Here is a 54,937-nt window from a genome sequence, read left to right as displayed (position 1 = left end):
ATCCGCGAGCGACCGACAGTCGTCCGGCTGCTCCCCTTCCGCGATCTTGCGTGCCATGGACTGAAATTGCGGCGTCTCTTCCCAATCGGCACCATCCACCCAGCGCATGCGACAGCTTTCAAGCTTGGTGTTGCCGACCAGATCCCTGCGCTCCTTGTCCCAGCTCCCGCCGAGGACCTTGCCGCTGATCTGGCGACGCCTGCGGGTGACGATGCTTTTCCCGGCAAGCGATTGTGTCACCTCGCTGGCGGCTGGAAAGATTGCCATATCTGAAAGCGGCGCATCCTCGCCAAAGCGAAACACGTTCCATTTGTCGCGGGCAACCTTGCGTATGACCTGGGCTTCAATCGCGCGCTTCAGATCAAGATAGGGATGGGACAGCTTTTCAATATGCGCCATGGGAACTCCGCCAGATGCGGAGATCATATATTCCGTCACATACCTATTACAATCCTGTGCTTACCCGGCAGATGCGTTGGCCAGCTCTTCCTCGAAGCGTTTGCGCAACCCCTTGCGCACCAAAGCCGCTTTTTCCCGCCGGGCTTCGACATTGGTCAGAACCTTGAGCTCCGGGACTTCTGTCGATTTCCCCGCGTCATCCACCGCGACCATCGTGAAGTAGCAGGAATTCGTATGGCGCACCTTGCCGGACCGGATGTCCTCGGCCTCTACGCGGATACCGACTTCCATGGAGGTGCGTCCGGCCGAGTTCACACTGGCGCGGAAGGTCACCAATTCACCGACGTTGATCGGCTCGCGGAACACGACCTGATCCACGGACAAAGTCACAGCATATCGCCCCGAAAACCGCGAGGCGCAGGAAAAGGCGACGCGATCCAGCAGGTTGAGCAAAGCGCCCCCGTGAACCTTGCCACTGAAGTTGGCCATATCCGGGGTCATCAACACAGTCATTTCCAGTTTTCGAGAGTCCATCGCCCCGCCCTGCTCGCAGTTTCGTGCGGGGATAACGCATCCTGAGACGCTGGAAAAGCTTTATGCCACGTGGACCTAATCCCGGATCTCGGAAGGCGCGATAGTTGCTGAAACAACCAGCGCAGAGGCGGCATAACCCGTGGCTGCCGGATCTTTGGCAGGATCGGGATTGGTCTCTTCCGAGGCAGGAAACTCGGCACCAAAGCCGGCTATTGCGACCGTCTTATCGTCAGAAAGATCGCCAGTCTCTGGATGTGCGGAGTTGGCACTGTTCGCGCCGGCAAATCCAACGCCTGGATCAACACTGGCGAAAACAGTCTGCACCACGGCCGAATAACTGTCCCCACCGAACTGAGCCGGCGGCGTCTGAACACCCGCCTCTGCCCGCCCCGCGTTGCGCTTCTCTTGCGCGGTGAGAGAGGTTAAACGGCCTTGGGTTTCGCCCAAGTGTGGTTCCGCCTTGGCGCCACGACCGGCGGCGTCACCTGATCGCCCCTCGGTTTCAATCAAATGCCGATGCGCGTCGCTTTGGCCGTTGATCTGCGCGGATTCACTCATCTTCTTCCCCCGTTTTGCCCACCCCAAGAGGTGTGCCGCATCAGGCGTAAAGACCGCAGAAAGCCCGGACCGGATTCCGCGCGCAATTCAAGGAAAACTGGGCGAACCTCAGTCGCCCCACTTGTAGTTGAAGCTGACAGAGACGCGCTCATCGTCCTCCGCCATGTTCATCGGGACCTCGTGGCGCAGCCAGCTTTCCCACAACAGCACGTCGCCCACGTCCGGCTTGACGTAGATGAACGGTTTCAGCCCTTCACGCGCATCTTTGGTCCGCGCCGGGGCGGCCATCATCATCTGCAAGCGCGGGTCCTCAAGCTTCAGCGCCGACGCCCCCTCCGGCATCGCCACATAGGTCGTGCCGGAAATCACGGAATGCGGATGGATGTGGCTGGAATGAGTCCCGCCGGGCGGAAGGATGTTGATCCAGATGTCTTCGAGCTGGATCTCGCGATCGCCCAAATCGAAATCCAGTTCCGCAACAAAGGCTTTCACATGCGCGTCGAGCACTTTTACCAGATCGGCAAATATCGGAAATCGCCACGGCAGATCGGTGAGCGAGGCGTAGGAGGTATAGCCGGGGTAGCCTTGCGTCTCACACCATTCCTGCCCGGCTTCGTCATCCTCGGCAATGGAATAGCATGACGCTTCCAGCTCCTGCGCATCAACAGTGCCATGTTCTGACAGATGCGCCTGATACAGTGGCGTGGTGAAAAGTTGGCGAATGCTGGACATGCGAGCCTCCTGTGCTGTGTGCCCTTTGGCCCGGATTACGCTCTGGTTCAAGTCCCGTGCCCCCGAAATTGGGTTTTGAAACCGCTCGCCCGAATGCCAACGCCGAGACGCGGGACGCTCTGGCGGCAAACGACGGGAGCGCGCCCTTGCCCCGCCAAAAAGAAAAACCCCCGATGCTGGACTGCACCGGGGGCTCTGATGTTCAGTCGGAGCGGGCAGGTCGCCCGCCCGGCCATTACCAGTCTTCGCGAACCACGACGCGAGTCTTGATCGGCAGCTTCATCGCGGCCAGACGCAGCGCCTCACGGGCGATGTCCTCGGCGACGCCGTCGATCTCGAACATTACGCGACCGGGCTTCACTTTGCAGACCCAGCGATCCACGGAACCCTTACCTTTACCCATACGAACTTCGATGGGTTTTGCGGTGACGGGCACATCCGGGAAGATGCGGATCCAGACACGGCCCTGACGCTTCATGTGGCGCGTCATGGCACGACGTGCAGCTTCGATCTGGCGCGCGGTGACGCGCTCAGGCTCGAGAGCCTTCAGGCCGTAGGTGCCAAAGTTCAGGTCAGACCCGCCCTTTGCGTCACCTTTGATCCGGCCTTTGAAGGCTTTACGGAATTTAGTGCGTTTTGGCTGAAGCATGATTACCTCCGGTCATCACGACGACCACCTGCACCGCGAGGTGCTGGGCCATCCTGAATTTCCTGGCTCTTCCGGTCACGAGCAGCAGGATCGTGCTCCATGATCTCGCCTTTGAAGATCCAGACCTTGATACCAATGATGCCGTAAGGCGTGGTCGCCTCGATGTTGGCATAATCGATGTCGGCGCGCAGGGTGTGCAGGGGCACACGGCCTTCGCGGTACCATTCGGTCCGTGCGATTTCTGCGCCGCCCAGACGACCAGCCACGTTCACCCGGATACCCAGGGCGCCCATGCGCATGGCGTTCTGAACCGCACGCTTCATCGCGCGACGGAAGGAGACACGACGTTCCAGCTGCTGAGCGATGGACTCACCAACCAGCGTTGCGTCCAGCTCCGGCTTGCGCACTTCAACGATGTTGAGGTGCAGCTCGCTGTCGGTCATTGCGGCAAGCTTCTTGCGCAGGACTTCGATGTCTGCGCCTTTCTTGCCGATGATGACACCCGGACGTGCGGTGTGAATGGTCACACGGCACTTCTTGTGGGGGCGCTCGATGATGATGCGCGCCACACCGGCTTGCTTGCACTCTTTGTGGATGAAATCGCGGATCGCGAGATCTTCCAGCAGGAGGTCACCGTAGTCCTTGGTGTCCGCGTACCAACGCGAATCCCAGGTACGGTTCACCTGAAGGCGCATCCCGATCGGATTGGTCTTGTTACCCATTAGGCTTGCTCCTCGACCTGACGCACCAGGATGGTGATTTCCGAGAACGGCTTGTTGATGCGACCGAAACGACCACGGGCCCGCGGGCGACCGCGCTTCATGATCAGGTTCTTACCAACATAGGCCTCGGCGACGATGAGTTCGTCAACGTCCAGACCGTGGTTGTTCTCAGCGTTCGCAATAGCGGACTGAAGGGCCTTTTTCACGTCCACGGCGATCCGCTTCTTGGAGAAGGTGAGGTCCGTGAGGGCCTTTTCCACCTTCTTGCCACGGATCAGCCCGGCGACGAGGTTCAGCTTCTGCGGGCTTGTGCGCAACATGCGCAGCTTGGCCATCGCTTCGTTGTCCGCCACGCGGCGGGGATTTTTATCCTTGCCCATGGCTTACTTCCTCTTGGCTTTCTTGTCCGCCGCGTGACCGTAATAGGTACGGGTCGGGGCGTATTCACCGAACTTCTGGCCGATCATGTCTTCGGACACGTTGACCGGAACATGCTTGTGGCCGTTGTACACACCAAAGGTGAGACCAACGAAGTGCGGCAGGATGGTGGAGCGGCGCGACCAGATCTTGATGACCTCGTTCTTACCGGATTCCTTGGATTTTTCGGCCTTCTTCAAGACATAAGAGTCGACGAAGGGACCTTTCCAAACAGAGCGTGACATATATCAGCGACCCTTTTTCTTGGCGTGGCGCGAGCGAAGAATGAGCTTCTGCGACGCCTTGTTGGTGTTGCGGGTGCGCTTGCCCTTGGTCGGCTTGCCCCAGGGTGTCACCGGGTGACGACCACCGGAGGTCCGGCCTTCACCACCACCGTGCGGGTGGTCGATGGGGTTCATGACGACACCACGGACGGAGGGGCGGATGCCCTTGTGCCGCATGCGGCCCGCTTTACCGAAGTTCTGGTTCGAGTTGTCCGGGTTCGAGACCGCGCCAACCGTTGCCATGCATTCCTGACGCACCAGGCGCAGTTCGCCCGAGGACAGGCGGATCTGAGCGTAGCCACCGTCACGGCCGACGAACTGGGCATAGGTGCCCGCGGCGCGTGCGATCTGGCCGCCCTTGCCGGGCTTCAGCTCGATGTTGTGCACGATGGTACCGATCGGCATGCCGGAGAACGGCATACAGTTGCCCGGCTTCACGTCGGCTTTTGCCGAGGAAACCACCTTGTCACCCATGCCAAGACGCTGGGGGGCGAGGATGTAGGCTTGTTCGCCATCATCGTACTGGATCAGTGCGATGAATGCGGTACGGTTGGGGTCATATTCAATGCGAACCACGATGCCGTTGACATCGAATTTGCCGCGCTTGAAATCAACGATCCGGTAGAGACGCTTTGCGCCACCGCCACGACGGCGGGAGGTGATACGTCCGGTGTTGTTCCGGCCGCCCGATTTCGTCAGACCCTCGGTGAGGGCTTTGACGGGACGTCCTTTGTACAGCTCCGAACGGTCGATCAGCACCAGCCCGCGCTGGCCCGGCGTCGTCGGCTTGTACGACTTGAGTGCCATGCTTTCTGTCTTCCGTAAGCTTGGGGGTCCAAGGTGGACCCTATGTGTAAGCCCCCCGAAGGTGGCCTGTAGGTATAGGCCCCCGAAGGTGCCCGATTCGTTATCCGCCGCGCAAAATGCAAAGCCCCGGACGAATCCGGGGCCGCAGCCGATGGGGTCGTTTAGGGGGTTTGGGGCGTGGGGTCAAGGAGGAGAATTTTTCGGACAGAACGCATTTCTGAACTCAGGACTAAAGTTATCTTCCGCCCATGTATGGCCCGCCAGCCAATCCAACAGATACAGGAGATTCTGCGTAAGTTGCAGGTATATGACAAGCTTCACTTCGTCTGTCGTCCCCCTATGAGCCAACGCATTGCGGGCTTTGGTAAACTCTTCAAGTGTTTTCCATAGCCTCAATCGTTCGCCAGCGATTTTGAAAACACCCTGACATCCGTGAACTTCCGGAAGATAATGTTTGAAAATCTTTGGAACTGGTGGGGTCGGCGCTTCCTTAAGTATCCACTCGGCTCCCGGTATTTGGGTAGAAAGATGCTGCTTCAATCCGACTTCAAGCGCGGAATAGCTTATCAGCAATGCTGCGTTCGGACTGTGATGTGAAATCTGCAAAGCCTCCCGCAGCATTTGATGACCTAGAGGTTCACCGCATTTCGCTTCCGCCCAGAGCTTGTTAAAAGCCTCGGTTTCAATAGTTCTCGGATCAAACCCACGGCTTGCGTTCCGATCTATGCAAGCAAAGATTCCTTCAGGTCGCGGCACACCCTGGTATTTGCCTGATGTTTCCAATCGCCAGTAAAGTTCGGGGGAGACGCTAGGCTTATCGATAATTTCTACTGGCCCGGCGGCCTTATCCCTCCACCTCCAAAGTGAAATAACCCGCATCGCTTTCGTGCGTATCTCATCATCCGCTTCCTCGCATATCTGGCGCAAGCCTTCGGATAGGTCATGCCAGCAATAAGCGTCAAAATCACCACGTTCGAAAGCGTCGATAAATTTTCCAATCTCATCGACCTCCGGAAAGTCGCGCTGCGTTTTTCCGGACATAGAAAAGCCCATCATTGGCGATCCGGGTTTCTGCCTAATTTTCAGAGAAAAAGCGCTATCTGGGTCCGCGAAACTTAATTCGGTCACCCCAACCCGCCCAAAGTAGTATTCAGGAAGCTCCCACTGCTTCAAAAAATATACGGCTGGCAACTTCGCCACCTTTCAAGTCACATTTGTTGTGGTCCACGCAAACCCCGAAGACATTGCCAAAACGAGACGCACGGGAGCTCCGCCCACGGCATAAAGAGCGTCTCACCTCAATATATCCGTGCTCATTCAACGGACAAACACGGCAAGAGGCAAGAACCAACACGTCAGTGTGTTTCCAGGTCGGAAAACCGGCCTCAAAACCGTTCATAGCCCGCGCGGGTAAACACCCATTCTCTAATGGAAAAAGGCCCCCGCATCGCTGCGAGGGCCTTTCTCAATTTAACAGTCCGGTCTGATTACAGGCCGGTGGACACGTCGATGGTGTTGCCCTCTTCGAGCATCACGTAGGCCTTCTTCACGTCCTTGCGCTTGCCGGTCTTGCCACGGAAACGCTTCACTTTGCCTTTGGTGATGGTCGTGTTCACGGCCTTCACCTTGACACCAAAGAGCGCCTCGACGGCCTCCTTGATCTGCGGCTTGTTTGCGTCGATGGCCACTTCGAAGACAACCGCGCCGTGTTCGGACGCCATGGTGGTCTTTTCGGTGATGATCGGCTTGCGGATCACGTCGTACTGTTCTGCCTTAACGGTCATTTCAGTCGTGCCTCCAGAGCTTCGACACCCGCCTTCGTGATCACCAGGGTGTCACGCTTCAGGATGTCATAAACGTTGGCACCGATGGTCGGGAGGATGTCCAAACCTTCGATGTTGCGCGCTGCCTTGGCGAAACCAGCGTTCACCTCGGCACCGTCGATGATCAGCGCACGCTTCCAGCCCAGCTTCGACACTTGTGCCGCGAGGGCCTTTGTCTTGTCTGCGCCGTCGATGTTCTCGATCACAACGAGCGAGCCGTTCTTGAGCTTGTCCGACAGAGCCATTTTCAGGCCAAGTGCGCGGACTTTCTTCGGCAGGTCGTGGCCGTGCGAACGCGGCGTCGGACCCTTGTAGATGCCACCCTTGCGGAAGATCGGCGCGTTGCGGGAACCGTGGCGTGCGCCGCCGGTGCCTTTCTGGCGATAGATCTTCTTCTTGGAGTAAGACACTTCCGAGCGGGTCTTGACCTTGTGGGTGCCCTGCTGCGCGTTGTTACGCTGCCAGCGGACCACACGGTGGAGAATGTCGGCGCGCGGCTCCAGCCCGAACAGGGCCTCGTCCAGCTCGACTTCGCCAGCGGAACCGCCGTCGAGGTTGATTACGTCGAGTTTCATTCCTCACCTTCCTTCTTCTCGGCCTCGATGTCCGCCTCCGCAGCTTTCAGCTGCTCGGCTTCCTGTGCGGCCTGCTCCTCGGCGAGACGTGTTGCTTCGGCTTCTGCTTCTGCAGCGGCCTGGGCAGCAGCTTCGTCGGCGAGACGCTGTGCTTCCTTCTTGGCGCTCGCCAGAGCGGCCGGAAGGATCACGTTCTCGGGGGTCGGCTTCTTGACGGCATCCTTGACGGTGACCCAGGAGCCTTTCGGACCCGGAACAGCGCCTTTGATCATGATGACGCCGCGGTCGCTGTCGGTCTTGACGACCTGCAGGTTCTGCGTGGTCACACGAACGGAGCCCATGTGGCCGGCCATTTTCTTGCCTTTGAACACCTTACCGGGGTTCTGACACTGACCGGTGGAGCCGTGCGAACGGTGAGAGATAGACACACCGTGGGTCGCGCGGAGACCGCCGAAGTTGTGGCGCTTCATACCGCCGGCAAAACCTTTACCGATGGAGATGCCCGAGACGTCCACGAACTGACCTTCGAAGTAATGGTCGGCGATGATTTCCTCGCCCACTTCGATCAGGTTCTCAGGCGCAACGCGGAATTCCACCACTTTGCGCTTGGGCTCTACGCCTGCTTTGGAGAAGTGGCCGCGCATCGCTTGCGAGGTGCGCTTTGCCTTTGCAACGCCACAGCCCAGCTGGACAGCGGAGTAGCCATTGGTTTCTTCCGTACGCTGCGCGACAACCTGAAGGGTGTCGAGCTGCAGAACGGTGACGGGGATCTGCTTGCCGTCTTCCATGAAGACGCGAGTCATGCCGATTTTTTTTGCGATCACACCAGAGCGCATGGTCATCCCCCTTATACCTTGATCTCGACGTCAACGCCGGCGGCGAGGTCGAGCTTCATGAGGGCGTCCACGGTCTGCGGAGTCGGATCGACAATATCGAGCAGACGCTTGTGCGTGCGGATCTCGAACTGGTCGCGAGATTTCTTGTTCACGTGCGGGCCACGCAGAACAGTGAATTTCTCAATCTTGTTGGGCAGCGGGATTGGCCCGCGGACCTGTGCGCCGGTACGCTTGGCGGTGTTGACGATTTCCTGAGTGCTGGCGTCCAGCACGCGGTAATCAAACGCCTTGAGCCGGATACGGATGTTCTGGTTCATCGAACAGTCCTATTTTGGCATTTAGGTTGAGAGGAGGATACACGACCACCGCGCACCCTCGTCGAACCTATAAGGGCGGAGAATCACTCCGCCCTTCACGACACGATGGCCGTTGCGCGCCTATAGGCCGTTTGTGGGTGTGGGGCAAGGGGGCAATCGTAGGCTCCCGCTGAACTAGCGCGCCCCAACAGATCGGTCGATGGCAGCGCGAAACGGCGGAAGGGTCTTGTTTTGGTGGTACACACATTTGCAGAGGATATTCTCAATATAGAGATTTCAAATCCGGTGGTTTTAAATGATCTTTCACGAACTTCACGGTTCTTTCCCCATGACGTACCTTCTTCACGATGCGGGCTCCCTCGCACGTAAGCAACATGCGGACCTTTACGGAGCCTGGACCGCAGTGGGCAGCAGGCTGGCGTACGCGAGAAGTGATCCGCGCGGACACGCAATGGAACACCTGGACGCGAACCTAGACCTTATTTTGCGGGTTATGGAAAGCGAGCAGAAAGAAATCATCAACCAAACGGGTGGCCCAATGGATGGCGGCCCATTGTTCATTCAATTATCGCTTTCAAAAACATGGCTATTTGCCGTGTATGAGATCGTCCGGGAAACTTGCGATGTGCCATGCGGCGGCACGAAGAACAGAAGCGTTTATTGTCGGGACGCAAGCTGCTTTAGATGCAACTCCCTGAAACCGGTCAAAGATATATTGGCGCGTTACCGAGTTCCCCTTGCTAAACTGCAACCAATGGGGCGCGACGTGCGCCAGCGCAATCAACTGCCAAGTATCGCTTTCAACAATGACGATGGCTCAATTGCTTGGTTGACCATGACCGCTAGCGGAGAACCTGAAGAAAAACTGAGCCGTCAGGAAATTTCTGATTATATTTTGGAGATGCTCCTTAAAATCGAAAAGTGAAAAGGCAGATCCGTCGTGGCGCGGCTTCCCTAATTCAGAAGAGTGCTAAAACCACATCCTGGGCCCTTCGTGCGGAAGCCACTGCTGCGCGGCGTGGCAAGGGCAACACCATTGGCGCGTTATTACGATTTTCGGGGCGTTCCAATGCGCACATCAGGATCCGTGAACAAACCAAAGAAAAGGCCGCCCCTTGTAAGGGCGGCCTTCTTTATCTCAACCGAGCGAACTCGGGATCATCGCTTATGCGAGGATCTTCGACACGACGCCGGAACCCACGGTGCGGCCACCCTCACGGATAGCGAAGCGCAGGCCCTCTTCCATCGCGATCGGGGCGATCAGCTCGACGGAGAACTTCAGGTTGTCGCCCGGCATCACCATCTCGGTGCCCTCGGGAAGCTCAACCGTGCCGGTCACGTCCGTGGTACGGAAGTAGAACTGCGGACGGTAGTTCTTGAAGAACGGTGTGTGACGACCGCCTTCTTCCTTGTTCAGGATGTAGACCTCACACTCGAATTTCGTGTGCGGGTTCACCGACTTCGGCTTGCACAGAACCTGACCGCGCTCAACACCTTCACGGTCGATGCCGCGCAGCAGGATGCCGACGTTGTCGCCTGCTTCACCACGATCGAGCAGCTTGCGGAACATTTCCACACCGGTGCAGGTCGTCTTGGTGGTGTCGCGGATGCCGACGATTTCGATTTCGTCGCCAACGTTGATCACGCCACGTTCCACACGGCCGGTCACAACCGTACCACGACCCGAGATCGAGAACACGTCTTCGATCGGCATCAGGAAGGGCTGGTCCGTCGCGCGCGGCGGCTGCGGGATGTATTCGTCCACGGCGGCCATCAGTTCACGGATCTTGTTCTCGCCGATCTCGGGATCACGGCCTTCCATCGCGGCCAGAGCGGACCCCGCGATGATCGGGATATCGTCGCCCGGGAAGTCGTATGCGGACAGCAGTTCGCGGACTTCCATTTCGACGAGCTCGAGCAGCTCTTCGTCGTCGACCTGGTCAACCTTGTTCATGAAAACGACCATGGCGGGGATACCCACCTGGCGGCCGAGCAGGATGTGCTCGCGCGTCTGCGGCATGGGGCCGTCAGCTGCGTTCACGACCAGGATCGCGCCGTCCATCTGGGCAGCACCGGTGATCATGTTCTTGACGTAGTCGGCGTGGCCGGGGCAGTCGACGTGCGCGTAGTGACGTGCTTCGGTCTCGTACTCGACGTGCGCGGTCGAGATGGTGATGCCGCGTGCTTTTTCTTCCGGTGCGCCGTCGATCTGATCGTAGGCCTTGAAGTCACCGAAATACTTGGTGATCGCCGCGGTCAGCGTGGTCTTGCCGTGGTCAACGTGGCCGATTGTGCCGATGTTGCAGTGCGGCTTGTCGCGTGTGAACTTTTCCTTTGCCATGTGATGGCTCCTTTTTTGGTCGTTCGGTGCGCATCAGTTGCGCACCCTACGGGTGGTTGTAGGGTGCGCCTTTTCAGGCGCACCGAGCATTATGCGTACTTGGACTGAATTTCGTCCGAGATGTTCTGCGGCACCGGATCGTAGTGGTCGAACTGCATCGTGAACTGCGCGCGGCCCGAAGACATGGAGCGCAGTGTGTTGATGTAGCCGAACATGTTCGCCAGCGGCACGAAAGCGTTGATCGCCACGGCGTTGCCGCGAGGCTCCTGGCCGGACATCTGACCACGACGGGAGGTCAGGTCACCGATGATACCGCCGGTGTATTCTTCCGGGGTGATCACTTCGACCTTCATCATCGGCTCAAGCAGCTTCGCGCCAGCTTTGCGCATGCCTTCACGCATACACATACGGCCAGCGATTTCGAACGCGAGGACCGAGGAGTCAACGTCGTGGAACTTACCGTCGATCAGAGCGACCTTGAAGTCGATGACCGGGAAGCCCGCGAGCGGACCGGAGTCCATAACGGAGCGAATGCCCTTTTCGACACCGGGGATGTATTCCTTGGGAACAGCACCACCAACGATCTTGGACTCGAAGGAGAACCCTTCGCCCGGCTCCGTGGGCGTGATGATCAGCTTGACCTCACCGAACTGACCCGAACCACCCGACTGTTTCTTGTGGGTGTAGGTGTGCTCGACCTCGTGGGAGATGGTCTCACGATATGCCACCTGCGGCGCACCGATGTTGGCCTCAACCTTGAACTCGCGCTTGAGACGGTCAACCAGGATGTCCAGGTGAAGTTCGCCCATGCCCTTCATGATGGTCTGACCGGACTCGATGTCGGTCTCCACGCGGAAGGAGGGGTCTTCTGCTGCCAGACGGGCAAGGCCAGCCGACATTTTTTCCTGGTCGCCCTTGGTCTTGGGCTCAACCGCGATCTCGATCACCGGATCCGGGAAGGTCATGGTTTCAAGCACAACCGGATCCTTCGCATCACACAGCGTGTCACCGGTGGTGGTGTCCTTCAGACCCGCCAGCGCGATGATGTCGCCGGAGAAGGCTTCGTCGATCTCTTCACGGTTGTTGGAGTGCATCATCATCATACGACCGATGCGCTCTTTCTTGCCCTTGGTGGAGTTCAGGATCGAGTCACCCTTGTTCATTTTACCCGAATAAACACGGGTGAACGTCAGCGAGCCGACAAAGGGGTCGTTCATGATTTTGAACGCCAGACCAGCGAAAGGCATGGAGTCGTCTGCGCGGCGCGGGATGTCACGGGTTTCCGTCTCATCGCCCGGCTTGAAGCCCATGTAATCCACGACGTCCATCGGGGACGGCAGATAATCGACAACAGCGTTCAGCAGAGGCTGGACACCTTTGTTCTTGAACGCAGAACCGCCCAGAACCGGCACGAAGTGCAGCGCCAGAGTGCCCTTGCGCAGCAGTTTGCGCAGGGTTGCCACGTCGGGCTCTTCGCCTTCGAGGTAAGCTTCCATCGCGTCGTCGTCTTCTTCGACGGCCGCTTCGATCATCTTGCCGCGCCATTCGTCGGCCATGTCCTTGAGCTCGTCACGGATGGGCTGACGGGTCCAGGAAGCGCCGAGGTCTTCGCCCTTCCAGGTCCACTCTTCCATGGTCACGAGGTCAACCAGACCTTCGAGCTCGTTTTCGGCACCGATCGGGAACGCGATCGGAACGGCGCGCGCGCCGGTACGGTCTTCGATCATGTTGACGCAGTTGAAGAAGTCCGCGCCGATCTTGTCCATCTTGTTGACGAAGACGATACGCGGAACCTTGTAACGGTCAGCCTGGCGCCAGACGGTTTCGGTCTGCGGCTCAACACCTGCGTTGGCGTCGAGAACGCAAACGGCGCCGTCGAGTACGGCCAGCGAACGCTCGACTTCGATGGTGAAGTCAACGTGGCCGGGGGTGTCGATGATGTTCATGCGGTACTTGGTGTCGTAAGTACCTTCGGCGGAGGGATCTTCCTGCCACTGCCAGAACGTGGTCGTCGCAGCGGAGGTGATGGTGATGCCGCGTTCCTGCTCTTGCTCCATCCAGTCCATCGTGGCCGCACCGTCGTGGACCTCACCGATGTTGTGGGACTTGCCGGTGTAGAACAGAATACGCTCGGAGCAGGTGGTTTTACCTGCGTCGATGTGCGCCATGATCCCGAAATTGCGGTAGCGCTCGAGAGGGTAGTCGCGTGCCATGGGTCTGGGTCCTCTAGGGGTAATCTCTGCGCGGGCGATTAACCCTCGCGTCGGATATGTTCAAGCAGAGCATCGCGTCAGACAGCACAAAGGGCGCTTTCGCGCCTAAGTGTGGCCTGAATGCGATCAGGCGGCCAAGCGATCCCGGCCGCCCGACTGGTGATTACCAGCGGTAGTGGCTGAACGCTTTGTTGGCGTCGGCCATCTTGTGAGTGTCTTCGCGCTTTTTGACAGCGGAACCACGGGACTGAACGGCATCGATCAGTTCACCGGCCAGACGCTCTTCCATGGTATTTTCGTTGCGGTTGCGCGAGGCAGTGATGAGCCAGCGGATTGCCAGCGCTTCACGGCGCTCCGGGCGCACTTCGACGGGCACCTGGTAGGTGGCACCACCGACGCGGCGCGAACGCACTTCGACGGACGGTTTGATGTTTTCCAGCGCTTCGTGGAAGATTTCAACCGGAGCGCGCTTCACCTTGGCTTCGACACGGTCGAGTGCGCCATAGACGATGCGTTCTGCGACGGATTTCTTACCATCGTACATCAGGTTGTTCATGAACTTTGTCAGCACACGATCGCCATACTTGGCGTCGGGCAGGACTTCGCGTTTTTCAGCGGCGTGACGACGGGACATATCTGTATCCTATTCCTGGTGTGCTTACTTGGGACGCTTCGCGCCATACTTGGAGCGACGCTGCTTCCGGTCCTTGACGCCCTGGGTATCCAGAACACCGCGCAGGATGTGGTAACGCACACCCGGAAGGTCTTTTACACGACCGCCACGGATCAGAACCACGGAGTGCTCCTGAAGGTTGTGGCTTTCACCGGGGATGTAGGAGATCACCTCGTAACCGTTGGTCAGGCGAACCTTCGCAACTTTCCGCATAGCGGAGTTCGGCTTTTTCGGGGTGGTGGTGTAGACGCGTGTGCAGACGCCACGCTTCTGGGGGCATTGCTCCAGGTGCTGGGACTTGGAACGCTTGACTTTGGGCTGACGCGGTTTGCGGATCAGCTGTTGGATCGTGGGCATGTGGACGGTTTCCCCGTGCTTCTCTCAATCGTGCCGGTCGGACCGGCGGTTCAGGTCGGGCCTTCCCCGCGGGGCGGCCGGTGATGGGCGCATCTGCAACCGGGTCGATGACCGTGGCACAAACGACTTTTGGTCCGCATCAGACCCCTTACCGGAGGGCCTACGCGGGGGCGTTCCAGAGGACCGGGGCTTGCATCGCCCGCGGTCTTGAGCGCAATCTCGTCATGAAAACGATGCGCCTGAGGGGTCCCGGGCGCAACGGATTAGCGGGCGTATACGCAGAGTCGCAGCGGCTGTCAACAGCTCTGCCCGCCGTAGCATGTCGCAGGTCCGCAAGAGGCGTGTCCACCCGGTCTTGCGCCGACCTCTGACTGGACACAAACCTAGCACGCTGCCACTGTGAGCTCAGATGTCACGGATGGGCGTGGATATGCAAGTCATTGGTTTTTGTCGCTTCTCCTATCCTGCCGAGGGGGGCTTTCAGGTCGGGCACGCGACCATGGACGAGCGATTGACCTATCTTTACGCACCTGCCCGCATGGAAGAACGTCTGCGGCATTTCGAGACCATCTGCCTGCCCTCGATTCGAGCGCAGACCGACCCGGACTTCACCTTCGTCATCCTGATCGGAGAGAACCTGCCAGAGCCGTGGGTCGGTCGCTTGCGGGACTTGATCGCAGATGTCCCACAGGCGGCGGTGGCCGCCCGCCCGTCGGGGCCGCATCGGAAAGTATGCCAACGCGTCATCAATTCCGCGCGCGACATGGATCAACCCTGCCTTCAATTCAGGCATGATGACGACGATGCCGTGGCGATCACCTTCGTTGAACGGCTGCGAAAGGCGGCTTCCGACGTAGGACCGCTGCTAAAGCAACATCGGATGGTCGGCTTTGACTGGAACCGTGGCTACGTCGCCCGACCTGACGCGAATGGCATCTGCGGGGAGGTTCAGGTCACGCCGTTCTGGGGCGTGGCACAGGCCACACATGTTCAGGCGGGGGTGCGGCAAACGATCATGAACTTCGGTCATCGCAAGATAATGGAATACATGCCCTGCCTGACCTTCACCGATGAAGTCATGTATCTGCGTGGCCACAATGCTCACAATGACTCCCGGCAGAAAAAGCATGTCAAACCGATGCCCCTGCCCCGCCTGAGTCAAGACGGCGAAGCAGACCTGCTGGACCGCTTCGCCATTGATGCGGATCATGTCCGCCGTGTGTTTGCCGGAACTTAGCTGTCGCTGTCCGACTTGGTCACAAGGATGATTTCGCCATTCTCGTAGTCGGTTGCGAGGACGAATGACCCGTCATCGAGGATCTCCACGTCGCGCACGCGGCCGAATTGTGTCAGCAAGCGCTCCTCCTCTGCGACCTTGTCGCCGTCCCACCCAAGGCGGACGATGCCCGGCGCAACAAGAGCGGCAACCAGCAAGTCGCCATCCCACTCCGGGAACATTTCACCTTCGTAAAAAGACATGTCACCGGGTGCGATCACCGGGTCCCAGTAATAGTCGGGCTGTTCCATGCCCTCCTGAACCGCGATGCCCTCCCCCACTTGGGTGCCGCTGTAATTGATCCCGTAAGAGATCACCGGCCAACCGTAGTTCTTGCCCGCCTCGGTGATGTTGATTTCATCGCCGCCAGCCGGGCCGTGCTCAAGCGTAAAAAGCTGATCGCCGCGCATCGCTGCGCCTTGGACATTGCGGTGCCCGTAGGACCAGATGGTATCCACGGCATCCTCCTGCCCGACAAAAGGATTGTCGTCCGGTGTAGAGCCGTCCAGCGCAACGCGTATGACCTTGCCGTAGGTGGTGGACAGGTCCTGCGATTTGACGCGCTCCGCCTGACTGGAGTGCTCCCCCGTGGTTATGAAGGCATGGTCGGCGCCATCAAAAACGATACGGCTGCCGTAGTGCATGGCCACAGGGCTCGGCGGGTCCTGCACGAAGATATCTGAAACTTCGGTCAGCTCGGTCATGTCCTCGGACAGCTTGCCGCGCGCGGCGGCGGTGACAGACATGCCATCGCCCATCCCCTTAGAATAGGTGAAATAGATCCAACGATCTTCGGCGAAGGTGGGCCCGACTTTAACGTCCAGAAGCCCGGCCTGCGTGTTTCCACCGCCGGGCGCTTCGTTGAAGATTTCCGGCAGACCCGCGATTGGTTCAGACAGGGTGCCGTCCATCTGAAGCACACGCAACCGGCCCGGGCGTTCGGTGATCAGCAGGCCGCCGTCATCGGGAAGCGCCTCCACGGCCCAGGGGTGAACAAGACCATCAGCGATGGTCTGTGTCGTGTAGCTGTAGTCTGATGCGACCAAAGGTGCGCGGGTCTGGTTCTCGAAGGCCGGTTCGAACTCGGCGTTCTTCGTCCCCCATTCATGGGTTTGGGCGGCGGCGGGCGTGGCGGCCAATGCGGCCAAGGCTGTCAGTGTCGAAGCGATACGATTCATTATGTTCTCCCTGTTTTATGGGTCCACAACGCATGGAAGCAGAGCGCGCTCCATCCCTGACGGTTTCGTGATCCCAATGGAAAAGGGCCCCCGCGTTGGCGGAGGCCCCTTTGATGTCAGGATCGGTTGGTTAGCGCACGATCAATCGCGGCTTTCCGGCGTCTCCACGGTCAGCGTATCGAACGCATCGCCGCTGGTCGGCTCGTCCACCGCGGAGGGAGCAGCCAGAGCGGCGGCCGCTTCGGCCTCCTCGCGGCGCGCCTCGACCACGACGTTGTCGCGATCCGACGCCACACGACGAAGCTGCTGGGTTGCCCCACCGGTGCCCGCCGGGATCAGACGGCCCACGATCACGTTCTCCTTGAGACCGATCAGCGTGTCCTTCTTGCCCTGTACGGACGCTTCGGTCAGCACGCGGGTCGTTTCCTGGAACGACGCCGCAGAGATGAACGAACGGGTCTGCAACGACGCCTTCGTGATGCCGAGCAGGATCGGTTCGCCCTTTGCGGGACGACCATTCTTCTTCTCGGACTTCGCGTTGGCCTCGTCGAACTCCATCTTGTCGACGTGCTCGCCCTTCAGCAGAGTTGTATCGCCGCTGTCGAGGATCTCCCACTTTTGCAGCATCTGGCGAACGATCACCTCGATGTGCTTGTCGTTGATCTTCACGCCCTGCAGTCGATAGACGTCCTGCACCTCGTCGATCATGTAGTTCGCCAGCGCTTCGATCCCCATGATGGAGAGGATGTCATGCGGCGCCGGGTTGCCGTCCATGATGTAGTCGCCCTTCTGGATGAAGTCGCCTTCAGCCACCGGGATGTGCTTGCCTTTCGGGATCATGTATTCCCGCGGCTCGAGGCTTTCGTCCTGCGGCTCGATCGAGATACGGCGCTTGTTCTTGTAGTCCTTGCCAAAGCGCACGTAGCCGTCGATCTCCGCGATGATCGCGTGATCTTTGGGACGACGTGCTTCAAAGAGTTCGGCCACACGCGGCAGACCACCGGTGATGTCCTTCGTCTTTGCGCCTTCGCGCGGAATACGCGCAACAACGTCACCCGCCTTCACCGTCTGACCGTCTTCACACGACAGGATCGCGTCAACGGACATGGTGTAGGTGATCGGGTTGCCTTGCTCGTTGCGCACCGGCTCACCGTCGTCATCCTGCAGGATGATTTCCGGCTTCAGCTCGTTGCCCTTCGGCGCAGCTCGCCAGTCGACCACGATCTTCTGGGTCATACCTGTCGCATCGTCGGTCTCTTCGCGCACGGCCAGGCCGTTCACGAGGTCGATATGCTTCGCGACACCGTCCTTCTCTGCGATGATCGGCAGAGTATAGGGGTCCCATTCGAACAGCTTGTCGCCGCGACCGATGTCCTGACCGTCTTTGACATACAGCTTGGAGCCGTAACCCACTTTGTGGGATGCGATTTCCTCACCCTGGTCGTTGACGATCATGACCTGCATGTTGCGGTTCATGACGATCATTTCGCCAGCCGCGTTCTCAAGAACGCTGGGCAGGACGAACTGGATCTTACCATTCTGCGAGGCCTCAAGGAAGGACCGCGACGAACCCTGCGCAACGCCGCCCATGTGGAATGTCCGCATGGTCAGCTGCGTGCCGGGTTCACCGATCGACTGCGCCGCAATGATCCCCACGGCTTCGCCGGTGTTCACCTTCGTACCGCGTGCAAGGTCACGACCGTAGCAGGTCGCGCAAACGCCTTCTTCGGCTTCACAGGTCAGCGGCGAGCGGATGCGCGCCGTCTGAAGACCGGACTCTTCGACCATATCAGCGGTGCGTTCGTCGATCAGTTCGCCATGGCGCACCATGATGTCCCCGGTCAGCGGGTGCTTCAGCTCCTCGGCCGCGGTACGGCCTAGAATGCGTTCGCCCAGCGTTGCGACGACTTCACCATCGTTCACGGCAGCAACGGCAGTGATCGACATGTCCGTGCCACAGTCATTCATGCGAATGATGCAGTCCTGCGCCACGTCCACCAGACGACGGGTCAGATAACCGGAGTTCGCTGTTTTCAGAGCGGTGTCCGACAGACCTTTCCGTGCGCCGTGTGTCGAGTTGAAGTACTCGAGAACGGTCAGACCTTCTTTGAAGTTCGAGATGATCGGCGTTTCGATGATGTCGCCGTTCGGCTTCGCCATCAGGCCGCGCATCGCGCCCAGCTGTTTCATCTGCGTAACGGAACCACGGGCCTTGGAGTGGGCCATCATGTAAACCGAGTTGGGCTCTTCTTCCTGACCGGCGTCGTTGTAACGCTTGGCGGAGATCGTGCCCATCATGGCTTCGGTGACTTTGTCGTTACACTTCGACCAGGCGTCGACAACTTTGTTGTACTTTTCGCCTTGGGTGATCAGGCCGTCCATGTACTGCTGTTCAAAGTCCTTCACCTGATCGCGTGTTTCCTCGACCAGTTCCCACTTGTTGTCCGGGATGACCATGTCGTCCTTGCCGAACGAGATGCCGGCCTTGAACGCTTCGGTAAAGCCGATGCGCATGATCTGGTCACAGAAGATCACGGACTCTTTCTGACCGCAGTAACGGTAGACAGTGTCGATGACGGTCTGCACGTCGCCTTTGCGCAGGAGACGGTTCACCAGGTCGAACGGTGCCTTGGTGTTCAGCGGCAGCAAGCCGCCAAGACGCACACGACCGGGCGTGGTGTCGAACCGCTGCCAGACTTCAAGACCGTTCTCGTCGATCTGCTTGACGCGGCACTTGATGTTGGCGTGCAGGTGCACCTCCCCAGACGTCAGCGCGTGTTCAACTTCCTCCGGGGAGGAGAAGACCATGCCTTCGCCCTTCATGCCTTCGCGGGCAATGGTGACGTAGTACAGGCCCAAGATCATATCCTGCGACGGAACGATGATCGGGTTGCCGTTGGCTGGCGACAGAACGTTGTTCGTCGACATCATCAGGACGCGCGCTTCGAGCTGTGCCTCGAGGGACAGCGGAACGTGCACAGCCATCTGGTCGCCGTCAAAGTCCGCGTTGAACGCCGAACAGACCAGCGGGTGCAGCTGGATAGCCTTGCCTTCGATCAATGTGGGTTCGAACGCCTGGATGCCCAGACGGTGCAGCGTGGGCGCGCGGTTCAGCAGAACCGGGTGCTCGCGGATAACCTCGTCGAGGATGTCCCAGACTTCGGGACGCTCTTTTTCCACCAGCTTCTTCGCCTGCTTCACGGTGCTGGACAGGCCTTTGGCCTCCAGTCGCGAATAGATGAACGGCTTGAACAGTTCGAGCGCCATCTTCTTGGGCAGACCGCACTGGTGCAGCTTCAGCTCGGGGCCGGTCACGATGACCGAACGGCCGGAGAAGTCGACGCGCTTACCCAAAAGGTTCTGACGGAAGCGACCCTGCTTACCCTTCAGCATGTCGGACAGCGACTTCAACGGGCGCTTGTTGGCACCGGTGATGACGCGGCCACGACGGCCGTTGTCGAACAGGGCGTCGACGGATTCCTGCAGCATCCGCTTTTCGTTGCGGACGATGATGTCAGGCGCGCGCAGTTCAATCAGACGCTTCAGACGGTTGTTCCGGTTGATCACGCGGCGGTACAGGTCGTTCAGGTCGGAGGTCGCAAAACGACCACCATCCAGCGGAACCAGCGGACGCAGTTCCGGCGGGATGACCGGGATCACGGTCATGATCATCCACTCGGGACGGTTGCCCGACTCGAGGAAGGATTCCACGACCTTCAGGCGCTTGATGATCTTCTTGGGCTTCAGCTCGCCAGTGGCTTCCTTGAGGTCGGCGCGCAGGTTCTCTGCCTCGGACTCGAGGTCGATGGCAGCCAGCATCTCGCGGATGGCTTCGGCACCGATGTTCGCCGTGAAGGCGTCCATGCCGTATTGATCCTGCGCGTCGAGGAATTCCTCTTCGTTCAGCATCTGGCCGTAGGTCAGGTCGGTCAGGCCCGGCTCGATCACCACGTAGTTTTCAAAGTACAAAACGCGTTCGAGGTCGCGCAGCGTCATGTCCAGCATCAGGCCGATGCGCGAAGGCAGCGACTTCAGGAACCAGATGTGGGCGCAAGGCGCGGCCAGCTCGATGTGGCCCATACGCTCGCGGCGGACCTTCTGCAGCGTGACTTCGACACCGCACTTTTCGCAGACAACGCCGCGGTATTTCATGCGCTTGTATTTGCCGCACAGGCATTCGTAGTCCTTGATCGGACCAAAGATGCGCGCGCAGAACAGGCCGTCCCGCTCAGGCTTGAACGTACGGTAGTTGATGGTTTCCGGCTTTTTGATTTCGCCGAAGGACCATGAAAGGATCCGTTCCGGGCTCGCCAGCGACACCTTGATCTCGTCAAAGGTCTTGACCGGGGCCACCGGATTGAACGGGTTGTTGGTCAGTTCCTGGTTCATGTGTTCCTCACAAATTCAGAGAGAAGCGGTTGGGAGGGGGCGCAGATCGCGCCCCGCCGAAGACATGGGTGACTGGCGTCACTCTGCGTCTTCCTCCTCCGCATCCAGGAGTTCCATGTTGAGGCCCAGGCCGCGGACCTCCTTGACGAGAACGTTGAACGATTCCGGCACGCCGGCTTCGAAGTTGTCCTCACCCTTGACGATCGACTCGTAGACCTTCGTCCGGCCCGCCACGTCATCCGACTTCACCGTCAGCATTTCCTGCAGGGTGTAGGCGGCGCCGTAAGCTTCCAGAGCCCAGACTTCCATCTCACCGAAGCGCTGACCACCGAACTGCGCCTTACCACCCAGCGGCTGCTGCGTGACGAGGGAGTACGGTCCCGTGGAGCGGGCGTGGATCTTGTCGTCGACCAGGTGATGCAGCTTGAGCAGGTACTTCATACCCACTGTCACCTTGCGCGAGAACTCTTCGCCGGTGCGGCCGTCGAACAGGCGGGACTGGCCGCTTGTGTCGAAACCGGCACGCCGCAGCGCGTCGTCCACATCTGCCTCTTTCGCACCGTCAAAGACCGGCGTTGCGATCGGCACACCACGTGTCACGTTGCCCGCCATTTCCAGCAGGTCGTCCTGATCCGCGTCGGCAAAGCCTTCTGCGTAGACTTCGTCGCCGTAGACGATCTTCAGAGCGTCACGCACCGGGGTCATATCGCCCGAACGCTTGTACTCCTGCAGAGCCTCGTCGACCTGGATCCCCAGCGCACGAGACGCCCAACCCATGTGGGTTTCGAGGATCTGACCGACGTTCATACGCGACGGAACGCCCAGCGGGTTAAGACAGAAGTCGACCGGCGTACCATCCGCAAGGAACGGCATGTCCTCCTGCGGAACCACGCGCGACACAACACCCTTGTTCCCGTGACGACCGGCCATCTTGTCGCCCGGCTGAAGCTTGCGCTTCACGGCGATGAAGACTTTGACCATCTTCATCACGCCCGGGGGCAGATCGTCGCCGCGGCGCACTTTCTCGACTTTGTCCTCGAAACGGGCGTCCAGCGCACGCTTCTGGATTTCGTACTGCTCGTGCAGCGCCTCGACGTGCTTGGCGTCGTCTTCTTCCGCAAGGGCAAGCTGCCACCACAGGCTGCGCGGCAGGCTTTCGAGAAGCTCCGCATCGACTGTGGAGTTCGACTTCACGCCACGCGGACCTTTGACGGCCACCTTGCCTTCGACCATCGAGCGCAGGCGCGCATAGATGTTCCGGTCCAGGATCGCCATCTCGTCGTCCCGGTCACGGGCCAGCGCTTCGATCTCTTCGCGTTCGATCTGCAGCGCACGTTCGTCTTTTTCGACGCCGTGACGGTTGAAGACACGCACTTCGACAACAGTACCGTAGTCGCCCGGCTTCACACGCAACGAGGTGTCGCGCACGTCAGATGCCTTTTCGCCAAAGATGGCGCGCAGCAGCTTTTCTTCCGGGGTCATCGGGCTTTCGCCCTTGGGCGTGATCTTACCCACGAGGATATCGCCCGGCTCCACGTCCGCGCCGATGTACACGATGCCCGCCTCGTCGAGGTTGCGCAGCGCTTCTTCACCAACGTTGGGAATGTCGCGGGTGATCTCTTCCGGGCCAAGCTTGGTGTCGCGCGCCGCCACTTCGAATTCTTCGATGTGGATGGAGGTAAACACGTCGTCCTTGGAGATCCGCTCGGAGATCAGGATCGAGTCTTCGTAGTTGTAACCGTTCCACGGCATGAAGGCCACGATGACGTTCTTGCCCAGAGCCAGTTCACCGATGTCGGTGGACGGACCGTCAGCAATAACCTCGGCCTTGCGCACCGTGTCACCCACCTTCACCAGAGGCTTCTGGTTGATACAGGTGTTCTGGTTGGACCGCTGGAACTTGCGCATACGGTAAATGTCGACGCCCGCGTCCCCAAGTTCGAGGTCTTCGGTCGCACGGATCACGATACGCTGCGCATCGACCTGGTCGATGATGCCCGCACGCTTTGCCATGACGGCCGCGCCGGAGTCACGCGCCACCACTTCTTCGATGCCGGTGCCGATCAGCGGCGCTTCTGCGCGCAGGGTCGGAACCGCCTGACGTTGCATGTTCGAGCCCATGAGAGCGCGGTTGGCGTCGTCGTTTTCGAGGAAGGGGATCAGCGAGGCCGCCACGGAGACCAACTGCTTCGGCGAAACGTCGATCAGGTCGACAGTTTCCGACGGAGCAAGCGTGTAGTCACCGGATTTCCGGGTCGACACGAGGTCCGCGGTAAAGCGGCCGTTTTCGTCCAGCTGCGCGTTGGCCTGCGCCACGGTGTGACGCATTTCCTCGGTCGCGGACATGTAGTGCACTTCGTCGGTGACCTGACGGTCCTTGACCACGCGATACGGGGTCTCGATGAAGCCATACTTGTTCACGCGGGCAAAGGTGGCCAGCGAGTTGATCAGACCGATGTTCGGGCCTTCCGGCGTCTCAATCGGGCACATGCGACCGTAGTGCGTCGGGTGCACGTCGCGCACCTCAAAGCCGGCGCGTTCGCGTGTCAGACCGCCAGGTCCAAGCGCCGAGAGGCGACGCTTGTGCGTCACTTCGGACAGCGGGTTGGTCTGGTCCATGAACTGCGACAGCTGCGAGGAGCCAAAGAATTCGCGAACAGCCGCGGCCGCCGGTTTGGCGTTGATCAGATCCTGCGGCATCACCGTGTCGATTTCGACCGAAGACATGCGTTCCTTGATCGCGCGCTCCATGCGGAGCAGGCCAACACGGTACTGGTTTTCCATCAGCTCGCCAACGGAGCGCACACGACGGTTGCCGAGGTGGTCGATGTCGTCGATGTCGCCACGTCCGTCACGCAGATCGACAAGCGCCTTGATGCACTTGACGATATCGTCACGGTCCAGCGTGCGCTGGGTGTCGGGCTTTTCAAGCGCCAGACGCATGTTCATCTTCACACGGCCAACGGCGGACAGGTCGTAACGCTCGCCGTCAAAGAACAGCGTGTCGAACAGGTTCGACGCAGCGTCGACGGTGGGCGGCTCGCCCGGGCGCATGACGCGGTAGATGTCGAGCAGCGCGGTGTCGCGGCCCATGTTCTTGTCCTGCGCCATGGTGTTGCGCATGTACGGACCGACGTTGATGTTGTCGATGTCCAGAACCGGGATCTCGGTGATGCCTGCGTCCAGCAGCTCTTTGAGCGTACCGCCGGAGACTTCGCCGTCCTTATCAATTGTCCAGGTCAGCTCATCGCCAGCCTCGACGTAGATCGCGCCGGTTTCTTCGTTGATGATGTCCTTGGACACGAACTTGCCGACGATGTGCTCGAAAGGCACCAGCAACTTGCTGACGTTGCCCTCGTCGATCAGCTTCTTCACGGCGCGCGGGGTGACCTTCTTGCCGGCTTCGGCAATGATCTCGCCGCTGTCGGCGTCCACAAGGTCGAACGTCGGGCGGGTGCCGCGCACACGCTCGGGGAAGAACCGGGTCGCCCAGCCTTCGCCACGGCGATATTCGAAATCGACCGTGTTGTAATAGGCGTCCATGATCGCTTCCTGGTCGAGACCAAGGGCGTACAGAAGCGTCGTGACCGGCAATTTGCGGCGACGGTCAATACGGGCGAACACGATGTCCTTGGCGTCGAACTCGAAGTCGAGCCAGGAGCCACGGTACGGAATGATACGGCAGGCGAACAGCAGCTTGCCCGAGGAGTGCGTTTTGCCCTTGTCGTGGTCAAAGAACACGCCGGGCGACCGGTGCATCTGGGAAACGATGACCCGCTCGGTGCCGTTCACGATGAACGTGCCGTTCTTTGTCATCAAGGGCATGTCGCCCATGAAGACGTCCTGTTCCTTGATGTCCTTGACGGATTTCGCGCCGGTATCTTCGTCGATATCGAACACGATCAAACGCAAAGTGACCTTCAGCGGAGCGCTGTAGGTCATGTCACGCTGCATGCATTCCTCGACGTCGTACTTCGGCTTTTCCAGCTCGTAGTTGACGAATTCGAGAACGGCGGTCTCGTTGAAGTCTTTGATCGGGAAAACCGATTGAAAGACGCCTTTGATCCCCTCGCCGTCAAGCGGCTGGGGCTGATCACCGGAATCGAGGAACAGCTTGTAGCTGGATTTCTGAACCTCGATGAGGTTCGGCATTTCAAGAACTTCGCGGATCTTGCCGTAATAGCGGCGAAGGCGTTTCTGACCGAGGAAACTTTGCGCCATGAGGGGAGCACCCTTTCGATTTTTCTCTGCCCGAACCTATACGCTGCCGGGGGCACAGCGTCGGTTCACGTCAGTGACGGCATGAAACAGGTCCATTCTCGGCACGCGTCCCACCGCGCGCCACTCGACCAGGGTTTCCTGCCTTGGAAAACTCCGCACGCGTTGTGCACGGGGCTTGCCAAGACGGGTGTCTGTGGTTCAGGTTTGCCAATGTCCGGATGTGTGGGCGATGTCCGGTTTCAGGGGCTGTCGTCTTGATTTCAACGTGTAGTGAGCCACCTCATGTCCGGAACGCGCGTCGACGGGATCGAATCGCACGACCCCGCAAGAGACTTCCGAATATTATGTGAATGACGCGAACGCAATACCCCTCGCAGAGGTTTGCGTAAATCAGCGCCTCGCCAGAATGACAAAAACCGCCGCGATGGTCAAGCTGGCAGGCTTGTATGGTTAATTTTTCCGACAAAATAGTCCGAGGGCACAAATTCCATTCAGAAGGACGCATAATCAGAACGTCTTGGGCCTGAAAGGCATGGAAAGTTGGCTTTACCTGTTTGCGCGCAGGGATGACGTAGTCGCTGGCGGTGGGGAACTGGTCTACCGTGCCGATATTCCCGCCCCGCCCACCGCGTGGCCTGTCCAGACGTGTCGCCACCGCAAAGGCCGTTGCAGAGCCACACAATCACATAGCAGCAAACAAAAAAACGCTCCCCGAAGGGAGCGTTTCTCGTAACCAGTCCGAAGACAGAATTACTTGAGCTCGACTTCGGCGCCTGCCTCTTCGAGCTTCTTCTTGATTTCTTCGGCTTCGTCCTTGGAGACCTGCTCCTTGACGGCTTTGCCACCGGCTTCGACCAGCTCTTTGGCTTCTTTCAGGCCGAGACCCGTGATGCCGCGAACTTCTTTGATCACGTTGATCTTCTTGTCGCCAGCGGACTTCAGGATCACGTCGAATTCGGTCTGCTCTTCAGCAGCCGCTGCGCCTGCGCCGTCTGCCGGGCCAGCCATCATGACTGCGCCGCCAGCTGCGGGCTCGATGCCGTACTCATCCTTTAGGATGGTCTTCAGTTCCTGGGCTTCCAGGAGGGTCAGGCCAACGATTTGTTCGGCCAGTGCTTTGAGATCTGCCATTTTGAGACTCTTTCCGATTTAGATATGGGTTCCAACGCCAGGGAGCATTCCCTACGCGGGTCAACAGGTTGCTTACGCCGCCTCTGCCTTTTCCTCGATGGTAGACAGGATGGAGGCGATGTTCGAAGCAGGTGCGCCAATTGCGCCGGCAATGTTCGATGCGGGTGCGCCGATACAGCCGACGATGGAAGCAATAAGCTCATCGCGCGACGGCATTTTCGACACGGCCTCAACACCGGCACGGTCCAGCGTGGTGCCGCCCATAGCACCGCCAAGGATCTCAATCTTCTTGTTGTCCTTGGCGAAGTCTTCGACGACCTTGGCCGCAGCCACAGGGTCTTCGGAGAAGGTCAGCACCGTCATACCGTCCAGATACTGGTTGATCCCCTCAGCGGGGGTCCCCTGGACAGCAATTCTGGCGAGCTTGTTCTTGGCGACACGGACCGTCGCTTCTGCACCGCGAGCGCGGTTACGCAGGTCCGTCATCTCTGCAACCGTGAGACCCTCGTAGCGGGCAACCACCACGACGCCAGAGCTTTCGAAGATCTGGCCGAGTTCCTCGACCAATTTCTCTTTCTGGGCTCTATCCACAGTTTCACTCCAATTGTTGGAGGGCGGACCCTCCGGCTCTTTTTGTCCGGGCGAACCCGAACGACAAAGTCCGATGAGGGTCGACGCATCCTGTGCTTCCCGATGCGAACATCGAGGAGAAAGAATGTCTCTTCCCGTCTCAGGCAGGAATTATTGACCAAAGCCAACCCACCGTCTCGGACGAATGCGAAAGCCCCACGAATCGCAGGGCTTCTGCAAGATCGGTCTCTACGCGCAACGCGGGCTGTTGTGAAGGACTTTTTTGGCTTTCAGTCCGATGCGCAGGGCTCCGCCGCGACAGGAACGTCGGGGAGACCTGCCACACCCGGCATCGGCACCTTGAACCGCCCCTGATGCGCCTGTCTCCAAAAACGCAAAAGGGCGCCCGAAGGCGCCCTTTTCATCCCGAGATGGGAAATATCTTACTGTGCGTTCGCGTCGTCGACAGAGACAGACACGCCCGGGCCCATGGAGGAAGACAGCGAGATCTTCTTCATGTAGGAGCCCTTTGCGCCGGCAGGCTTTGCTGCGGACACTGCGTTGACGAACGCGCGGATGTTTTCCACCAGCTTCGCTTCGTCAAAGGAGGCTTTGCCCACACCAGCGTGCACGACGCCGGCTTTTTCTGCCTTGAACTGAACCTGACCGCCCTTGGCGTCGGAAACGGCTTGCGCCACGTCCATCGTCACGGTGCCAACCTTCGGGTTCGGCATCAAGTTGCGCGGGCCGAGGATCTTACCCAAGCGGCCAACCACGGGCATCATGTCCGGGGTTGCGATGCAGCGGTCAAAGTCGATGGTGCCGGACTGGATGGATTCCATCAGGTCCTCTGCGCCAACGATATCTGCGCCTGCTTCCTTGGCTTCGTCCGCCTTCGGGCCACGAGCAAAGACTGCCACGCGGACGGTCTTGCCTGTGCCGTTCGGCAGGCCAACCACGCCGCGGACCATCTGGTCTGCGTGACGCGGGTCAACGCCGAGGTTCATCGCAATTTCCACGGTCTCGTCGAATTTCACGTTGGAGTTCGACTTGATCAGGGAAACCGCTTCTTCAACGGTGAGGTTTTCTTTGCCAACGAATGCTTCGCGGGCTGCACGGGTGCGCTTACCGAGTTTTGCCATGACGATTAACCCTTCACCTCGATACCCATCGAGTTGGCGGAGCCAACGATGATCTTCATTGCCGCTTCCACGTCGTTCGCCGAGAGGTCTTTCATCTTGGCTTCGGCGATTTCGCGGACCTGCTTGACGGTCACGGACGCAATGGTCTCACGGCCGGGCGCTTCGGCACCACGGGGGCGGTTACGCTTGCCCACGGGCTTCAGACCGGCGGCCTTCTTCAGGTAGTAAGACGCGGGCGGCGTCTTGATGTCCATGGTGAAGGACTTGTCCTGATAGTAGGTGATCACGGTCGGGCACGGCGCGCCGGGCTCCATTTCCTGCGTCTTGGCGTTGAACGCCTTGCAGAATTCCATGATGTTGATGCCGCGCTGACCCAGCGCCGGACCGACCGGCGGGGAGGGGTTGGCTTTGCCTGCAGCAATCTGCAGTTTCATCTTGCCGGCGAGCTTCTTTGCCATCGGCTAATCTCCTGTTCCATCGCCCGTTGACGCGTCGCGGGGCCATCTGTGGCGTGGTCAGGTCCGGACATCGCGATGCCCTCGCCTCCCACGATTGACACACCACCCGAGTCGCCCCGGTCGGCATGAAGGGGCCGTCTAGACCAGAGGTCGGGCTTTGGCAAGAGGGATCAGGCCGCCCACTGCACCTGCGACAGCCCGGCCAAGCGGCACAAGCGGTCCAGTTCCGCCGCCAGCCGCGCATCGCGGGCCTTGGACGGGCGCACCCCCGGCTCCCACCATACGCGATTGACGGTCAGCGTCCCGCGCTTGCGGTCGCCCTTGGCGTCGATCCGCCCCACAAACCGCGCGCCCTCCAGCAGTGGATACACATAGTATCCCCATTGGCGTTTGGCCTCTGGCACGAACATTTCGACAGTGTAGTCAAAGCCGAACAGCCGCTTCAGCCGAACCCGGTCGCGGATCGCCGGATCAAACGGGTTGAGAATACGCAGCCGCCCGGTGGACTCCGGGACAGACGACAGCCGAGCCTCGATATCCGGCGCGGCCAGCGCGGCGGACCACGTGCCGTCTGCGGCCTCGATCTCCACCGGAATGACGTCAGCCGCGTCGGCCCAGGCATTGACCTCCGCCGGATCAACCGCATCCCAGAACTTGCGGATCTCCGTTACAGAGCCGAAGCCAAGCCGGTCCAGCGCCGCGGCACACAAGCCATCAATCTGCCCCTGCTCGGGCAAGACCTCGACCTCCGGAAACACCCGTTCGGCCAGATCGTAATACTTTATGACACCCTCACGGTGACAGGTGGCAAGCTCTCCGGCATACCAGAGGTACTCCAGCGCCTTCTTATGCGGCGGGCGCTGCCACATGGCGCGCTTTTCCACCACCGTATCAAAGTCGCGGGTACACAGCGGCCCCTCCTCCCGGACGCGGGTCAGGATCTCCTGCGTCAACACGTCAGAGGCGACGCCCACGTACCACGATCCACCGACCTTGCGCTTCATCCGCGCGAACTGTCTTTGCCAGAGCGGCAGCATCTCCATCGGCAGCACAGAGGCATCATGGGTGAAATGCTCGAACACCTGTCGCTTGCGCAGCAGCTTGTCGAGCATGGGCTCGCGGTAGCTTTGCGCACGGGACCAGAGGATATGGTGATGCGCGCGACTGACGACCTGAATGGTGTCAAGCTGCACAAAGCCCAGCTCACGGATCACGCCCATCGCATCCGACCCCGATGGCGCGCCCGACAACCCATGTGCCGAAAGCCAAAGTCGCCGCGCGTCGGCGTTCGATATGCGCAAGACTGTCACGCGGCCTCCCACCTTCCGTCAGGCCATGCTTGAGCGCCGCTCCGCCGGATTGCAAGCCCGGCGATGGACGTTCCGGGCGGGCAAGCCTAGCTTTGCCGCATCACGACACGGAGCCTGTGTATGAAATCCCTTCTTCTCGCCCTCGGCCTGTTCTGCGCAGCCCCCGCTATCGCGCAGGAGCAACTGCCGCCGCAGGGCGCAGCTCGGATCGACGCCGTCAATCAGGCCACCAACACCTTTCTGATGAACCGCCAACGCGGGGCGCACGATTTGAACTGGACCACTCTGGTGCCCGACCTGCAAAGCCAGCAGCCCCGCACCATGTTCCGCAACGTGGAAACCGCACACGCCGAACAGACCGGCAAGCTGATCGGCTTTCAAGTGACCGATGCTACGCTCTACCCCAACGAGGACGCCGTCGCCCTCGCATATCTGGCGCGCTACGAGCATGGGCTGATGGAATGCGGCACCTTCCTGTGGGAGGCCCTGGGCAACGAAGCGCCGCGCCTCAGAAGCCTCAGCGCCACCGCGTTCACCGCCGAGCAGGCGACGACGGAGGACGGTGCGAAAGCCCTGACCGAAGCGGGCTGCAAGCTGCCGCCACGCTAAGCGACAAAAGAAAAGGGCGCGCTGCCGATGCAACACGCCCTTTTCGGAAACCTGTAAAAGCCGGTTACTGCTTGTTCACCTGGGAAAACTCCAGCTCGACCGGAGTTTCGCGGCCAAAGATCGACACCGCAACGCGCAGGCGCTGATTGTCGTCGTCGACACCCTCGACCATGCCGTCGAAGCCCTCGAATGGGCCTTCGTTGACCTTGACCTTTTCGCCGATCTCGAAGCGGATCTCGAGACGCGGGGCGTCTTCGCCTTCCTGGACCCGGCCAAGAATGGCCTCGACTTCGGCATCGCGCATCGGCATCGGGCGGCCCTGCGGACCAAGGAACCCCGTGACGCGGTTGATCGAGTTGATCAGGTGATAGCCCTGATCCGACATCTCCATGTGCACCAGCACGTAGCCGGGCATGAAGCGACGCTCGGTGGTCACCTTCTTGCCGCGACGCACTTCGATGACCTCTTCGGTCGGCACCAGAACCTCGTCGATCTTCTCTTCGAGCCCCTGCTCCTCAACCGCCGTCCGGATCTGCTCGGCAATCTTTTTCTCGAAATTCGAGAGAACGCTCACCGAATACCACCGCTTTGCCATGTCCGACCTCTGTTCCTAGCTTGCCCGCACCGCGGGCGCATTCGCGAATTGCCCCCGCGTGTCGGAGGCGCCTTCTGGAAATGAAACGGCGCGCGAGCTTGTAACAGCCGCGCGCCTCAATTCTGAGCCAGTCCGATATACCACGCAAGTCAAGATGGCAAGGCCCCTGCCCCGCCAACCGACCTGCGTTCAGTTGGTCCCGAAGTAGGTCAGCACGCCGGACATGCCCGCGCGGATCGCGATGTCCACCAATGAAAAGAAGATCGCCACCAGCGATGCCATGATAAAGACCATGATTGTGGTCAGCGTCACTTCGCGGCGCGTCGGCCAAACGATCTTGGCCGCTTCCGCGCGCACCTGCTGGATGAACTGAAGCGGGTTCGTCGTCGCCATGCTGAAAATTCCCGTATCACTGTGCGCCAAACGACCGGAGTCGGAGGCTGCGTTCAGGCGCATTTACGCAAGCGCGCTCACAAACGCAAGGTCTATGGCGCTCGCAAGGCTGTGAAGCAAAACACTGACGGCTTGGAAGGTGGCCTCATACGTCCGGCTGGCGCTGCTGGGGCGTTGCGGGCGTCGGCCCTTTTCACCATATTATAAAGTCGCCCTTATGCTGCCTTGATACGTCCCGCGCTTCGCCAATGCGCCAGTCGTTTCGGGAGAACCGGACACACCTCACCCATATTCCCCAAGAGTCATTCTGCTTGGCCGCCTGAAGCCCACGGCATTCTGAAATCGGTTTTCAGGCCGATGGCTGATTTTCAAATTTATTTGGGAACGACTCTCGCTGATCGGTGTTGGGTGTGCAGAAGGCGAGACGAACACTGCTTGCCAAAGTAATTAGACTAAGGAGACTCGATAATGAAACGTTTCATCACCGCAGCCGCCCTCACATCTGTCATTGCTACGGGCGCATTCGCAGCGACCGAGTATCAGACATCGACCATTAACCAGTACGTCCCTGAAGTCGACGTATCCACCCTCAGCGACGAGCAAGTGGATGCCCTGATCGCAATCTCCGGGTCCGCCGACGAAGCCGACAAAGAGCAGAAGATGCGCTCTTACCTCGGCGTGCAGACGTCCCCGGCAACCGTCGACACGACGACAACCACCATGACGACTGCTGATGCCTCGATGGACGACCCGACCATCTCCCAGTACCTGCCGGATGTCGATCAGTCGACACTGACTGACCAGCAGAAAGCTGCTTTGGTTGGCATCGCAACCTCCGCGGATGAATCCGACAAAGAACAGAAAATGCGCTCCTATCTGATGGACTGAATTCTCTGAATTTTGAGCACTCAAAGGCCGCCCCATTCGGGCGGCCTTTTTTCGTTTGCCGCAAACGCATCACAAACACTTGATAAGATTGCAAAAATATCGGGAACCAAACCCAGGTCAGGGAAGTTTACCCACCAGAAGACAGAGGGAAAGCTCTCTGCCAAGAACAATAATACGTTAGGAGCTACTTGATGAAACGCTTTATGACCGCTACCGCACTGGTGACCGTGATCGCAACCGGCGCATTTGCCGCTGACGACTTCTCGACCACGACCATCAACCAGTACATCCCGGAGCTCGACGTCTCGACCCTCACAGACGAGCAAGCCGCCGCTCTCGTTGGTATCGCGACCTCCGCTGACGAAGCCGAAAAAGAGCAGAAAATGCGTTCTTACATCGGCGTCTTCAAAGAGCCCGAGACAACAACCGTGGTCAAGGTCGTTCCTGCTGACTCCGTTGTCGTGACCGAAGAAGTCGCCGCCGAAGATGATGGCGAATATTTCGATGAGGTTATCGCCTCCTTCCTGCCGGACGTCGACATCGAGACGCTGACCGACGAACAGAAAGCAGCTCTCGTGGCAATTGCTTCCAAAGAAGGCAACGACAACGACAAAGAGCGTGAAATGCGCTCCTACCTGATGAACTAATTCAAGCTTACAGCACCAATTCAAAGGGCTGCCTTAGGGCAGCCCTTTTTGCGTTTGACTGTCGCTCATGCCCAAGCCTTGCGGTCACTAGAGGGCAGGATCAGCGCGTCACGTCCAAGGCACCCTGGCACAGCCGCGCGTGCGGGGCACCCGCAAAGTCATCAGGCCTCCCACTCCAGCAACCGACGTACGCGAGACATATTACGACGCCAATAGGCTCGCATTCGATCACTGATGAGGCTTGGAAATTTTAGAAATGGCAGGGGCACAGGGACTCGAACCCGGGACCTACGGTTTTGGAGACCGTCGCTCTACCAACTGAGCTATACCCCTACAGGCCACTTAAGACCGTGTCGTCGTTTACACGCGCTCCGCACAGAGTTCAAGAGCCCGCATCAGACAAAATTCAAAGCCCTCTTCCCGCGTCGGAAAAGCCCGCCAAAGAGGCGCTTTTGCACCCCCACCTCGTCTGTGCGCAAACCGCACAGAAGCTGTGCAACCTCCCCATTTCACGCACAAGTTGGCCCTGCGGAAAACGATCTCCCGTGCAGGATTAGCGATTTCCTCAGGAAATAAAGGGGCAACGCCACGCCGTCCCAGAGTTTCAAATTTCAAGCTCACTTTTTCGCGACTGATCCGAGATTATTCCGTGATTTCAACTACTCAGCAAGAGAGCCTATCTCTGTCTCATCCGAGGCGACACAGTCTTGGAAACACACACAGGGGCGTCTCGCCCCAAATCTTAAAAGGTATCACTATGAAAACTCTCATCGCATCCGCACTCACCGCGACCGCACTTTTTGCAGGCGCAGCGCAGGCCGCTCCGGTCTCCTCCGAAGTGCAAACCTACCTGCCGAATGCAAACTACAGCAACTTGTCGGACACCCAGGTCGCCGCGATCAACAGCGTCGTTCACTCCGGCAAGAACTACAACGAAACCCGCTCCGCTATCCGTTCCATCCTGAACTGATACGGCTCTCCCCGGCCTGCGCACCGTCATATCGGTTCGCTGACCCGGAAAGCCCCCCTCCCTGTTATATGCCGGACACAATCAGCCGGCGACTTTGTAAAGGACTAAAACAATGAAAACGCTTATCGCAACCGCCCTGACCGCTTCCGTTCTCTTCGCTGGTGCCGCGTCCGCAACGACCGCGCCGCGCCTGTCCCCGGAAGCCCTGCGCTACCTGCCGAATGCAGAAACCGTTGCGCTCACAGACACGCAAATCCACCAGATCAACGCCGCAGTGCACGCCGGTGGCAACTACAACGAAAAGCGTTCCGTGATCCGTTCGCTGGCGCAGTAAAGCCAGCCTCGCATTGACGTCGCGCGCCCCTCCTCCCTCGCGCGAGGTCTGTGAAAGCCGCGTCCCTTACCGGGGCGCGGCTTAACATTTGGAGGGATCAGATCCAGCGCAGCTTGCGAAAGACCACGATCTGCACCGCGACCAGCACTGCTAGCGACGCGGTAAAGATCCAGAACGCCGCCTCATGCGCCGCTCCCGGCATTCCGGCGAGGTTGATCCCGAACAGCCCTGTCAGGAAGCCCAGCGGCAAAAACACCGCTGACAGGATGGAAATCAGGTACATGTTCTGGTTCAGCGTGTCGGACAATTGCCCGGACAGCTCATCGCGCACCAGCGCCAGTCGGTCACGCATCGCGTCTATATCTTCGACCAGACGTTGCAGCGCATCCAGTTCTTCGCCCATCTGACGATGATCGTCTTCCTGTATCCAGTCTGGCGCGCTTTGCAGAAGGTGTCGCACAGCGTCGCGCTGCGGCTGCAGATAACGGCGCAGGACCACGGTCTGCCGCCGCAAGTCGGCGACCTGCTGGCGCATCGCCTTGTTTCCGCCGTCCAGCACCTGCTCCTCCAGCGCGTCGGCAGTGTCGTCAAAATCACGCCAAAAGGCCTCGATCCGGACGTTCAGCCGCTCTGATAAAAGCCGCAGGAACTCCGATGCATCCTCCGGCCCCTGCCCGCTCTCGATCATGTTCGCGATATCCTCCACCGCGCGCACGCGCCGCCGCGACAGGCTGATGATGCGATTGGGGTCGATCCAGAGCCGGACAGCGACCATATCCTCGGGGGCCTCGCCGTCTATGGTATTGATGCCCCGCAGGATAACGATCAGCCCATCGCCCACCCGGGTCACGCGCGGGCGGGTCTCTTCCGTCACCAGGGCGTCGACAATGGATTCGTCGAGATACGAAAGGTTGTCCACGATCCAACCCGGCGTTTCCGCATGGCCCGCCGACAGGTGGACCCACCCAAGAGTGTCGGATTGCAGGACCCTCGGCGCATCTGCCGGAGACATTGCCTGACAGCGATCTGGGCCGTTCAAGATATAGGCACGCTGCAAAAGTGTATCGGGATGGGGGATGATATCATTCATACGCTCAAGATACGTCGAGGCGACGTCTCAGCAAGTGATAAGCGCCCGTCGAACGCATGGAGGCGTATAAAAAAAGGCCGCCCTTGGGGACGGCCTTTCTATTGGCTGATCAGCAGTAGCTGACCAAGCGAGGATCTTCGACACACCGGTCATGGCGCATCTCGGGATCATCGCTTACGCGAGGATCTTCGACACGACGCCGGAACCCACGGTGCGGCCACCCTCACGGATAGCGAAGCGCAGGCCTTCTTCCATCGCGATCGGGGCGATCAGCTCGACGGAGAACTTCAGGTTGTCGCCCGGCATCACCATCTCGGTGCCCTCGGGAAGCTCAACCGTGCCGGTCACGTCCGTGGTGCGGAAGTAGAACTGCGGACGGTAGTTCTTGAAGAACGGTGTGTGACGACCGCCTTCTTCCTTGTTCAGGATGTAGACCTCGCACTCGAATTTGGTGTGCGGGTTCACCGACTTCGGCTTGCACAGAACCTGACCGCGCTCAACACCTTCACGGTCGATGCCGCGCAGCAGGATGCCGACGTTGTCGCCTGCTTCACCACGATCGAGCAGCTTGCGGAACATTTCCACACCGGTGCAGGTCGTCTTGGTGGTGTCACGGATGCCGACGATTTCGATTTCGTCGCCAACGTTGATCACGCCACGTTCCACACGGCCGGTCACAACCGTACCACGACCCGAGATCGAGAACACGTCTTCGATCGGCATCAGGAAGGGCTGGTCCGTCGCGCGCGGCGGCTGCGGGATGTATTCGTCCACGGCGGCCATCAGTTCACGGATCTTGTTCTCGCCGATCTCGGGATCGCGGCCTTCCATCGCGGCCAGAGCGGACCCCGCGATGATCGGGATATCGTCGCCCGGGAAGTCGTATGCGGACAGCAGTTCGCGGACTTCCATTTCGACGAGCTCGAGCAGCTCTTCGTCGTCGACCTGGTCAACCTTGTTCATGAAAACGACCATGGCGGGGATACCCACCTGGCGGCCGAGCAGGATGTGCTCGCGCGTCTGCGGCATGGGGCCGTCAGCAGCGTTCACGACCAGGATAGCGCCGTCCATCTGGGCCGCACCGGTGATCATGTTCTTGACGTAGTCGGCGTGGCCGGGGCAGTCGACGTGCGCGTAGTGACGTGCTTCGGTCTCGTACTCGACGTGCGCGGTCGAGATGGTGATGCCGCGTGCTTTTTCTTCCGGTGCGCCGTCGATCTGATCGTAGGCCTTGAAGTCACCGAAATACTTGGTGATCGCCGCGGTCAGCGTGGTCTTGCCGTGGTCAACGTGGCCGATTGTGCCGATGTTGCAGTGCGGCTTGCTGCGCTCAAACTTTTCCTTTGCCATCTCTTAAAGACGCCTCGTTATTCAAGGGGCCAGACAGGAGGCCCGGGTTTCCATCGCGGGGCACATATTGAGTCGGCGACGAAAAATCAACCCCGTCAAATCACTGAGCGTTTACAGAAGCGGCCTCTGGTGACGGCTCGGCCACAATCATGGGCGCGGATCGCGCGGTGGAGAACCAATCCTCCTCCGCCATCTTCTCGCGCAGCCAGTCTTCGATCTGCAGGGCCGCCTGATCCGCGAGGCGGGTCATTTGCTCTTCGCGCGTGTACTTCAGCCGGGTTTCGAACACCTGAATCACGTGGATCAGCTCGGTCTCGGCGTTCAGCTTGGCGTTGGCGGCATCGTCCCAGACGGTGAGACGCAAAGCGAGGGCAGATTTGCCAGGGATGATTGGGGGCGGCAGGCTATATGCTTCGACCGAAATCCCGAGGTGATAGTATCGCCCGCCAGAGAAGCGGCGAAACCGTTTCTCCACGGCTTTGTCCACCGTGCTGATCCATTCGTCTTCGGTCGCATTGCGCGAGACCAGCAGTTGCTGAAGGTTCGGCGCCACCACGATCGCGTGCCCAAGAGTGAAATCGCCCAACGGTTCCACCGGTTGCGCCAGATCCTTTGTCGCATCCGAACAGGCAACCAGCGACAGCATCATCGTTACAATGGCAAATACACGAACCATTTCCATCCCCTTCGATCCTGTTTTGTCCCGTAGCGCGAACAGGGCATAGGTGCAATTGCGCACCACTTTGCCAAAGGCGCATTCCCGCCTATCTTTGCAAGGATACAACACGCAAAGCGCCGCTCTTGGCCGCGCCTGGAGGGTTCCCATGACACAGATGCCGCCGCCCGGCGTGCCGGTTCAGGTACCGTTGGTGACAGAGCCGATGAGCCTATGGGCCTCGTTGCAGGCCACGCGCCGAAACGTCCTGTCGATCATTCCCGAAATCGCCACAAAGCAGCCCATGGTGTCCGGCAAGACCGGCAAACGCTGGCACATGGTCATGGACCCCGGTGCAATCCGCCGGATGCTGTTGGAAAACCTCGACAATTACCCGAAGTCGCTGGTGACCAAAAACCTGCTGAAGCCCGCCATCGGCGACAGTCTGTTCATCGCCGAGGGCGCGCATTGGCGGTGGCAGCGACGCACCGCTGCGCCGGTGTTTTCGCATCGCAACGTGATGAACCTTGCCCCGGTGATGAGCGCCGCCGCCCAGCGCAGCATCGACCGCATTCGCCAGATCGGGCCGCGCGCGGTGAACTTTCTCGACGAGATGGTCAGCGTGACGTTCGACGTGATCTCCGACGTGACATTCTCCGGCGACAGCACCTTTGACCGCGACGGGGTGCACAAGGCCATCGACGCCTACATCTCCGAGGCGGGCAAAGTGTCGCTGTTCGACATTCTGGGCGCGCCGGATTGGGTGCCACGGCCCGGGCGCGCCTTTCACGCCGGGGGCGTGAACCAGATGAAGGACATGGCAGACCGGGCCATTGCCGCCCGCGCCGACCGCCCTGCCGAAGGGGTGCCGGACCTCATGGACCTGCTGCAAGTGGGCAAGGATCCCGAAACCGGCCGCAGCATGTCCCCATCAGAGCTCAGGGACAACCTGCTGACCTTCATCGTCGCGGGGCATGAAACCACGGCCCTGACCCTGTCGTGGTCGCTGTACCTGCTGGCGTTCGACCAGGAGGCACAGGACCGCGTCCGCGCCGAAGCCCGCGCGCTCATGACCGGAGAAACCGTCAGCGGCGACGATGTGGCGAAGCTGCCCTTCACCCGCAAGGTCATAGACGAGGCCCTGCGCCTTTATCCGCCCGCGGGAATGGTATCGCGCACAGCCAGGGCAGCGGATGAATTGTGCGGCCGGGAGATCCGCAAGAGCGATACGGTCATCATCCCGATCTACGCGCTGCACCGCAACCATCTGCTTTATGATTCGCCGCACGCCTTCCGCCCGGATCGCTGGGAGCAAAAACCGGAGCGCTACGCCTACCTGCCTTTCGGCGACGGGCCACGCATCTGTATCGGGGCAAGCTTTGCCCTGCAGGAGGCGATAATCATCCTCGCCTCACTGGTCGCGAATTTCCGCTTCACCGCAGTGAAAGGGCGCGATCCGGAACCGGTCATGATCCTGACACTCCGCCCCAATGGCGGCGTCTGGCTGGAGGCAGAGCCTGTCTGATCCGCAGGTAGGCCCCGCCCTTAGAGTTGCCGGGCCCCCATCCATGGGACGCCCGGCTGCCTTTAACGGTTCGCGCCCGGCACCCACAAAACGTCCTGTGCGCCGTTGCTGTTGGCCACGCGCGAGGCGACGAAAAACCAGTCGGACAGGCGGTTGAGGTACTTCACCGCTGCCGCGTTGATGTCCGCTTCAGAGGCCAGCTCCACCGACAGACGCTCGGCCCGGCGCGCCACTGTCCGGCAGACGTGCAGATGCGCCGACAAAGCCGATCCGCCCGGCAGCACAAAGGACCGCAAAGGGGCCAGATCTGCGTTCATGGCGTCGATCTCGGCCTCCAGGCGCTCCACCTGGGCCTCCACCATTCGCAGCGGCGGATATTCGGACTCCGCGTCCTTGGCCATGTCCGGGCGGCACAGGTCGGCGCCCAGATCAAAGAGGTCGTTCTGAATGCGCGCGAGTGCGTCATCCATGTCCCCCTCAGCCGCCAGCCGCGCCACGCCAACGAACGAGTTCAGCTCATCAGATGTGCCGTAGGCCTCCACCCGCGCGTCATACTTCTTGACCCGTGTGCCATTGCCCAGCGCCGTGTCTCCGGCGTCGCCCGTGCGCGTGTAAATCTTGTTCAGTACAACCATGTCGCCCCCACTTGGTCTTGGATCAGGTGCCTTGGCGGAAATAGGCAAAGAGCAAAATCAACACCACCGCGACGAATTGTGCAGCGATGCGCCACTGCATCGCCTTGTTCGACCACTTGCGGCTGAAATCCCCGCCCTTGGCAAAACTGCCGATGCCGAACAGCAAAACGCCCACCACGGCAAACATGACCAAGGCCATGACGATGAACAGGGGATCGTTTGTCATGTCGATTCCTTCCCTTTGCGCCGACCGGAATGGCCTGCGACCGCTTTGACTGACGACTTAGCGCGCCTCATCGCAAAAGCGAAGCCCGCGCACCTGCGGCACGTCAGCCCTTGGAGATCAGCCAGTCCAGTCGCCGGGTCGTCAGCAGCCGCCGCGCCGCACCCATCAGATGGGTGGCGCGGGTGATGTAATAGCGCGGTTTCGGCCGGGGATGTTCGATCGCATGGATCAACTTTTCCGTAACGGCGTCGGGCGGCAGCTCGAACCGGTCAGGGCCGCGTGATTCGTAAAGCCGCTTCAGCAGCCTGCCCCGATACTGTTCGGCACGGGGGCTGTTTTCCCAATCCACCCATTTCTCGAAATGCGGGATGGAATTCACGCGAATTTTCGAGGTCACCGGCCCGGTGTTCAGCGCGATCACGTGAATGCCAGTGTCGCGCATCTCGATTCGCAAAGTATCGGTCAGCCCCTCGATGGCGAATTTCGTCGCGCTGTAGGCCGCCCGCCAAGGCATCACCACCAGCCCAAGCACGCTGGAATGGTTCACAATTCGCCCATGCCCCTGCGCGCGCATCACCGGAATCACCCGGCGTGTCAGTTCATGCCAGCCAAAGACGTTGGATTCGAAAATCTCGCGCAGCGCGTCTGTGGGCAGATCCTCCAGCGCGCCGGGCGTGGCATGGGCACCGTTGTTGAACAGCGCATCCAGCGTGCCGCCCGTGGCGGACAGCACCTCGGTCAGGCCGCTCTCGATGCTTGCGGTGTCGGTGTAATCAATGCGCGGACTGTCAAAGCCCGCTTCCCGGAACCGGACGCAATCCGCCTCCTGTCGGCAGGACGCAAAGACACGCCACCCACGAGCTTTCAACCCATGAGCGGCGTTCAAACCAATGCCCGAAGAGCACCCGGTGATAAGGATCGTTTTCTGAGACATGCGCGGTACAGACGGGTTTCGCCGCCGCGCGTCAATACTCAGTTGGACGCGGTGAGGAAACTGTCGGCCATCCAGCCGATGTCGTTGCCATCAAGCGCACGCAGCTTGACCCACCCAGCGCCGGTGTCGTCGATCACTTCGACCTCTTCACCGCGCAAAAGCTGCGTCAAGACGTTGTAATTGGTCGACGGACCACCGCGCAGGTTCACACGGCTCGCCGTGACCTCGCGGTAATCCACGACCGCGGCAGTGGCCACAGTGGCTTCGATCTCGGCGGGGCGGCTCACGTCGATCCCAAAGTCGGACTCATCCGATGGCATCGCTGCGGTCATCGACGCGGGGGTGATGACGGCATCGCCAGCTGAGGGAGCATATACCGTCTTGACCTGCGCAGGCCGCGCAGCAACAGCGGGCATGACAACGGCATTCAGATCAGCAGGGGTGTCACGGGCGACAATTTCTGGCGTCTCGGCGGGTGCCGCGGCCACTTGAACGCTGGCAGGCGTCTCGACGTCTGGAATGGCAACAAGTTGCACTCCGTTTTCGCCGGGCACAAAACTTGTGCCCCCCGACAGCTCGAACCAAGCCCAACCCAAAAGACCAAATGTCACAAGGAAAAGACGTACCATTCCCCAAATACCCCCACTTTTATAAGAGGCGATCGGTCGCAACCCGACACCCCGTCGCCTGCAAGACAGCAACGCGTTACGTTTATCAGCCCCCCTTAGATCGCCTAAGGGAAATTGCAGGACTTATTCCCAGACTGTCGCTTGCTGCGCCCGAAAGGCAGCGATATCACGACGCTCATGTCAGACGATGAACTCGATCCCCTCGATCCCATCCGCAACCCCGCAGAACCCCTGCGGCGAGCGATCGGAGAGCGCTACTTAACGTACGCGCTTTCGACCATTATGCACCGTGCGTTGCCCGATGCGCGGGATGGGCTGAAGCCTGTCCATCGTCGTATCTTATATGCAATGCGCAGGCTGCGACTTAGTTCCACGGGAGGCTTCCTAAAATCTGCAAAGATTTCAGGGGACACCATGGGGGACTTCCACCCGCACGGCGACGCGGCGATCTACGACGCCATGGCGCGCCTGTCGCAGGACTTTACGATTCGCTACCCTCTGGTGGACGGTCAGGGCAACTTCGGCAACATCGACGGCGATAACCCGGCGGCGAGCCGATACACCGAAGCACGCATGACCGTGATGGCCGAAGCGCTGCTGAACGGGCTGGACGAAAATGCCGTCGATTTTCGTCCGAACTACGACGGTCGCCTCGAAGAACCCTCCGTTCTGCCCGCCTCCTACCCGAATCTCCTGGCCAATGGGTCATCGGGCATCGCGGTCGGCATGGCGACGAACATCCCGCCGCACAACATCGGCGAGCTGATAAACGCCTGCCTGCATCTGATCAAATCGCCCAACGCCGTGGACGACACGCTGATGCAATACGTGCCGGGCCCGGACTTTCCCACCGGGGGCGTCATCGTCGAACCGGCTGAGAACATTGCCAATGCCTATCGCACGGGTCGCGGATCCATCCGTCTGCGCGCCCGCTGGCATGTGGAGGACCTGGGCCGGGGCCAATGGCAGGCCATCGTCACCGAGATCCCCTACCAGGTGCAAAAGTCCAAGCTGGTCGAACGCATCGCCGAGGTCATCCAGATCAAGAAGGTGCCGATCCTCGCAGACGTGCGCGACGAATCCGCCGAAGACGTCCGCATGGTGCTGGAACCGAAGTCCAAGAACGTCGACCCCGACGTGCTGATGAATGCGCTGTTCCGCAACACCGATCTGGAAACGCGCTTTTCGCTCAACATGAACGTGCTGATCGACGGTGTGACGCCGCGCGTCTGCTCGCTGAAGGAGTGCCTCCGCGCCTTCCTCGATTTCCGCCGCGACGTGCTGATCCGCCGGTCCAAGCACCGCATGGCGAAGATCGACAATCGTCTCGAAGTGCTCGAAGGCCTCATCATCGCCTTCCTCAACCTCGACCGCGTGATCGATATCATCCGCTACGATGACGACCCCAAGGCCGCGCTGATGTACGAGGACTGGTCAAAGCCGCATCAGGCCACCATCGTCCGCGCCACGGACGAAAGCGACTACCAGTCTCCACTGGCGGGAATCGACGTCAAGGCACTGGAACTGCACGACGATCCCAACGCTGTCGCCCGTGGGGTCCTGCTGGACGAAGACGGTCCTGCCACCATCCCGCGCCGCTTCTCCGGCCGGTCCGAGGGGCTGTCCGACGTGCAGGCCGAGGCGATCCTCAACATGCGTCTGCGCAGCTTGCGCCGCCTCGAGGAGCTGGAACTGGTCAACGAGCGCAACGCTCTCATGGAGGAACGCGCCGGGCTCGAAGACCTGATGGACTCCGAGGACATGCAGTGGGGTCAGGTCAAGGACCAGCTGCAAGAGGTCAAGAAGCAGTTCACCAAGGACTATGATCGCGGCCAGCGCCTGACCACCTTTGCCGAGGCGACCGAAACCGAGGACGTCCCGCTGGAGGCCATGATCGAGCGCGAGCCGGTCACCGTGGTCTGCTCCCAGATGGGCTGGATTCGCGCCATGACCGGTCACATCGACCTGAACCGCGAGCTGAAGTTCAAGGACGGCGACGGCCCGCGCTTCATCTTCCATGCGGAAACGACGGACAAGCTGCTGGTCTTCGGATCGAACGGGCGTTTCTACACCGTGATGGCCGCCAACCTGCCCGGTGGTCGTGGCATGGGCGAACCGCTGCGCCTGATGGTCGATCTGCCCAACGATGTGGAAATCCTCGACATCATGATCCACCGCCCCGGCCAACGCCTGATCGTGGCGTCCTCTGCGGGTGACGGCTTTATCGTGCCCGAAGACGACGTTGTGGCGCAGACCCGCTCCGGCAAGCAGGTGCTGAACGTCAGAACCCCGACCCGCGCGCTGGTCTGCAAACCCGTCACCGGCAACGCCGTGGCCGTGGTGGGCGAGAACCGCAAACTGCTGGTCTTCATGCTCGACGAGCTGCCCGAAATGGGCCGTGGCAAGGGCGTGCGTATGCAGAAATACAAGGACGGCGGCATGTCCGACGCGCGCACCTTCACGCTGGAGGCAGGGCTGAGCTGGCAAGACCCCGCAGGGCGGACCCGCACTGTCACGGGGGAGGAGCTGGCGGAATGGACCGCCAAGCGTGCTGGCGCCGGGCGCATGGCACCACGCGGCTTCCCTCGCGACAACAAGTTCAACTGATCCAAGGGTGGGGCGCTGCGGCGCCCCATTTTTTTTGGGGGTGTCCGCAAACTGTGTTGGTGTGCTTCGTGATCTTTTGAAATGGCTTATATCTCTCCGCTTTGCCCACGGAGGATGCCCTTGCTACACCACGACTTTCGCCGTTTTCTCAACGCCCTCAACCGCCTGAACCCGGCCCAGATCGAGGATGCCCAAACGAAGATCCGAGATCTCCGGAGAAAGACGGAAGCAATCTCGGAGATCGAAGCACGGACAAACCAAGAACACAAGTGTCCGTTCTGCGGCGACGAACGGCGCCAGAAGTGGGGGCGCACCCGCACCAAGATCCAACGCTACCGATGCTCCGGTTGCAAGAAGACCTACTCCGGCCGCACCGGCAGCGCCATCGGCCGCATTCATCGCCCGGACCTGTTCATGGTGGCGCTGCGGGATATGCTGGGCACCTCCGCACCGAAGTCGGTGCGCAAGCTCGCCACGCAGCTCGACGTCAACAAATACACGGTCTGGCGCTGGCGGATGCTCGTATTTTCGATCATCGCGAACAGCAGCGTGGCGGCGAGTTTCTCGGGAATCATCGAGGCGGATGAAACCTACCAGCGGGAGTCGCGTAAGGGTTCTCGCGAATGGGTTCGTCACTTCGCAGATCCAAAGAATGTCGCGGCGCCGCCCCGTCCCAGGTGGGAAGATTACACGACCAAAGGGCTGAAGATGATGCGAGGGCTCTCCAGATGGCAAGTCCCGATTCTTACGGTCGCTGACCGAGGTGGGGCGCGCCTTTTCAGGCGCCTTCCAAACCGCAAGGGCGTGACACTTGAGCGCGCAATGAGGCCGCTGGTGCCCGGCGATGCCGTGCTCTGTTCGGATGGCGGGAATGGCTACATGAACCTGGCGGCAGCGGTCGGCTTGGAGCACTGCGTAGTCGGCAGCAAGCCAGGCACGCGCGTGGCTTCAGGCTGCTATCACATCCAGAACGTGAACTCCCTGCACGCCCGCTACAAAAGGTTCATCAAGCCCTTCTGTGGACCGGCCACGAAGAACCTCTGCGGCTACATACGATGGCTGGAGGCCAGGCTTGCAGGGGTGAAGCCCGCTGACATACTCGGGATAGCCTGAGCGACGGCCCAAGTATCAGAAAGGGATCTCATCATCCTCAGCAGGTTGCTTAGGGAGTGCGCCGGCAGGAAGTGGAAGGTTCGTCGTGATGAAGAGATTGAGAATATCGCCTCGGTCCATGAACATCACCTGTGATCGTTTTGAAGCGTCGAGCTTTCCGCCCAGCCAGTTCCTGGCCTGCTTCGTGATCTCGCCCCCGGCTACGATGAACGCATGGTCAACCAAGACCCTCCGGTTCAGCTCTGGATCGAATATTTCGTGGCCCAGCATCATACTGACCTGGTTATGAATCTCTGCGACGTTTGCATTTCCAGACTTGCCCACTCCAGCGGAGTCCAGCTTTCCCTTCTTTGCCTGGATGCCAAAGTAAAGCACGTGCAGTGTCGGGAGCGTATATTTCATCCAGACATCCTTGCCGTATTCCAAGGCCTTATCTTTGTGACCCGCCGCAGTAATGCGGTGGAAACCCAACTGTCGGAACAGGGGTAAGAGCACTTCCTCGATCAGTTCATCTTCGGAGCACCGGTCCAGATAGTCGGAAAGATGCTTCCCACGCGCGATCTCGACTGACGACAAGGGACGATGAGGATTTACGAGTTGGGCGATCGTGTTCGTCTTGATGTGCCGCATCTGGGCGATGGCGCCATCATCGTAGAAAACTTCCCAACCTTCTCGCCGCAGCACCGTATTCACGGCAGACAGCGCACAGGCGCGGTCGTCGTCTCCTGTCTGCGCTTCGCCGCTGTCGAGCAGTGTTTGAATGATGCGAATAAACGGGTCGGGAGGAAGTTGTGGCGACTGCTGAGGAAGCGCCATGACCTCTTCCAGCCGATCCGCCACCCAGCGCCAACGTGTGCTGCCGTCATGGACATACTCAAGGTCGCAGTCCTCGAAAAATTCGGTAAGGTAGGAGCTGGAACGGTAAGGGAAATACGGACCCGCCTCCTCGTCCCCGCAGATCATGCGAGCGAGCTCACGAAGACTCCTCTTCTTCCAGTCCATGACAGATTTCTCCTGCATCATTCCGTTTGAGTGAATGTGGGGCTATTTTAACAAGCGCGAAAGAATATACTCGGTTACCGGAAGGAATGCTGGAGTCGAGCGGGCGCCAACACGGTTTGCGGACACCCCCTTTTTTTTCACCCCCTCGTCAGGCTTTTCAGCCATACCTGACATCGTGGCCTACCGAGCCATGCAAACCTGACTTTACCCGCACAACCATACATTTTAGGTCCGCCGAAAATAATTTGAAGGCAAACCCCATGGCATTAGAACAAAATCAGATGGCGATTGAGTATTCCGGCAGCAAGGGCCCCCTTTTCGGCCTGACGCTAAAAACCGGCCTGCTGTCGCTCATCACGCTCGGGCTGTACCGGTTTTGGCAAAAAACGCGCATTCGCAAGTACATCTGGTCCTCCGTCAACGCCGGGGGCGACACGTTTGAATACACCGGAACCGGGCTGGAAAAGTTTCTCGGCTTTCTCGTCGCCATCGTGTTTCTCGCCATTTACCTCGGCCTGGTGCAGATGGTGCTGTTCTACTTTGGCTTGAACATGATGGTGGACCCGGACACTGCCTCGAATGAACAGATCGTCCGCCAGATGGCCGCCCTCTACATTTCTGCACTGGCGGTGATGCCCTTCATCCTGTTCGCGATCTACCGCGCGCGCCGGTACAAGATGGCCCGCACACGGTTTCGCGGCATCCGCCTCGGCATGAAGAAAGGCGCATGGGGCTACGTCATCCGCGCCATGGGCTATGGCCTGCTCAGCATCCTCACGCTGGGGCTGCTCGCGCCGCTCATGACCTTCCGGCTGGAAAAATTCATGACCGACCGCAGCTTTTACGGCACCACCTCGCTGCGCCAGGACGGGAAATGGACCGCGCTTTACCCGGCGATGAAGCATGTCTTCATCGGTCTGGGCATCCTGTTGGCGTCTGGCGTGGCATTCGGCTTCGGCATGGCAAATGAAACGATCGCGCTCGCCGTGCTGGGTGGGCTGCTGATCTTTGTCGGGTACGTCTGGCTGATGGTGGGGATGCTGTATTACGGCGTCTGGTCCTTCGGATACCTGATGAGCCACAAGGTTGTCGTCGCGGACACGCCGGAGGATGAGATCCGCTTCGACGCCCGCCCGCGCACCCGTCAGGTGATCAAGACCTACATCCTCGGCGGCCTGCTGCTGGCATTGCTGTCCTCAATCGTGTTTGGTGCCGTCGCCGTGCTGGTCACGCCGTTCATGTTGGGCATGGAGGACGCCTTCATGACCGACGACCCCAGCGGCCAGTCGGGGATGGTGTTCCGCATGGTGGGCGTCGCGTTGGTTGCCGGGATCGGCTACCTCGTGGGCATTGTCGTCATGCAGGCGCTCTCCATGGTTTTGATCACCCAGCCGATTCTCGCCCATTACATCGAGACGATCACCGTACTGAACCCGGCAGGTCTGGATCGCGTCAGCCAGCGTGAGGCGTTGACCGGGATTGATGCGGACGGGTTCGCAGATGCGCTCGATATCGGCGGGGCGATCTGATGCAACACGGCACAGAGGCGCAGTTTTTCGACGGTCTGACGGCGGCGCGCCATCGGGTGACTGTTGCCCTGACGCCGGACAAACACGCGCTGATCATCACGGGCGACAGCCTGCCGGAGCCGCTGCACTGGCGGCTCATGGATATCCGTGCGCTGTCGGACACGGCGGACGACACCCGCCTGACCGTCACCCGACACACGGCCTCCGACGACGAAGCGCCGCGCGACGTCGCGCGTCTGGTCATTCTGGACCCTGATCTGATCCGCTGGCTGAACAGCACACGTCCAGACCTGTTCAAAACCGAAACCCACCCCGGCGCGCTGCGCAAGCTGCTGTTCTATGCCGCCGGGGCCATTGCAGCGACAGCCTTGGTTTTGCTGGTGATTTTGCCCGCCATGGCCGACACGCTGGCCCGACTGATCCCCATCGAGCGTGAGGTCGCCTTTGGCAAGGCCGTCACCCGCCAGATGGAACGGCAGTTGCGCTGGATGGGCGCCGACGGGGACCTTGGCTGCGCGTCACCAAAAGGCAGTGCCGCACTGGACAAGCTGCTCACCCGCCTGACCGATCCGCAGGACATGGCGTATCAGATCGAATTGCAGGTCTTCGACCACCCGATGGTCAACGCCTTTGCCGCGCCCGGCGGTCAGGTTGTGATCCTGCGCGGCCTGCTGGACAAAGCCAACTCGCCTGAGGAAGTGGCCGGCGTTCTCGCCCACGAACTGGGCCACGTCGAAAGCCGCGACGCCACCCGCTTGACCCTGCGCGCCGCAGGCTCTGCCGGGATCCTCACCATGATCATCGGTGATTTCACCGGCGGCGCGGCCATCGCGCTCATCGGGGAAAACCTGCTGTCGGCCTCCTACACGCGCGAGGCAGAAGGCGCCGCAGATGTCTTTGCCCTCGACATGTTGGCGGATGCGCAGGTTGACGCGGAGGGGTTCGCCGACTTCTTCGGAACATTGGCAGAGATGGAGCCGGTCAATTTGCCGGAATACCTGTCATCCCACCCCGTCACCGCAAACCGCGCCGCGCAGGCAGAGGCCTTTGCCGAAACGCAATCAGACACCACCCCGATTCTGACTGATGCAGAGTGGCGCGCCCTGCAATCCATCTGCGATTGATCCCCGGTCACGCGTGAAACAGCCGGCCAATCCGCCGCAACGTAATTAAGTGCCACTTCCAGAGCTGCTATTGTAATGATTGTGCGCCAACGGTAACAAGCCTGCCAAAGTGGGGAGGCCATTTCGTGACGTAGGACGTGCGCAACGCGACGTTTTTGCCCTGTTTCCAAGGGGCCACGCGCGCTACACCCACTGACAGATGAATCTTGCGGGAAAATCCCGCCATTTGAGGAGAGACACGCTTATGAAGGTACTCGTACCCGTCAAGCGCGTGATCGACTACAACGTGAAGGTCCGTGTCAAAGCGGACGGCACCGGGGTCGATCTGGCGAATGTGAAAATGTCGATGAACCCCTTCGACGAAATCGCCGTCGAAGAGGCGATCCGCCTGAAAGAAGCCGGCAAGGCCACCGAGGTCATCGCCGTCTCCATCGGCGTGAAGCAAAGCCAGGAAACCCTGCGCACCGCTCTGGCCATGGGCGCTGATCGCGCGATCCTCGTCGAGGCCGCAGATGACGTGCACACCGACATCGAGCCGCTCGCCGTGGCCAAGATCCTCGCCGCCATCGTCAAGGACGAAGAGCCAGGCCTGATCATTCTCGGCAAGCAGGCGATCGACAACGACCTCGGCGCGACAGGCCAGATGCTGGCCGCCCTGCTGGGCTGGAGCCAGGCAACCAACGCGAACTCCGTCGAAGTCGACGGTGACTCCGCCGTTGTGGCGCGCGAAGTGGACGGCGGTCTTCAGACCGTCAAGGTGTCGATGCCCGCCATCATCACCACCGACCTGCGCCTGAACGAGCCGCGCTACGCCTCGCTGCCCAACATCATGAAGGCAAAGAAAAAGCCGCTCGATGCCAAGACCCCAGCGGACTACGGCGTCGACGTGAGCCCGCGCCTCGAGATCGTGAAAACCTCCGAACCGGCAACCCGTTCCGCGGGTGAGATCGTCGGTTCGGTTGACGAACTGGTGGCGAAACTCAAAGAGAAGGGGATCGTGTAATGGCTGTTCTTCTGCTTGCCGAAATCACCGATGGCACCCTGTCCATGGACGCAACCGCGAAGACCGTGACCGCCGCCAAAGCACTGGGTGACGTGACCGTTCTGGCCGTGGGCTCCTCCGCCACGGAGGCCGCGAACGAAGCGGCCACCATCGACGGCGTCGCCAAGGTGCTTGTCGCCGAGGATGCGCTGTACGGCCACCGCCTGGCAGAGCCGGTTGCGGCGCTGATCGCCTCGCTTGCAGGCGACTACTCGCACATCGTTGCGCCTGCCACGACCGACGCCAAGAACATCCTGCCGCGCGTTGCTGCGCTGCTGGACGTGATGGTGCTGACCGACGTGACCGGTGTTGTCGATGCCGACACCTTTGAACGTCCGATCTACGCGGGCAACGCCATTCAGACTGTCAAATCGTCTGACGCGACGAAGGTGATCTCCTTCCGGACCTCGACCTTCGATGCGGCGGCAACCGGCGGCTCCGCCTCTGTCGAAAACATCGCGACTGGCGAAAACCCCGGCGTGTCCGAATGGGTCTCTGACAAAGTGGCTGAAAGCGACCGTCCGGAGCTGACCTCCGCTGGTATCGTCGTCTCCGGTGGCCGTGGCCTGGGTTCCGAAGAGAACTTCGCCATTGTCGAAAAGCTGGCGGACAAGCTGGGCGCGGCCGTTGGCGCGTCCCGCGCGGCAGTCGACTCGGGCTTTGCTCCGAACGACTGGCAGGTCGGCCAGACCGGCAAGGTCGTCGCCCCGGATCTCTATGTCGCCGTTGGCATCTCCGGCGCGATCCAGCACCTCGCCGGCATGAAGGACTCCAAGGTGATCGTCGCGATCAACAAGGACGAAGAAGCACCTATCTTCCAGGTTGCGGACTACGGTCTGGTTGCGGACCTCTTCGAGGCCGTCCCCGAGCTGACCGACAAACTGTGAGCCTGTCGGGGCACCAGCCCTGACCCACACAGCCGATTTGACCCGCCCCCGTGGCGGGTCTTTTCGTTTCAGCGCGGCACCACGCCAAAATCGACGCCACCTCCGTCCTGCGGAGGGCCTCAATCCAGGACCGGCGTCCCGCCCACCATCGGGCGCAGGACGTCCACCAGATCGCGGGCTGCCTCGGCATGGGCCCGAGGCCCCTGCAACTCCACCGCGACGCAGCTTTCGAAATCCGAAAAAACCATCCCGGCCGTCCCCTCCATCCGCGCCGCTTCGGAGGAGATCAGCTCCACCACCTGGCTTACCCGAGGACGCAAAGTGTCGACCATATCCCGTGTGACAAAAAGCGGATCTTGCCGCATGTCGGGCGTATCGTCTTCCGGAATGGGATGATCCGAAAACCAAAGCAAAATCACCTGCCCCCGGATCTGGGTCAGCATGTTCTTCATCCGCGCCACCCAAGCCAGCCGCAACTCATCCACCACCTGCGCGAAACGATCCTGAGAGACCTCGGCCAACCGTCCCAACATATGCCGAACAAAATGGAATTCGGTGAAATCAACCTCCGGAAAGAGCTCCTCCAGCTGCTCCGACGCCTTCAGAAAGCGGTCGTTCCGCCGAGGATGCACCGAATAATAGCGGTTCGACATACTCTGCGCGCCCATGACCTGAACGACCTTCGCTTTGGCCTGAATCACCAGATCCATCACAGCCGGATCGTTCAGATACAGATCCACCCCCGCATTCACGACACCAAAATTGACGCAAGGCACATGCAGCTGCGATTCGACAAGCTGCGGGAACGGCTCTTCAACGAACCGACCGTAGGTTTCCGTCGTCCCCAGGAACGCGACATAATCGCCATCCAACTGTTTGCACGGACCGCGAAACAGCACGCGCGAATTTCCGTAACGGCACGGATAGTACTCCAGGGCCCCATGACCCCCGCCATGTACAGACATAGCAACACCCCTTTTTCTTCACCCAGGGAGGAGAATCACTGAAACCCTTTGCCAATTCGCTAATGTTAAAATTCCTCGATAAGACGATAAAACTCCGCCCCTTGCGATTGTACCGCGCGCGGCCATATGGTTGCGCCGAACAGCCTGGAGATGCGTCATGGAAATCAAGTCAGTCGGGGTCGTAGGCGCAGGGCAGATGGGCAATGGGATTGCTCACGTCATGGCGCTGTCAGGGTACAATGTCCGCCTCAACGATGTCCGCCAAGAGGCGTTGGACGACGCGCTCGCCCTGATCACCAAGAACCTCGACCGGCAGGTCAGCCGCGAAAAGATCAGCCAGACAGACCGTGACGGCGCCTTGGGGCGAATCAGCACCACGATGGATATGGCCGCCATTGGCGATTCGGACCTGGTGATCGAGGCCGCGACAGAACGCGAAGAGGTGAAGCACAAGATCTTTGAATCGCTCGCGCCACACCTGCGCCCCGAGACGATCCTGACCTCGAACACCTCGTCGATCTCGATCACGCGGCTGGCATCGCGCACCGACCGGCCGGAAAAATTCATGGGGTTCCACTTCATGAACCCCGTCCCGGTGATGCAGCTGGTGGAGCTGATCCGCGGCATTGCCACCGACGTGGACACCTACGACGCCTGCCTCGCCGTGGTGAACAAACTTGGCAAGACCGCCGCCAGCGCCGAGGATTTCCCCGCCTTCATCGTGAACCGCGTCCTGATCCCGATGATCAACGAGGCCGTCTACACGCTTTACGAAGGTGTCGGGAACGTGAAATCCATCGACATGGCGATGAAGCTCGGCGCGAACCACCCCATGGGGCCGCTCGAACTGGCGGATTTCATCGGCTTGGACACCTGCCTTGCGATCATGAACGTGCTGCACGACGGGTTGGCGGATACAAAATACCGGCCTTGCCCACTGTTGACCAAATATGTCGAGGCGGGCTGGCTCGGTCGCAAAACGCAGCGTGGTTTCTACGATTATCGTGGCGAAGAGCCCGTCCCCACGCGCTGATCCCGGAGAAAGGTCAGGGGGCACTGCGGCCCCCGACCCGACCAACCGTTCAGCTGTCTTTCAACGCCAACGTCCGCTCTCGCAGCCACGCGACGAATTCCCGCTGACCGCCGGGAAAGGCCTTCACCTCCTCGGGGGTGATCGGTGTGCCCACCACCGGGCTTTGCGGACGGCCACAGGCATGCACGACCTCGTGGATCAACAAGCCCTGACGCATTGTCGCGGACAGCTGATTGGCGATCTGATAGGCGCGCGAATTCTGCCCCGGAAAGTAGATTGGCACCACGGTCGCACCGGAACGCTGCACCATCTTGGCGGTGAAGGGATTCCAGCCCTGCTCCTCTGCCGGCCCCCACCAATCCTTGGAAGACGCCACAACCCCCGACGGAAACAGCGCAATCACGCCGCCGGTCTTGAGATGCGCCATGGCCTTGGCCCGCATCTCAAGGCTCTGCTCGCGGGCATCTGCCTCATGAGGAAAGGGCACCGGGATCATGAAGGGATCGACCTCCTGCACCCCGGTCAACAGGGACCGCACGAGGATCTTGTAGTCCGTCCGCTGCCGTCCGATCAGCTCGGCCAGCACCATGCCATCGACCAGCCCATGCGGATGGTTGGCCACCACGATCACCGGGCCGTCCTTGGGGATGTTGGCGACCTGCGCGTCGGGCGTCTTCAGATCAATGCCCATCACCTTCAGCGCCTGACCCCAAAAGGCCTGCCCCTCCGCAGCGCCCATCGCCTCGAACCGGCGCACCATTCGCAACAGCGGCAGCTTGCCGGTCGTCCACTCCATCACGCGGATGATGTTGGCTTTCCATGGGTTGGTGAAGGTGTTGGCGTAGCTGACGCGACTCTTGTCGTAGGGCTCCGCCGCCGGGACGGCGGGGCCAGTCATCTCAGTGGTCTGGGTGCTGTCTACCATAGCCCCTATGCGTCCCGTTCTGGAGACCCGAACTCAGCAGTCCTCGCCGAAACGGTCAGCCACAAGGGCCTCCACAGCGTCAGCCAGAGCCTCTGCATCCGGGCCAGAGGTTTGAACCTCAATAGTGGTTCCACGCGCGGCTGCCAACATCAAAAGACCCATGATGCTGTCTCCGCCGGCGGACATGCCGTCGCGTGACACCTCGCAATTGGCATCGAACCCTTCGACCACCTCCACCAGTTTGGCCGAGGCGCGGGCATGCAGCCCCTTTTCGTTGATGATCTTGAGGTCTCTGCGAACGGAATCGCTCATACTGTCGGTCTTTCCTGCTGTCTCGCGTCTCAGGCTGGATCAGCCGGAACGTTCTGACTGTCAATGTATTTGCGCCCGGCCTCCAGCGCGCTGCGCACGGCGTCGCCGACGGCCATGTGGCGGCTTTTGGCCAGTTTGATCAGCATGGGCAGGTTCGCGCCATACAAGATCCGGCGATCATCCGGACGGCAGGCGTTCAACGACAGGTTGGACGGGGAGCCGCCAAACATATCCGTCACCAGCACGACACCGGTTCCCTGATCCACCGCATCGGCGGCGGCGCAAATCTCGGATTGCTTCAACTGCCGGTCGCAATCCACCTCGATTGAGATGGCCGCCATGCCCGGCTGTTGCCCGACGACATGTTCTACCGCCGCGAGATACTCGCGGGCCAGTCCACCATGTGCGACGATCACGATTCCGATCACCCGGCTTTCCTTCCACCTAGATTGGCTGATCCCGGCACCGACGGTGCTGCAGTGCGGCGTTCCAACTCCCGGTGCCGAATAGACACGCGCCAGCCCGCGCTTGCAAGGGCCGCAGCCATGCTTTCTGTGAGGGTAACGGACCGGTGTTTTCCGCCGGTGCAGCCAAAGCCTATTGCGAAATGCGCCTTGCCCTCTTCGACACAGGCGGGCAGCACCAACAGGATCAGATCCCTGACCTGTTCGGAAAACGCGGCAAAGCGCGGATCCTCGGCCACGTACTCAGACACCTCCTTGTCGAGCCCGGTGTGCGGCCGCAGCTCCGGCTCCCAATGCGGGTTGCGCAAAAAGCGGCAGTCGAACACCATGTCCAACCCCTGCGGCAGGCCGCGCTTGTAGGAAAAGCTGTGCACGGAGACGGCCATACCCTGCCCCGTGACCACGCCAAACCAGCCCTCTATCTCGGCCCGCAGGTCGTGCACCGTCAGCTCGCTGGTATCGATCAGGATGTCGGCATGGCCGCGCAGATCCTCCAGCAGCGCTTTCTCGCGCTCGATCCCATCCGACGGGCTTTCATCCGG

Annotated in this window: 56 protein-coding genes and 1 tRNA gene (2 of these 57 running past the window's edge); 15 read left to right on the top strand and 42 right to left on the bottom strand. The window is 60.2% G+C overall.

Annotation, left to right across the window (positions count from 1 at the left end):
* The 14 genes from GGQ68_RS12995 to rpsJ all read right to left on the bottom strand — a co-directional run.
* On the bottom strand, window positions 1–399 hold the 5' portion of the coding sequence (locus GGQ68_RS12995) for a hypothetical protein (RefSeq protein WP_183966657.1). 294 nt of this gene lie to the left of the window's left edge; 399 of the gene's 693 nt are visible here — the first part of the coding sequence; it begins with the start codon at window positions 397–399; its stop codon lies beyond the left edge, outside the window.
* Between the two features lie 60 nt (window positions 400–459).
* Window positions 460–933, bottom strand: coding sequence for an acyl-CoA thioesterase (locus GGQ68_RS12990; RefSeq protein ID WP_183966655.1), 474 nt, complete (start codon window positions 931–933; stop codon window positions 460–462).
* Between the two features lie 75 nt (window positions 934–1,008).
* On the bottom strand, window positions 1,009–1,491 hold the full coding sequence (locus tag GGQ68_RS12985; RefSeq protein WP_183966654.1) for a hypothetical protein: 483 nt from the start codon (window positions 1,489–1,491) through the stop codon (window positions 1,009–1,011).
* Between the two features lie 108 nt (window positions 1,492–1,599).
* Entirely contained in the window at window positions 1,600–2,223 is a 624-nt protein-coding gene (locus GGQ68_RS12980; RefSeq protein WP_183966652.1) for a 2OG-Fe(II) oxygenase family protein, read from the bottom strand.
* A 235-nt stretch (window positions 2,224–2,458) separates the two neighbouring features.
* A complete protein-coding gene (gene rplP, locus GGQ68_RS12975; RefSeq protein WP_183966650.1) occupies window positions 2,459–2,872 on the bottom strand; it encodes a 50S ribosomal protein L16 in 414 nt (137 codons plus the stop codon).
* Window positions 2,873–2,874: 2 nt separating this feature from the next.
* On the bottom strand, window positions 2,875–3,594 hold the full coding sequence (gene rpsC, locus GGQ68_RS12970; protein ID WP_183966648.1) for a 30S ribosomal protein S3: 720 nt from the start codon (window positions 3,592–3,594) through the stop codon (window positions 2,875–2,877).
* Window positions 3,594–3,974: a 50S ribosomal protein L22 gene (gene rplV / locus GGQ68_RS12965; protein WP_183966646.1), complete on the bottom strand. Its 381-nt coding sequence runs from the start codon at window positions 3,972–3,974 to the stop codon at window positions 3,594–3,596. Before rplV ends, rpsC begins: the two co-directional genes overlap by 1 nt.
* A gap of 3 nt (window positions 3,975–3,977) precedes the next feature.
* Entirely contained in the window at window positions 3,978–4,256 is a 279-nt protein-coding gene (rpsS, locus tag GGQ68_RS12960) for a 30S ribosomal protein S19 (RefSeq protein WP_183966644.1), read from the bottom strand.
* Between the two features lie 3 nt (window positions 4,257–4,259).
* Complete coding sequence (gene rplB, locus GGQ68_RS12955) at window positions 4,260–5,102, bottom strand: 50S ribosomal protein L2 (protein WP_183966643.1); 843 nt, start codon at window positions 5,100–5,102, stop codon at window positions 4,260–4,262.
* Between the two features lie 183 nt (window positions 5,103–5,285).
* Window positions 5,286–6,293, bottom strand: coding sequence for a hypothetical protein (locus GGQ68_RS12950; protein WP_183966641.1), 1,008 nt, complete (start codon window positions 6,291–6,293; stop codon window positions 5,286–5,288).
* 296 nt (window positions 6,294–6,589) lie between these two features.
* A complete protein-coding gene (locus GGQ68_RS12945) occupies window positions 6,590–6,886 on the bottom strand; it encodes a 50S ribosomal protein L23 (protein ID WP_183966639.1) in 297 nt (98 codons plus the stop codon).
* On the bottom strand, window positions 6,883–7,500 hold the full coding sequence (gene rplD / locus GGQ68_RS12940; RefSeq protein ID WP_183966637.1) for a 50S ribosomal protein L4: 618 nt from the start codon (window positions 7,498–7,500) through the stop codon (window positions 6,883–6,885). Before rplD ends, GGQ68_RS12945 begins: the two co-directional genes overlap by 4 nt.
* Window positions 7,497–8,336, bottom strand: a complete 840-nt coding sequence (gene rplC / locus GGQ68_RS12935) for a 50S ribosomal protein L3 (RefSeq protein ID WP_183966635.1) — start codon at window positions 8,334–8,336, stop codon at window positions 7,497–7,499. Before rplC ends, rplD begins: the two co-directional genes overlap by 4 nt.
* A gap of 11 nt (window positions 8,337–8,347) precedes the next feature.
* Complete coding sequence (gene rpsJ / locus GGQ68_RS12930; RefSeq protein WP_017467315.1) at window positions 8,348–8,653, bottom strand: 30S ribosomal protein S10; 306 nt, start codon at window positions 8,651–8,653, stop codon at window positions 8,348–8,350.
* Between the two features lie 451 nt (window positions 8,654–9,104).
* Here rpsJ and GGQ68_RS12925 point away from each other — a divergent pair, with 451 nt between their 5' ends.
* Window positions 9,105–9,578: a hypothetical protein gene (locus GGQ68_RS12925; protein WP_183966633.1), complete on the top strand. Its 474-nt coding sequence runs from the start codon at window positions 9,105–9,107 to the stop codon at window positions 9,576–9,578.
* A gap of 240 nt (window positions 9,579–9,818) precedes the next feature.
* Here GGQ68_RS12925 and tuf (GGQ68_RS12920) read toward each other — a convergent pair whose 3' ends face one another.
* The 4 genes from tuf (GGQ68_RS12920) to rpsL all read right to left on the bottom strand — a co-directional run bounded on the left by tuf (GGQ68_RS12920) (window position 9,819) and on the right by rpsL (window position 14,237).
* On the bottom strand, window positions 9,819–10,994 hold the full coding sequence (gene tuf, locus GGQ68_RS12920) for an elongation factor Tu (RefSeq protein ID WP_183966631.1): 1,176 nt from the start codon (window positions 10,992–10,994) through the stop codon (window positions 9,819–9,821).
* An 89-nt stretch (window positions 10,995–11,083) separates the two neighbouring features.
* Entirely contained in the window at window positions 11,084–13,207 is a 2,124-nt protein-coding gene (fusA, locus tag GGQ68_RS12915; RefSeq protein ID WP_183966630.1) for an elongation factor G, read from the bottom strand.
* 163 nt (window positions 13,208–13,370) lie between these two features.
* Window positions 13,371–13,841, bottom strand: a complete 471-nt coding sequence (rpsG, locus tag GGQ68_RS12910; protein ID WP_183966628.1) for a 30S ribosomal protein S7 — start codon at window positions 13,839–13,841, stop codon at window positions 13,371–13,373.
* Between the two features lie 24 nt (window positions 13,842–13,865).
* Window positions 13,866–14,237 (bottom strand): 30S ribosomal protein S12, encoded by a 372-nt coding sequence (gene rpsL / locus GGQ68_RS12905; protein ID WP_005862801.1) that lies wholly within the window; start codon window positions 14,235–14,237, stop codon window positions 13,866–13,868.
* Between the two features lie 430 nt (window positions 14,238–14,667).
* Between rpsL and GGQ68_RS12900 the strand changes: the two genes are divergently transcribed.
* Window positions 14,668–15,474: a putative rhamnosyl transferase gene (locus GGQ68_RS12900; RefSeq protein ID WP_183967006.1), complete on the top strand. Its 807-nt coding sequence runs from the start codon at window positions 14,668–14,670 to the stop codon at window positions 15,472–15,474.
* Here the strand turns inward: GGQ68_RS12900 and GGQ68_RS12895 are convergent.
* The 8 genes from GGQ68_RS12895 to GGQ68_RS12860 all read right to left on the bottom strand — a co-directional run bounded on the left by GGQ68_RS12895 (window position 15,471) and on the right by GGQ68_RS12860 (window position 29,912).
* Complete coding sequence (locus GGQ68_RS12895) at window positions 15,471–16,691, bottom strand: PQQ-dependent sugar dehydrogenase (protein WP_183966626.1); 1,221 nt, start codon at window positions 16,689–16,691, stop codon at window positions 15,471–15,473. The two genes, GGQ68_RS12900 and GGQ68_RS12895, sit on opposite strands and share 4 nt — an antisense overlap.
* Window positions 16,692–16,832: 141 nt before the next feature.
* Window positions 16,833–21,080 carry a DNA-directed RNA polymerase subunit beta' gene (gene rpoC, locus GGQ68_RS12890; protein ID WP_183966624.1) on the bottom strand — a complete coding sequence of 1,416 codons (4,248 nt, stop codon included), beginning with the start codon at window positions 21,078–21,080 and terminating at the stop codon, window positions 16,833–16,835.
* Between the two features lie 78 nt (window positions 21,081–21,158).
* Window positions 21,159–25,301, bottom strand: coding sequence for a DNA-directed RNA polymerase subunit beta (rpoB, locus tag GGQ68_RS12885; protein ID WP_183966622.1), 4,143 nt, complete (start codon window positions 25,299–25,301; stop codon window positions 21,159–21,161).
* 750 nt (window positions 25,302–26,051) lie between these two features.
* Entirely contained in the window at window positions 26,052–26,432 is a 381-nt protein-coding gene (rplL, locus tag GGQ68_RS12880; protein WP_183966620.1) for a 50S ribosomal protein L7/L12, read from the bottom strand.
* A 72-nt stretch (window positions 26,433–26,504) separates the two neighbouring features.
* A complete protein-coding gene (gene rplJ / locus GGQ68_RS12875) occupies window positions 26,505–27,023 on the bottom strand; it encodes a 50S ribosomal protein L10 (protein WP_183966619.1) in 519 nt (172 codons plus the stop codon).
* A gap of 422 nt (window positions 27,024–27,445) precedes the next feature.
* A complete protein-coding gene (gene rplA, locus GGQ68_RS12870; protein WP_183966618.1) occupies window positions 27,446–28,144 on the bottom strand; it encodes a 50S ribosomal protein L1 in 699 nt (232 codons plus the stop codon).
* Window positions 28,145–28,149: 5 nt separating this feature from the next.
* Window positions 28,150–28,602 carry a 50S ribosomal protein L11 gene (gene rplK, locus GGQ68_RS12865; protein ID WP_183966617.1) on the bottom strand — a complete coding sequence of 151 codons (453 nt, stop codon included), beginning with the start codon at window positions 28,600–28,602 and terminating at the stop codon, window positions 28,150–28,152.
* A 170-nt stretch (window positions 28,603–28,772) separates the two neighbouring features.
* Window positions 28,773–29,912, bottom strand: coding sequence for a DNA glycosylase AlkZ-like family protein (locus GGQ68_RS12860; protein WP_183966616.1), 1,140 nt, complete (start codon window positions 29,910–29,912; stop codon window positions 28,773–28,775).
* A gap of 120 nt (window positions 29,913–30,032) precedes the next feature.
* Between GGQ68_RS12860 and GGQ68_RS12855 the strand changes: the two genes are divergently transcribed.
* Entirely contained in the window at window positions 30,033–30,521 is a 489-nt protein-coding gene (locus GGQ68_RS12855; protein WP_183966615.1) for a hypothetical protein, read from the top strand.
* A gap of 64 nt (window positions 30,522–30,585) precedes the next feature.
* Here the strand turns inward: GGQ68_RS12855 and nusG are convergent, their stop codons facing one another.
* The gene (gene nusG, locus GGQ68_RS12850) at window positions 30,586–31,116 is read right to left on the bottom strand and encodes a transcription termination/antitermination protein NusG (protein WP_183966613.1); all 531 of its coding nucleotides are present in this window, start codon (window positions 31,114–31,116) and stop codon (window positions 30,586–30,588) included.
* 189 nt (window positions 31,117–31,305) lie between these two features.
* Window positions 31,306–31,509, bottom strand: a complete 204-nt coding sequence (gene secE, locus GGQ68_RS12845; RefSeq protein ID WP_183966611.1) for a preprotein translocase subunit SecE — start codon at window positions 31,507–31,509, stop codon at window positions 31,306–31,308.
* Between the two features lie 468 nt (window positions 31,510–31,977).
* Between secE and GGQ68_RS12840 the strand changes: the two genes are divergently transcribed.
* Window positions 31,978–32,397, top strand: a complete 420-nt coding sequence (locus tag GGQ68_RS12840; protein ID WP_183966609.1) for a hypothetical protein — start codon at window positions 31,978–31,980, stop codon at window positions 32,395–32,397.
* 191 nt (window positions 32,398–32,588) lie between these two features.
* Window positions 32,589–33,044 (top strand): hypothetical protein, encoded by a 456-nt coding sequence (locus tag GGQ68_RS12835; protein WP_183966607.1) that lies wholly within the window; start codon window positions 32,589–32,591, stop codon window positions 33,042–33,044.
* 257 nt (window positions 33,045–33,301) lie between these two features.
* Here GGQ68_RS12835 and GGQ68_RS12830 read toward each other — a convergent pair.
* A tRNA-Trp gene (locus GGQ68_RS12830) sits at window positions 33,302–33,377 on the bottom strand.
* A gap of 424 nt (window positions 33,378–33,801) precedes the next feature.
* Here GGQ68_RS12830 and GGQ68_RS12825 point away from each other — a divergent pair.
* Both GGQ68_RS12825 and GGQ68_RS12820 read left to right on the top strand, forming a co-directional pair.
* Complete coding sequence (locus tag GGQ68_RS12825; protein ID WP_183966605.1) at window positions 33,802–34,014, top strand: hypothetical protein; 213 nt, start codon at window positions 33,802–33,804, stop codon at window positions 34,012–34,014.
* A gap of 112 nt (window positions 34,015–34,126) precedes the next feature.
* Complete coding sequence (locus tag GGQ68_RS12820) at window positions 34,127–34,348, top strand: hypothetical protein (RefSeq protein ID WP_183966603.1); 222 nt, start codon at window positions 34,127–34,129, stop codon at window positions 34,346–34,348.
* Window positions 34,349–34,445: 97 nt separating this feature from the next.
* On the opposite strand, the gene GGQ68_RS12815 is transcribed toward GGQ68_RS12820, so the two are convergent.
* The 3 genes from GGQ68_RS12815 to GGQ68_RS12805 form a co-directional block, all read right to left on the bottom strand.
* The gene (locus GGQ68_RS12815; RefSeq protein WP_183966601.1) at window positions 34,446–35,438 is read right to left on the bottom strand and encodes a zinc transporter ZntB; all 993 of its coding nucleotides are present in this window, start codon (window positions 35,436–35,438) and stop codon (window positions 34,446–34,448) included.
* A 174-nt stretch (window positions 35,439–35,612) separates the two neighbouring features.
* A complete protein-coding gene (tuf, locus tag GGQ68_RS12810) occupies window positions 35,613–36,788 on the bottom strand; it encodes an elongation factor Tu (RefSeq protein ID WP_183966599.1) in 1,176 nt (391 codons plus the stop codon).
* Between the two features lie 100 nt (window positions 36,789–36,888).
* A complete protein-coding gene (locus GGQ68_RS12805) occupies window positions 36,889–37,470 on the bottom strand; it encodes a hypothetical protein (RefSeq protein ID WP_221235588.1) in 582 nt (193 codons plus the stop codon).
* A gap of 151 nt (window positions 37,471–37,621) precedes the next feature.
* Between GGQ68_RS12805 and GGQ68_RS12800 the strand changes: the two genes are divergently transcribed.
* Window positions 37,622–38,968, top strand: coding sequence for a cytochrome P450 (locus GGQ68_RS12800; protein ID WP_183967004.1), 1,347 nt, complete (start codon window positions 37,622–37,624; stop codon window positions 38,966–38,968).
* 62 nt (window positions 38,969–39,030) lie between these two features.
* Here the strand turns inward: GGQ68_RS12800 and GGQ68_RS12795 are convergent, their stop codons facing one another.
* The 4 genes from GGQ68_RS12795 to GGQ68_RS12780 all read right to left on the bottom strand — a co-directional run bounded on the left by GGQ68_RS12795 (window position 39,031) and on the right by GGQ68_RS12780 (window position 41,392).
* Window positions 39,031–39,603, bottom strand: a complete 573-nt coding sequence (locus GGQ68_RS12795; RefSeq protein ID WP_183966595.1) for a cob(I)yrinic acid a,c-diamide adenosyltransferase — start codon at window positions 39,601–39,603, stop codon at window positions 39,031–39,033.
* A gap of 22 nt (window positions 39,604–39,625) precedes the next feature.
* Window positions 39,626–39,829 carry a twin transmembrane helix small protein gene (locus GGQ68_RS12790; RefSeq protein WP_183966593.1) on the bottom strand — a complete coding sequence of 68 codons (204 nt, stop codon included), beginning with the start codon at window positions 39,827–39,829 and terminating at the stop codon, window positions 39,626–39,628.
* Window positions 39,830–39,932: 103 nt separating this feature from the next.
* On the bottom strand, window positions 39,933–40,763 hold the full coding sequence (locus GGQ68_RS12785; protein WP_183966591.1) for an SDR family NAD(P)-dependent oxidoreductase: 831 nt from the start codon (window positions 40,761–40,763) through the stop codon (window positions 39,933–39,935).
* Window positions 40,764–40,801: 38 nt separating this feature from the next.
* Window positions 40,802–41,392: an SH3 domain-containing protein gene (locus tag GGQ68_RS12780; protein WP_183966589.1), complete on the bottom strand. Its 591-nt coding sequence runs from the start codon at window positions 41,390–41,392 to the stop codon at window positions 40,802–40,804.
* A gap of 177 nt (window positions 41,393–41,569) precedes the next feature.
* Between GGQ68_RS12780 and GGQ68_RS12775 the strand changes: the two genes are divergently transcribed.
* Complete coding sequence (locus GGQ68_RS12775) at window positions 41,570–43,999, top strand: DNA topoisomerase IV subunit A (RefSeq protein WP_183966587.1); 2,430 nt, start codon at window positions 41,570–41,572, stop codon at window positions 43,997–43,999.
* A gap of 120 nt (window positions 44,000–44,119) precedes the next feature.
* A complete protein-coding gene (locus GGQ68_RS12770) occupies window positions 44,120–45,112 on the top strand; it encodes an IS1595 family transposase (protein WP_183966585.1) in 993 nt (330 codons plus the stop codon).
* Between the two features lie 15 nt (window positions 45,113–45,127).
* Here the strand turns inward: GGQ68_RS12770 and GGQ68_RS12765 are convergent, their stop codons facing one another.
* Complete coding sequence (locus GGQ68_RS12765) at window positions 45,128–46,114, bottom strand: PDDEXK family nuclease (RefSeq protein WP_183966583.1); 987 nt, start codon at window positions 46,112–46,114, stop codon at window positions 45,128–45,130.
* Window positions 46,115–46,374: 260 nt separating this feature from the next.
* Here GGQ68_RS12765 and GGQ68_RS12760 point away from each other — a divergent pair, with 260 nt between their 5' ends.
* The 4 genes from GGQ68_RS12760 to GGQ68_RS12745 all read left to right on the top strand — a co-directional run bounded on the left by GGQ68_RS12760 (window position 46,375) and on the right by GGQ68_RS12745 (window position 50,696).
* The gene (locus GGQ68_RS12760) at window positions 46,375–47,643 is read left to right on the top strand and encodes a DUF898 family protein (protein WP_183966581.1); all 1,269 of its coding nucleotides are present in this window, start codon (window positions 46,375–46,377) and stop codon (window positions 47,641–47,643) included.
* Entirely contained in the window at window positions 47,643–48,767 is a 1,125-nt protein-coding gene (locus tag GGQ68_RS12755) for a M48 family metallopeptidase (RefSeq protein WP_246429360.1), read from the top strand. Before GGQ68_RS12760 ends, GGQ68_RS12755 begins: the two co-directional genes overlap by 1 nt.
* Window positions 48,768–49,011: 244 nt before the next feature.
* Complete coding sequence (locus GGQ68_RS12750; RefSeq protein ID WP_183966579.1) at window positions 49,012–49,770, top strand: electron transfer flavoprotein subunit beta/FixA family protein; 759 nt, start codon at window positions 49,012–49,014, stop codon at window positions 49,768–49,770.
* Window positions 49,770–50,696 (top strand): electron transfer flavoprotein subunit alpha/FixB family protein, encoded by a 927-nt coding sequence (locus GGQ68_RS12745; RefSeq protein WP_183966577.1) that lies wholly within the window; start codon window positions 49,770–49,772, stop codon window positions 50,694–50,696. The genes GGQ68_RS12750 and GGQ68_RS12745 overlap by 1 nt, the downstream gene beginning before the upstream one ends.
* 119 nt (window positions 50,697–50,815) lie before the next feature.
* Here the strand turns inward: GGQ68_RS12745 and GGQ68_RS12740 are convergent, their stop codons facing one another.
* Window positions 50,816–51,661, bottom strand: a complete 846-nt coding sequence (locus tag GGQ68_RS12740) for a DUF6473 family protein (protein ID WP_183966575.1) — start codon at window positions 51,659–51,661, stop codon at window positions 50,816–50,818.
* A 157-nt stretch (window positions 51,662–51,818) separates the two neighbouring features.
* Between GGQ68_RS12740 and GGQ68_RS12735 the strand changes: the two genes are divergently transcribed.
* Entirely contained in the window at window positions 51,819–52,694 is an 876-nt protein-coding gene (locus GGQ68_RS12735; RefSeq protein WP_183966573.1) for a 3-hydroxybutyryl-CoA dehydrogenase, read from the top strand.
* A gap of 49 nt (window positions 52,695–52,743) precedes the next feature.
* Here GGQ68_RS12735 and GGQ68_RS12730 read toward each other — a convergent pair whose 3' ends face one another.
* The 4 genes in view from GGQ68_RS12730 to rapZ are tightly spaced (at most 33 nt apart) and all read right to left on the bottom strand, a layout consistent with a single transcriptional unit that may run on beyond the window.
* The gene (locus GGQ68_RS12730; RefSeq protein ID WP_183966571.1) at window positions 52,744–53,619 is read right to left on the bottom strand and encodes a lysophospholipid acyltransferase family protein; all 876 of its coding nucleotides are present in this window, start codon (window positions 53,617–53,619) and stop codon (window positions 52,744–52,746) included.
* 33 nt (window positions 53,620–53,652) lie between these two features.
* Complete coding sequence (locus GGQ68_RS12725; RefSeq protein ID WP_183966570.1) at window positions 53,653–53,931, bottom strand: HPr family phosphocarrier protein; 279 nt, start codon at window positions 53,929–53,931, stop codon at window positions 53,653–53,655.
* Between the two features lie 29 nt (window positions 53,932–53,960).
* A complete protein-coding gene (locus tag GGQ68_RS12720) occupies window positions 53,961–54,359 on the bottom strand; it encodes a PTS sugar transporter subunit IIA domain-containing protein (RefSeq protein WP_183966568.1) in 399 nt (132 codons plus the stop codon).
* Window positions 54,356–54,937 carry the 3' portion of an RNase adapter RapZ gene (gene rapZ, locus GGQ68_RS12715; protein ID WP_183966566.1) on the bottom strand. It continues 345 nt past the right edge of the window, so 582 of the gene's 927 nt are visible here — the last part of the coding sequence; its start codon lies beyond the right edge, outside the window — the gene reads right to left on this strand; it ends in the stop codon at window positions 54,356–54,358. The genes GGQ68_RS12720 and rapZ overlap by 4 nt, the downstream gene beginning before the upstream one ends.

The organism is Sagittula marina, from assembly GCF_014196795.1.
GTDB classification, from domain to species: Bacteria; Pseudomonadota; Alphaproteobacteria; order Rhodobacterales; family Rhodobacteraceae; genus Sagittula; species Sagittula marina.
The sequence above is the reverse complement of the archived record's forward strand: the minus strand, read 5'-3'. Positions and strand labels throughout refer to the sequence as shown.

Coding starts and splice junctions, on each gene's coding strand:
- fusA (WP_183966630.1), bottom strand. CDS start 13,207: ATGGCACGCGACTACCCTCTCGAGCGCTACCGCAATTTCGGGATCATG.
- GGQ68_RS12815 (WP_183966601.1), bottom strand. CDS start 35,438: ATGAATGATATCATCCCCCATCCCGATACACTTTTGCAGCGTGCCTAT.
- rpsL (WP_005862801.1), bottom strand. CDS start 14,237: ATGCCCACGATCCAACAGCTGATCCGCAAACCGCGTCAGCCCAAAGTC.
- GGQ68_RS12745 (WP_183966577.1), top strand. CDS start 49,770: ATGGCTGTTCTTCTGCTTGCCGAAATCACCGATGGCACCCTGTCCATG.
- rplB (WP_183966643.1), bottom strand. CDS start 5,102: ATGGCACTCAAGTCGTACAAGCCGACGACGCCGGGCCAGCGCGGGCTG.
- rplA (WP_183966618.1), bottom strand. CDS start 28,144: ATGGCAAAACTCGGTAAGCGCACCCGTGCAGCCCGCGAAGCATTCGTT.
- rplV (WP_183966646.1), bottom strand. CDS start 3,974: ATGGGCAAGGATAAAAATCCCCGCCGCGTGGCGGACAACGAAGCGATG.
- GGQ68_RS12820 (WP_183966603.1), top strand. CDS start 34,127: ATGAAAACGCTTATCGCAACCGCCCTGACCGCTTCCGTTCTCTTCGCT.
- GGQ68_RS12785 (WP_183966591.1), bottom strand. CDS start 40,763: ATGTCTCAGAAAACGATCCTTATCACCGGGTGCTCTTCGGGCATTGGT.
- rplC (WP_183966635.1), bottom strand. CDS start 8,336: ATGCGCTCTGGTGTGATCGCAAAAAAAATCGGCATGACTCGCGTCTTC.
- GGQ68_RS12840 (WP_183966609.1), top strand. CDS start 31,978: ATGAAACGTTTCATCACCGCAGCCGCCCTCACATCTGTCATTGCTACG.
- rpsJ (WP_017467315.1), bottom strand. CDS start 8,653: ATGAACCAGAACATCCGTATCCGGCTCAAGGCGTTTGATTACCGCGTG.
- rplL (WP_183966620.1), bottom strand. CDS start 26,432: ATGGCAGATCTCAAAGCACTGGCCGAACAAATCGTTGGCCTGACCCTC.
- rplD (WP_183966637.1), bottom strand. CDS start 7,500: ATGAAACTCGACGTAATCAACCTCGACGGCGGTTCCGCTGGCGAAGTC.
- rpoC (WP_183966624.1), bottom strand. CDS start 21,080: ATGAACCAGGAACTGACCAACAACCCGTTCAATCCGGTGGCCCCGGTC.
- nusG (WP_183966613.1), bottom strand. CDS start 31,116: ATGGCAAAGCGGTGGTATTCGGTGAGCGTTCTCTCGAATTTCGAGAAA.
- GGQ68_RS12750 (WP_183966579.1), top strand. CDS start 49,012: ATGAAGGTACTCGTACCCGTCAAGCGCGTGATCGACTACAACGTGAAG.
- rplK (WP_183966617.1), bottom strand. CDS start 28,602: ATGGCAAAGAAGCTCGCCGGCAAGATGAAACTGCAGATTGCTGCAGGC.
- rpsG (WP_183966628.1), bottom strand. CDS start 13,841: ATGTCCCGTCGTCACGCCGCTGAAAAACGCGAAGTCCTGCCCGACGCC.
- GGQ68_RS12855 (WP_183966615.1), top strand. CDS start 30,033: ATGAAATCCCTTCTTCTCGCCCTCGGCCTGTTCTGCGCAGCCCCCGCT.
- GGQ68_RS12825 (WP_183966605.1), top strand. CDS start 33,802: ATGAAAACTCTCATCGCATCCGCACTCACCGCGACCGCACTTTTTGCA.
- GGQ68_RS12740 (WP_183966575.1), bottom strand. CDS start 51,661: ATGTCTGTACATGGCGGGGGTCATGGGGCCCTGGAGTACTATCCGTGC.
- secE (WP_183966611.1), bottom strand. CDS start 31,509: ATGGCGACGACGAACCCGCTTCAGTTCATCCAGCAGGTGCGCGCGGAA.
- GGQ68_RS12790 (WP_183966593.1), bottom strand. CDS start 39,829: ATGACAAACGATCCCCTGTTCATCGTCATGGCCTTGGTCATGTTTGCC.
- tuf (WP_183966631.1), bottom strand. CDS start 10,994: ATGGCAAAGGAAAAGTTCACACGCGACAAGCCGCACTGCAACATCGGC.
- GGQ68_RS12925 (WP_183966633.1), top strand. CDS start 9,105: ATGGAACACCTGGACGCGAACCTAGACCTTATTTTGCGGGTTATGGAA.
- GGQ68_RS12775 (WP_183966587.1), top strand. CDS start 41,570: ATGTCAGACGATGAACTCGATCCCCTCGATCCCATCCGCAACCCCGCA.
- GGQ68_RS12900 (WP_183967006.1), top strand. CDS start 14,668: ATGCAAGTCATTGGTTTTTGTCGCTTCTCCTATCCTGCCGAGGGGGGC.
- GGQ68_RS12755 (WP_246429360.1), top strand. CDS start 47,643: ATGCAACACGGCACAGAGGCGCAGTTTTTCGACGGTCTGACGGCGGCG.
- GGQ68_RS12805 (WP_221235588.1), bottom strand. CDS start 37,470: ATGGAAATGGTTCGTGTATTTGCCATTGTAACGATGATGCTGTCGCTG.
- GGQ68_RS12735 (WP_183966573.1), top strand. CDS start 51,819: ATGGAAATCAAGTCAGTCGGGGTCGTAGGCGCAGGGCAGATGGGCAAT.
- rpsC (WP_183966648.1), bottom strand. CDS start 3,594: ATGGGTAACAAGACCAATCCGATCGGGATGCGCCTTCAGGTGAACCGT.
- GGQ68_RS12990 (WP_183966655.1), bottom strand. CDS start 933: ATGGACTCTCGAAAACTGGAAATGACTGTGTTGATGACCCCGGATATG.
- GGQ68_RS12760 (WP_183966581.1), top strand. CDS start 46,375: ATGGCATTAGAACAAAATCAGATGGCGATTGAGTATTCCGGCAGCAAG.
- rplP (WP_183966650.1), bottom strand. CDS start 2,872: ATGCTTCAGCCAAAACGCACTAAATTCCGTAAAGCCTTCAAAGGCCGG.
- GGQ68_RS12985 (WP_183966654.1), bottom strand. CDS start 1,491: ATGAGTGAATCCGCGCAGATCAACGGCCAAAGCGACGCGCATCGGCAT.
- GGQ68_RS12795 (WP_183966595.1), bottom strand. CDS start 39,603: ATGGTTGTACTGAACAAGATTTACACGCGCACGGGCGACGCCGGAGAC.
- GGQ68_RS12730 (WP_183966571.1), bottom strand. CDS start 53,619: ATGGTAGACAGCACCCAGACCACTGAGATGACTGGCCCCGCCGTCCCG.
- GGQ68_RS12895 (WP_183966626.1), bottom strand. CDS start 16,691: ATGAATCGTATCGCTTCGACACTGACAGCCTTGGCCGCATTGGCCGCC.
- GGQ68_RS12800 (WP_183967004.1), top strand. CDS start 37,622: ATGCCGCCGCCCGGCGTGCCGGTTCAGGTACCGTTGGTGACAGAGCCG.
- GGQ68_RS12945 (WP_183966639.1), bottom strand. CDS start 6,886: ATGACCGTTAAGGCAGAACAGTACGACGTGATCCGCAAGCCGATCATC.
- GGQ68_RS12780 (WP_183966589.1), bottom strand. CDS start 41,392: ATGGTACGTCTTTTCCTTGTGACATTTGGTCTTTTGGGTTGGGCTTGG.
- GGQ68_RS12980 (WP_183966652.1), bottom strand. CDS start 2,223: ATGTCCAGCATTCGCCAACTTTTCACCACGCCACTGTATCAGGCGCAT.
- GGQ68_RS12835 (WP_183966607.1), top strand. CDS start 32,589: ATGAAACGCTTTATGACCGCTACCGCACTGGTGACCGTGATCGCAACC.
- tuf (WP_183966599.1), bottom strand. CDS start 36,788: ATGGCAAAGGAAAAGTTTGAGCGCAGCAAGCCGCACTGCAACATCGGC.
- GGQ68_RS12765 (WP_183966583.1), bottom strand. CDS start 46,114: ATGGACTGGAAGAAGAGGAGTCTTCGTGAGCTCGCTCGCATGATCTGC.
- GGQ68_RS12725 (WP_183966570.1), bottom strand. CDS start 53,931: ATGAGCGATTCCGTTCGCAGAGACCTCAAGATCATCAACGAAAAGGGG.
- rpsS (WP_183966644.1), bottom strand. CDS start 4,256: ATGTCACGCTCTGTTTGGAAAGGTCCCTTCGTCGACTCTTATGTCTTG.
- rpoB (WP_183966622.1), bottom strand. CDS start 25,301: ATGGCGCAAAGTTTCCTCGGTCAGAAACGCCTTCGCCGCTATTACGGC.